The 54750-nt window shown below is 61.8% G+C and carries 64 protein-coding genes and 1 pseudogene (2 of these 65 cut by a window edge); 43 read left to right on the top strand and 22 right to left on the bottom strand.

Annotation, left to right across the window (positions count from 1 at the left end; translation table 11 throughout):
• The 10 genes from PVE73_RS04830 to PVE73_RS04785 form a co-directional block, all read left to right on the top strand.
• On the top strand, nt 1-808 hold the 3' portion of the coding sequence (locus PVE73_RS04830; RefSeq protein WP_277365855.1) for a hypothetical protein. It extends 575 nt beyond the left edge of the window; only the last 808 of its 1383 coding nucleotides appear in the window; its start codon lies beyond the left edge, outside the window; the stop codon is at nt 806-808.
• Between the two features lie 65 nt (nt 809-873).
• On the top strand, nt 874-1227 hold the full coding sequence (locus PVE73_RS04825) for a capsid cement protein (protein ID WP_277365854.1): 354 nt from the start codon (nt 874-876) through the stop codon (nt 1225-1227).
• 106 nt (nt 1228-1333) lie between these two features.
• On the top strand, nt 1334-2353 hold the full coding sequence (locus PVE73_RS04820; RefSeq protein WP_277365853.1) for a major capsid protein: 1020 nt from the start codon (nt 1334-1336) through the stop codon (nt 2351-2353).
• Between the two features lie 94 nt (nt 2354-2447).
• A complete protein-coding gene (locus PVE73_RS04815; RefSeq protein WP_277365852.1) occupies nt 2448-3089 on the top strand; it encodes a hypothetical protein in 642 nt (213 codons plus the stop codon).
• Entirely contained in the window at nt 3086-3469 is a 384-nt protein-coding gene (locus PVE73_RS04810; RefSeq protein ID WP_277365851.1) for a hypothetical protein, read from the top strand. Before PVE73_RS04815 ends, PVE73_RS04810 begins: the two co-directional genes overlap by 4 nt.
• Nucleotides 3466-3870, top strand: a complete 405-nt coding sequence (locus PVE73_RS04805) for an HK97-gp10 family putative phage morphogenesis protein (RefSeq protein ID WP_277365850.1) — start codon at nt 3466-3468, stop codon at nt 3868-3870. Before PVE73_RS04810 ends, PVE73_RS04805 begins: the two co-directional genes overlap by 4 nt.
• The gene (locus PVE73_RS04800) at nt 3867-4307 is read left to right on the top strand and encodes a hypothetical protein (RefSeq protein ID WP_277365849.1); all 441 of its coding nucleotides are present in this window, start codon (nt 3867-3869) and stop codon (nt 4305-4307) included. Before PVE73_RS04805 ends, PVE73_RS04800 begins: the two co-directional genes overlap by 4 nt.
• Nucleotides 4308-4418: 111 nt before the next feature.
• The gene (locus tag PVE73_RS04795; protein WP_277365848.1) at nt 4419-5171 is read left to right on the top strand and encodes a hypothetical protein; all 753 of its coding nucleotides are present in this window, start codon (nt 4419-4421) and stop codon (nt 5169-5171) included.
• Between the two features lie 41 nt (nt 5172-5212).
• Nucleotides 5213-5563 carry a hypothetical protein gene (locus PVE73_RS04790; RefSeq protein WP_277365847.1) on the top strand — a complete coding sequence of 117 codons (351 nt, stop codon included), beginning with the start codon at nt 5213-5215 and terminating at the stop codon, nt 5561-5563.
• A complete protein-coding gene (locus PVE73_RS04785; RefSeq protein ID WP_277365846.1) occupies nt 5560-5832 on the top strand; it encodes a hypothetical protein in 273 nt (90 codons plus the stop codon). The genes PVE73_RS04790 and PVE73_RS04785 overlap by 4 nt, the downstream gene beginning before the upstream one ends.
• Here the strand turns inward: PVE73_RS04785 and PVE73_RS04780 are convergent.
• Nucleotides 5829-6176, bottom strand: coding sequence for a hypothetical protein (locus PVE73_RS04780; RefSeq protein WP_277365845.1), 348 nt, complete (start codon nt 6174-6176; stop codon nt 5829-5831). The two genes, PVE73_RS04785 and PVE73_RS04780, sit on opposite strands and share 4 nt — an antisense overlap.
• Before the next feature lie 1445 nt (nt 6177-7621).
• Between PVE73_RS04780 and PVE73_RS04775 the strand changes: the two are divergent.
• From PVE73_RS04775 to PVE73_RS04695, 17 genes and pseudogenes are all read left to right on the top strand, one after another.
• Nucleotides 7622-7810: pseudogene (locus tag PVE73_RS04775) on the top strand (phage tail tape measure protein); the annotation flags it as partial.
• A 446-nt stretch (nt 7811-8256) separates the two neighbouring features.
• A complete protein-coding gene (locus tag PVE73_RS04770) occupies nt 8257-9993 on the top strand; it encodes a hypothetical protein (RefSeq protein WP_277365844.1) in 1737 nt (578 codons plus the stop codon).
• Nucleotides 9990-10292, top strand: a complete 303-nt coding sequence (locus tag PVE73_RS04765; RefSeq protein ID WP_277365843.1) for a hypothetical protein — start codon at nt 9990-9992, stop codon at nt 10290-10292. Before PVE73_RS04770 ends, PVE73_RS04765 begins: the two co-directional genes overlap by 4 nt.
• A gap of 24 nt (nt 10293-10316) precedes the next feature.
• Nucleotides 10317-10580: a twin-arginine translocation signal domain-containing protein gene (locus PVE73_RS04760; protein ID WP_277365842.1), complete on the top strand. Its 264-nt coding sequence runs from the start codon at nt 10317-10319 to the stop codon at nt 10578-10580.
• Nucleotides 10581-10583: 3 nt separating this feature from the next.
• The gene (locus PVE73_RS04755) at nt 10584-11159 is read left to right on the top strand and encodes a transcriptional regulator (RefSeq protein WP_277365841.1); all 576 of its coding nucleotides are present in this window, start codon (nt 10584-10586) and stop codon (nt 11157-11159) included.
• Nucleotides 11160-11171: 12 nt separating this feature from the next.
• A complete protein-coding gene (locus tag PVE73_RS04750) occupies nt 11172-11576 on the top strand; it encodes a hypothetical protein (protein WP_277365840.1) in 405 nt (134 codons plus the stop codon).
• Nucleotides 11573-13777, top strand: a complete 2205-nt coding sequence (locus PVE73_RS04745; protein ID WP_277365839.1) for a phage tail protein — start codon at nt 11573-11575, stop codon at nt 13775-13777. Before PVE73_RS04750 ends, PVE73_RS04745 begins: the two co-directional genes overlap by 4 nt.
• 36 nt (nt 13778-13813) lie before the next feature.
• Nucleotides 13814-16051, top strand: a complete 2238-nt coding sequence (locus tag PVE73_RS04740; RefSeq protein ID WP_277365838.1) for a hypothetical protein — start codon at nt 13814-13816, stop codon at nt 16049-16051.
• 70 nt (nt 16052-16121) lie between these two features.
• A complete protein-coding gene (locus tag PVE73_RS04735) occupies nt 16122-17360 on the top strand; it encodes a glycosyltransferase (RefSeq protein WP_277365837.1) in 1239 nt (412 codons plus the stop codon).
• Nucleotides 17357-18919 (top strand): glycosyltransferase, encoded by a 1563-nt coding sequence (locus tag PVE73_RS04730; RefSeq protein ID WP_277365836.1) that lies wholly within the window; start codon nt 17357-17359, stop codon nt 18917-18919. Before PVE73_RS04735 ends, PVE73_RS04730 begins: the two co-directional genes overlap by 4 nt.
• A complete protein-coding gene (locus PVE73_RS04725; RefSeq protein ID WP_277365835.1) occupies nt 18912-19184 on the top strand; it encodes a hypothetical protein in 273 nt (90 codons plus the stop codon). The genes PVE73_RS04730 and PVE73_RS04725 overlap by 8 nt, the downstream gene beginning before the upstream one ends.
• A 141-nt stretch (nt 19185-19325) precedes the next feature.
• Nucleotides 19326-20228, top strand: coding sequence for an N-acetylmuramidase family protein (locus PVE73_RS04720; RefSeq protein WP_277365834.1), 903 nt, complete (start codon nt 19326-19328; stop codon nt 20226-20228).
• 94 nt (nt 20229-20322) lie between these two features.
• Nucleotides 20323-20574, top strand: coding sequence for a hypothetical protein (locus PVE73_RS04715; RefSeq protein WP_277365833.1), 252 nt, complete (start codon nt 20323-20325; stop codon nt 20572-20574).
• Nucleotides 20574-20813 carry a hypothetical protein gene (locus PVE73_RS04710; RefSeq protein ID WP_277365832.1) on the top strand — a complete coding sequence of 80 codons (240 nt, stop codon included), beginning with the start codon at nt 20574-20576 and terminating at the stop codon, nt 20811-20813. The genes PVE73_RS04715 and PVE73_RS04710 overlap by 1 nt, the downstream gene beginning before the upstream one ends.
• Nucleotides 20814-20963: 150 nt before the next feature.
• The gene (locus tag PVE73_RS04705) at nt 20964-21251 is read left to right on the top strand and encodes a hypothetical protein (protein WP_277365831.1); all 288 of its coding nucleotides are present in this window, start codon (nt 20964-20966) and stop codon (nt 21249-21251) included.
• The gene (locus PVE73_RS04700; RefSeq protein ID WP_346772396.1) at nt 21248-21607 is read left to right on the top strand and encodes a hypothetical protein; all 360 of its coding nucleotides are present in this window, start codon (nt 21248-21250) and stop codon (nt 21605-21607) included. The genes PVE73_RS04705 and PVE73_RS04700 overlap by 4 nt, the downstream gene beginning before the upstream one ends.
• 166 nt (nt 21608-21773) lie before the next feature.
• A complete protein-coding gene (locus PVE73_RS04695; protein ID WP_277365830.1) occupies nt 21774-22064 on the top strand; it encodes a hypothetical protein in 291 nt (96 codons plus the stop codon).
• On the opposite strand, the gene PVE73_RS04690 is transcribed toward PVE73_RS04695, so the two are convergent.
• The 13 genes from PVE73_RS04690 to PVE73_RS04630 all read right to left on the bottom strand — a co-directional run bounded on the left by PVE73_RS04690 (nt 22061) and on the right by PVE73_RS04630 (nt 31472).
• Nucleotides 22061-22234 carry a hypothetical protein gene (locus PVE73_RS04690; protein WP_277365829.1) on the bottom strand — a complete coding sequence of 58 codons (174 nt, stop codon included), beginning with the start codon at nt 22232-22234 and terminating at the stop codon, nt 22061-22063. The genes PVE73_RS04695 and PVE73_RS04690 overlap by 4 nt on opposite strands.
• Nucleotides 22235-22250: 16 nt before the next feature.
• The gene (locus PVE73_RS04685) at nt 22251-22712 is read right to left on the bottom strand and encodes a hypothetical protein (protein WP_277365828.1); all 462 of its coding nucleotides are present in this window, start codon (nt 22710-22712) and stop codon (nt 22251-22253) included.
• Nucleotides 22713-22747: 35 nt separating this feature from the next.
• Entirely contained in the window at nt 22748-22942 is a 195-nt protein-coding gene (locus PVE73_RS04680; RefSeq protein WP_277365827.1) for a hypothetical protein, read from the bottom strand.
• Nucleotides 22943-22955: 13 nt separating this feature from the next.
• Nucleotides 22956-23744, bottom strand: a complete 789-nt coding sequence (locus tag PVE73_RS04675) for an SOS response-associated peptidase (RefSeq protein WP_277365826.1) — start codon at nt 23742-23744, stop codon at nt 22956-22958.
• Nucleotides 23745-24393: 649 nt separating this feature from the next.
• Nucleotides 24394-25413 (bottom strand): urea transporter, encoded by a 1020-nt coding sequence (gene yut / locus PVE73_RS04670; RefSeq protein ID WP_277365825.1) that lies wholly within the window; start codon nt 25411-25413, stop codon nt 24394-24396.
• A 5-nt stretch (nt 25414-25418) separates the two neighbouring features.
• A complete protein-coding gene (locus PVE73_RS04665; RefSeq protein ID WP_277367348.1) occupies nt 25419-26327 on the bottom strand; it encodes an urease accessory protein UreD in 909 nt (302 codons plus the stop codon).
• A gap of 8 nt (nt 26328-26335) precedes the next feature.
• Nucleotides 26336-26968 (bottom strand): urease accessory protein UreG, encoded by a 633-nt coding sequence (gene ureG / locus PVE73_RS04660; protein WP_277365824.1) that lies wholly within the window; start codon nt 26966-26968, stop codon nt 26336-26338.
• Nucleotides 26969-26979: 11 nt separating this feature from the next.
• Entirely contained in the window at nt 26980-27669 is a 690-nt protein-coding gene (locus PVE73_RS04655) for an urease accessory protein UreF (RefSeq protein WP_277365823.1), read from the bottom strand.
• Between the two features lie 9 nt (nt 27670-27678).
• Entirely contained in the window at nt 27679-28248 is a 570-nt protein-coding gene (ureE, locus tag PVE73_RS04650) for an urease accessory protein UreE (RefSeq protein WP_277365822.1), read from the bottom strand.
• Nucleotides 28249-28259: 11 nt separating this feature from the next.
• Nucleotides 28260-29981: an urease subunit alpha gene (locus PVE73_RS04645; RefSeq protein ID WP_277365821.1), complete on the bottom strand. Its 1722-nt coding sequence runs from the start codon at nt 29979-29981 to the stop codon at nt 28260-28262.
• A gap of 44 nt (nt 29982-30025) precedes the next feature.
• Nucleotides 30026-30484 carry an urease subunit beta gene (locus tag PVE73_RS04640; protein WP_277365820.1) on the bottom strand — a complete coding sequence of 153 codons (459 nt, stop codon included), beginning with the start codon at nt 30482-30484 and terminating at the stop codon, nt 30026-30028.
• Nucleotides 30485-30495: 11 nt separating this feature from the next.
• Nucleotides 30496-30798, bottom strand: a complete 303-nt coding sequence (locus PVE73_RS04635) for an urease subunit gamma (protein ID WP_277365819.1) — start codon at nt 30796-30798, stop codon at nt 30496-30498.
• 68 nt (nt 30799-30866) lie between these two features.
• Nucleotides 30867-31472, bottom strand: a complete 606-nt coding sequence (locus PVE73_RS04630; RefSeq protein ID WP_277365818.1) for a HupE/UreJ family protein — start codon at nt 31470-31472, stop codon at nt 30867-30869.
• 659 nt (nt 31473-32131) lie between these two features.
• Here PVE73_RS04630 and PVE73_RS04625 point away from each other — a divergent pair.
• The 14 genes from PVE73_RS04625 to PVE73_RS04560 all read left to right on the top strand — a co-directional run bounded on the left by PVE73_RS04625 (nt 32132) and on the right by PVE73_RS04560 (nt 47410).
• Nucleotides 32132-33454, top strand: coding sequence for a capsular biosynthesis protein (locus PVE73_RS04625; RefSeq protein WP_277365817.1), 1323 nt, complete (start codon nt 32132-32134; stop codon nt 33452-33454).
• Nucleotides 33451-34626, top strand: a complete 1176-nt coding sequence (locus PVE73_RS04620; protein WP_277365816.1) for a polysaccharide biosynthesis/export family protein — start codon at nt 33451-33453, stop codon at nt 34624-34626. The genes PVE73_RS04625 and PVE73_RS04620 overlap by 4 nt, the downstream gene beginning before the upstream one ends.
• Nucleotides 34627-34709: 83 nt before the next feature.
• Nucleotides 34710-36710 carry a capsular polysaccharide biosynthesis protein gene (locus PVE73_RS04615; protein WP_277365815.1) on the top strand — a complete coding sequence of 667 codons (2001 nt, stop codon included), beginning with the start codon at nt 34710-34712 and terminating at the stop codon, nt 36708-36710.
• The gene (locus PVE73_RS04610; RefSeq protein ID WP_277365814.1) at nt 36697-37896 is read left to right on the top strand and encodes a lipopolysaccharide biosynthesis protein; all 1200 of its coding nucleotides are present in this window, start codon (nt 36697-36699) and stop codon (nt 37894-37896) included. The genes PVE73_RS04615 and PVE73_RS04610 overlap by 14 nt, the downstream gene beginning before the upstream one ends.
• Nucleotides 37897-37903: 7 nt before the next feature.
• Complete coding sequence (locus PVE73_RS04605; RefSeq protein WP_277365813.1) at nt 37904-38671, top strand: ABC transporter permease; 768 nt, start codon at nt 37904-37906, stop codon at nt 38669-38671.
• A gap of 1 nt (nt 38672) precedes the next feature.
• Entirely contained in the window at nt 38673-39362 is a 690-nt protein-coding gene (locus PVE73_RS04600) for an ABC transporter ATP-binding protein (protein ID WP_277365812.1), read from the top strand.
• Nucleotides 39363-39380: 18 nt separating this feature from the next.
• On the top strand, nt 39381-40406 hold the full coding sequence (locus tag PVE73_RS04595) for a hypothetical protein (protein ID WP_277365811.1): 1026 nt from the start codon (nt 39381-39383) through the stop codon (nt 40404-40406).
• Between the two features lie 292 nt (nt 40407-40698).
• Complete coding sequence (rfbA, locus tag PVE73_RS04590) at nt 40699-41580, top strand: glucose-1-phosphate thymidylyltransferase RfbA (RefSeq protein WP_277365810.1); 882 nt, start codon at nt 40699-40701, stop codon at nt 41578-41580.
• Nucleotides 41573-42142: a dTDP-4-dehydrorhamnose 3,5-epimerase gene (rfbC, locus tag PVE73_RS04585; protein WP_277365809.1), complete on the top strand. Its 570-nt coding sequence runs from the start codon at nt 41573-41575 to the stop codon at nt 42140-42142. The genes rfbA and rfbC overlap by 8 nt, the downstream gene beginning before the upstream one ends.
• Nucleotides 42139-43197: a dTDP-glucose 4,6-dehydratase gene (rfbB, locus tag PVE73_RS04580; RefSeq protein WP_277365808.1), complete on the top strand. Its 1059-nt coding sequence runs from the start codon at nt 42139-42141 to the stop codon at nt 43195-43197. The genes rfbC and rfbB overlap by 4 nt, the downstream gene beginning before the upstream one ends.
• Before the next feature lie 7 nt (nt 43198-43204).
• Nucleotides 43205-44092 carry a dTDP-4-dehydrorhamnose reductase gene (rfbD, locus tag PVE73_RS04575; protein WP_277367347.1) on the top strand — a complete coding sequence of 296 codons (888 nt, stop codon included), beginning with the start codon at nt 43205-43207 and terminating at the stop codon, nt 44090-44092.
• Between the two features lie 42 nt (nt 44093-44134).
• Nucleotides 44135-44989, top strand: a complete 855-nt coding sequence (locus PVE73_RS04570; RefSeq protein ID WP_277365807.1) for a sulfotransferase domain-containing protein — start codon at nt 44135-44137, stop codon at nt 44987-44989.
• A 10-nt stretch (nt 44990-44999) separates the two neighbouring features.
• A complete protein-coding gene (locus PVE73_RS04565) occupies nt 45000-46220 on the top strand; it encodes a hypothetical protein (RefSeq protein ID WP_277365806.1) in 1221 nt (406 codons plus the stop codon).
• Entirely contained in the window at nt 46217-47410 is a 1194-nt protein-coding gene (locus PVE73_RS04560; protein ID WP_277365805.1) for a glycosyltransferase, read from the top strand. Before PVE73_RS04565 ends, PVE73_RS04560 begins: the two co-directional genes overlap by 4 nt.
• Before the next feature lie 13 nt (nt 47411-47423).
• Here the strand turns inward: PVE73_RS04560 and PVE73_RS04555 are convergent, their stop codons facing one another.
• The 5 genes from PVE73_RS04555 to PVE73_RS04535 all read right to left on the bottom strand — a co-directional run bounded on the left by PVE73_RS04555 (nt 47424) and on the right by PVE73_RS04535 (nt 52361).
• The gene (locus PVE73_RS04555; RefSeq protein WP_277365804.1) at nt 47424-48791 is read right to left on the bottom strand and encodes a DUF2793 domain-containing protein; all 1368 of its coding nucleotides are present in this window, start codon (nt 48789-48791) and stop codon (nt 47424-47426) included.
• A gap of 254 nt (nt 48792-49045) precedes the next feature.
• Nucleotides 49046-49768 carry a metallophosphoesterase gene (locus PVE73_RS04550; RefSeq protein WP_277365803.1) on the bottom strand — a complete coding sequence of 241 codons (723 nt, stop codon included), beginning with the start codon at nt 49766-49768 and terminating at the stop codon, nt 49046-49048.
• Nucleotides 49765-50565 (bottom strand): hypothetical protein, encoded by an 801-nt coding sequence (locus PVE73_RS04545; protein WP_277365802.1) that lies wholly within the window; start codon nt 50563-50565, stop codon nt 49765-49767. Before PVE73_RS04545 ends, PVE73_RS04550 begins: the two co-directional genes overlap by 4 nt.
• 78 nt (nt 50566-50643) lie before the next feature.
• Complete coding sequence (locus PVE73_RS04540; protein WP_277365801.1) at nt 50644-51699, bottom strand: sodium:calcium antiporter; 1056 nt, start codon at nt 51697-51699, stop codon at nt 50644-50646.
• 77 nt (nt 51700-51776) lie between these two features.
• A complete protein-coding gene (locus tag PVE73_RS04535; RefSeq protein WP_277365800.1) occupies nt 51777-52361 on the bottom strand; it encodes an HPF/RaiA family ribosome-associated protein in 585 nt (194 codons plus the stop codon).
• Nucleotides 52362-52506: 145 nt separating this feature from the next.
• Between PVE73_RS04535 and PVE73_RS04530 the strand changes: the two genes are divergently transcribed.
• Together PVE73_RS04530 and PVE73_RS04525 are read left to right on the top strand one after the other, a co-directional pair.
• Nucleotides 52507-52890 (top strand): DUF427 domain-containing protein, encoded by a 384-nt coding sequence (locus PVE73_RS04530; RefSeq protein WP_277365799.1) that lies wholly within the window; start codon nt 52507-52509, stop codon nt 52888-52890.
• 336 nt (nt 52891-53226) lie between these two features.
• Nucleotides 53227-53460 carry a hypothetical protein gene (locus PVE73_RS04525; protein WP_277365798.1) on the top strand — a complete coding sequence of 78 codons (234 nt, stop codon included), beginning with the start codon at nt 53227-53229 and terminating at the stop codon, nt 53458-53460.
• Nucleotides 53461-53464: 4 nt separating this feature from the next.
• Here PVE73_RS04525 and PVE73_RS04520 read toward each other — a convergent pair whose 3' ends face one another.
• The 3 genes in view from PVE73_RS04520 to PVE73_RS04510 are tightly spaced (at most 12 nt apart) and all read right to left on the bottom strand, a layout consistent with a single transcriptional unit that may run on beyond the window.
• A complete protein-coding gene (locus PVE73_RS04520) occupies nt 53465-53620 on the bottom strand; it encodes a hypothetical protein (protein ID WP_277365797.1) in 156 nt (51 codons plus the stop codon).
• Nucleotides 53621-53848: a hypothetical protein gene (locus PVE73_RS04515; RefSeq protein WP_277365796.1), complete on the bottom strand. Its 228-nt coding sequence runs from the start codon at nt 53846-53848 to the stop codon at nt 53621-53623.
• Nucleotides 53849-53860: 12 nt separating this feature from the next.
• Nucleotides 53861-54750, bottom strand: the 3' portion of a protein-coding gene (locus PVE73_RS04510) for a DNA topoisomerase IB (protein WP_277365795.1). 187 nt of this gene lie beyond the right edge of the window; the window shows 890 of its 1077 coding nt (coding positions 188-1077); the start codon falls outside the window, past its right edge; its stop codon occupies nt 53861-53863.

Here is a 54750-nt window from a genome sequence, read left to right as displayed (position 1 = left end):
CATGACCAAGATCCGCGACACGATGCCCAAGATCGAGGAGGACATCGCGGAAGCCCTCACCGACCTCGGCAAGAGGTCAAATGCCGGCGACCCTGCCGGCGATCACGTCAGCAAAGGAAAGGGTTCCAACATGCCTGACGACGTCAAGAAGGTCGCCGACCTGGAGAAGCAGGTTGCCGATCTCACCGCCACGCTTTCGAACGTCCTGAAGATGTCGAAGGCCGAGCGCGAGCACCTCGATGACATGGACGACGACGAGAAGGAGGAATTCCTCCGCATGTCGCCGGCCGATCGCAAGGCCAAGATGAAGAAGCGCGCCGAGGACGATCCGGTCGTCTACAAGTCGTCCGACGGCATGGAATTCCGCAAGTCGGATGATCCGCGCCTGGTCGAGATGGCCAAGCGTGCAGACGAGTCCGACAAGGTCGCCAAGGCCGAGCGTGAGGCTCGCGAACTGACCGAGCTCAAGAAGCGCGCCTCTGACGACTTCGGCCACCTGCCGGGCACCGTCGAAGCCAAGGCCAATGTGCTGAAGGCGATGGGCACCATGGATGAGGAGGTTCGCAAGAACCTGGAAACCATCCTCTCGACCGCTGAGAAGCTCGCCAAGAACGGCTTCGGCATGATCGGCACGCTGCCGGGCAATGCGGCCGGCGCCGAAACCCCTGAAGGCCAGCTTCAAAAGCGTGCCGAGGAGATCAAGAAGGCGGAGAATATCACCTTCGAGAAGGCCTACACCAAGGCGTGCGAGGAGAATCCTGACCTCTACGCCCAGATCGGCACGCCCTCGGTCTCGGCGCCCCAGTAAGGCGCCGTCACTGCTCGCAACCTTCCGCGCCGTGAGGCGCCACGTCCCTCAGATGGAGATTTTCCATGTCCTACAATGAGAAGAAGCGGACGATCTCGCTGATCGCCGCTGCCGACCTGTCGACCAGCCAGTTCCTGTTCGGCACCATCGATTCCAACGGCCAGCTTGCAGTGTCTGGCGCTGGTGCTGTGGCTGACGGCGTTATCGACGGAAGCGGCACTGCCGGCCAGGCCGTACCGATGGCTGTCGAAGGCGTCGTCGAGATCAGGCTCGGCGCCACGCTCGCCGCTGGCGCGACGGTCGCCTCCGCCGCCGACGGGCGGGCGGTGACCGCCGCTGCCGGCTCCCAGCTCGGCAAACTCATCGCAGGCGGCATCGCCGATGATGTCGTGCCCATGCTCTGGGAGAAGGTCGCCTAAGCGTCTTACCCCTCACTGAGCCTGCCAAGCCGCCTCCGGGCGGCTTTTTTCATGCCCGCAACGCGCCGTCGCGACGACGCCGCAGTCCCACAGATGGAGAGCTTCAATGCCCCAGCCCAACATGAGCAACGTCCACGTAAATGCGCCGCTTACCAATGTGTCGGTGGCTTACGTTCAGGACCAGTCCCATTTCATCGCCGACCGGGTGTTCCCGAACATTCCCGTCACCAAGCAGTCGGACCGCTACTACGTCTACAGCCGCGCCGACTTCAACCGTGACGAGATGCAGGTGCGCGCACCTGGCACGGAATCCGCCGGCGGTGGCTACACCCTCGACAACACGCCGACCTATTACGCGCCGGTGTGGGCCTATCACAAGGACATCGACGACCAGATCCGCGCCAACTCGGATTCGGTGCTCCAGCCGGACCGTGACGCCACGATCTTCGTCACGCAGAAGGGCCTCATCCGCCGCGAGCGCAACTGGGCCCAGAAATACTTCACCACCGGTATCTGGGGCACGGAAGTGACTGGCGTTGCCTCCAACCCGGTTCCGGGCACGTCTTTCCTTCAGTGGAATGACGCGGGCTCCACGCCGATCGAGGACGTTCGCGCCGCCAAGCGCGCCGTACTCGAGGCGACCGGCTTCGAGCCGAACAAGATCACTCTGGGCAAAGGTGTCTACGATGCCCTGGTGGATCACCCGGACATCGTGGACCGCGTGAAGTATGGCCAGACGCCGGGCGCCCCGGCCATGGTCAATGCCAATGCTCTCGCCCAGCTCTTCGAGCTCGATGAGGTGCTGGTTTCCAAGGCGGTCTACAATGCCGGCCCGAAGGGTGCGGATTTCGCCGCCTCGGCAGCGAAGGAAGCGAGCCAGTTCATTTCCGGCCCGCATGCCCTGCTCAGCTACGTCACTCCGACGCCGAGCATCATGCAGCCCACCGCTGGCTACACCTTCTCCTGGTCGGGCTGGTTCGGCGCCACAGGTCTCGGCTTCCGCATCAAGAAGTTCCGCATGGAATGGCTCGAATCCGACCGCGTCGAGATCCAGATGGCCTTCGACCAGAAGGTGGTCGGCGCCGATCTCGGCTACTTCTTCGCGAACGCCGTCGCCACGAGCTGATCCGGCTCGTCAATACTGAGGACGGGGCACCTCCTCAAGCAATAGCAACGCCCCGGCTTTCCCTTCACTTCCACCACATCAAGGATGAACGACGATGGCCCGTGCGACCTGGCGTCATGCCTTTGACCGCGACCGCGATTTCATCGTGCGGCGACAGCTCACGATCGGCGGCAAGACCTTCGCCCCCGGCGAGCCCTTCGACAAGACATTGGTGCCCACGCGGCGCCTGCGTCAGCTCTTCGACAGCCATCGCATCATTTATACGGATGTGCCGAAGCCAGGGAACGCCAAGCGTTCAATGCTTGAACCGCGCCGCGCTCCTGCTCCGAGGCACGATCCGAAGCCGTCCGCGCCGCCTCAAGGCGCTGAACCCGTCGAAATCCCCGAGGATTGGGCTTCCAAGCCTTTCCTCGCCATCAAGGCCATCGCCAAGCAGATCAAGCCTGATCTGGACGCCAAGGCGAAAAAGCCGGAGATCGTCGCCATTATCGAGGCGGAAATCACGCGCCGTGCAGGTGGTGCCCAAACTGGGCCGAAATCGCCGGAAACACCTGAGAATCGGCCGTCCGAGGGCGGTGGCCAACCCGTCGAAATCCCCGAGGATTGGCGCGAGCTGCCCGTCGAGGAGCGCATCGCTCTTGCCATGGCGCTGACCGGCGAAACCATCGGCACCGATGAGGATGCCGCTGCCGCGATCGAGCTTGCCATCGAGAGCCGGGCCGAGATGCAGGAATGAGCGGTCCCCTCCTCACCGGCCAGCTTGCCAAGGCGATCTATGCCGGCTTCAAAGGCAAGCTGCTGGCCGGCCAGCTTCGACAGCAATCTTCCGGTGGCGTGGATGAGTACGGGGACCCGATTCCGGGCCCCGTCACGCTCTACGCCATGCAGGGATTCACCGACGAATATGATGATGCCTATCGGGCAAGAGCGGGAATTCCCGAAACCGATCTCATCGTCAACATCTTCGCCCAGAGCCTTCCAGCGGGAATTCAGCCGGGGAAGGACGACAAGGCCCAATTTCTTGGCCAGTGGTATCAGTTGCGCGGCGTGAAAACTGATCCGGCTACCGCGCTTTGGGTATGCCAGGCATTCCGCATCGAGGCACCCGCACAATGACAGTCGAATGGAACGGCGATGCCATCCTCGCCAAGGTGCGCGCCGCCGCCATGACAGGCGTTGTGCGCGGGACAGAGGCAATCGTCGAGGAAGCCGACAGCCTGATGAACGAGACGCCGCGCACCGGCCGCACCTATAGCCGAAACGGACGGACCCATGTGGCGTCTTCGCCGGGGAATCCTCCCGCTCCGGACACCGGGAACCTGCGGCAGCGGCTCAGGACCGACTACGATACCACCGAGCTTACCGGCACGGCGATCGCCAGCACTGAGTATGCCGAGCACCTTGAGTTCGGGACATCCAAGATGGCTCCCCGTCCATTCATGCGCCCTGCTCTCGTCAATAAGCGCGAGGAGATCGAGAAGGATATTGCCGAGGAAGTTCGGAGCGCCCTGAAATGAACGCCCCTCCCCTTGACGTTCTGCCCGGTCTGCGCGCCGCTATCCTCGCCGTGCCGGAGATTACCTCGCGGCTGGCACCCTACAACGGCTCGTTCTCCGTCCACACGCGCCGGCCCGTGCCGGATAACGCCCCCTTTCCCATGATAGTGATCGGGCCGACCATCGCGCGCACCGATGATGATGGCCTTTCGGACTTCCGCCCGACCGCGGTGATCGACATCAACACCTACGGCCCGCAGCCGGACAGATATCGCGATGTCGAAGCAGTGGCCGAACGGATCTACGGCCTTTTCCACCGACAGGCATCGGCGCTCGAGGTGGACGGCTATGCCGTCACTGACATCCGCTGCACCGGACCTTCGCCGGCTCCGGTCGACGATGAGAGCCGCGTCGGCCGCCGCGTTACGCTGACCATCCGCCTCTACGCCAAACCCTGACAGTTTCGGCCCGGATTTGCCCACCGGACCGCATCCAGAAACGCCGCCCTCGGGCAGGCGGCGCCCGGCCCGTCGTGATGACGCGCCCGTCCCTCAGATGGAGAGCCCATCATGTCCAACCTGTATCCCGTTGCAGGCTGCCGTATCTATATCGGCGGTGTGCTCAACCCTGGCCTCGAAGATTTCGAGCTTGCCGACTTCGACGGCCAGACCTGGACCGAAATAGACGGCTGGTCGACCATGGGGTCGTTCGGCGACACCGCGACCCTGATCACCACGGCCCTCATCAACCGTGGCCGCGACGTGAAGCAGAAGGGCACGACCAATGCCGGCTCGATGCAGAATGTTTTCGCCTCCATCCAGGACGATCCGGGGCAGATCGCCCTCATCGCTGCCGGTGCCGGCGCCGTGAAGGACAATTATGCATTCCGCCTCGACTTCAATGACGCGGTACAGCCCGTTTCCAGCACGGTCACCATCACCATTGCGTCTCCCGGCGTCGTAACCTGGACCGCTCACGGCCTCGTCGCCGGAACGCCCGTCAGCTTCTCGACCACTGGCGCACTCCCGACCGGGATCACGGCCGGCACGACCTATTATGTGATGGAGACGGGCCTGACGGCTAACAGCTTCCAGATCTCCGCCACTCCGGGCGGCGCTGCCATCGACACGACCGGCACCCAGAGCGGCACGCATACCGCAACCACGGTTCCCGCTCCCAGCTCGGCCTACTTCTCCGCGCTGGTCATGACCACGGCGCAGGCCGGCGGCGAAGCAAACACGATCCGCAACATCAACGCCACGCTCGAAATCAACTCCAACATCGTGTTCGTCGAGCCCATTCCCGCGCCTCCTGCGCCCTGAGGCACACGCGTCCAGTTCTCCGTTATCGAAGAGGAAATCCCATGTCCGCAAGCAAGGCACGGCTCGGCGCCGGCAATGTCGAAATCGAGCTCGACGGCGAGACCGTCGTGCTCAAGCCAACCCTCCTCGCCTGCCAGACGCTTTCCCGGCAGGCCGGCGGCCTTTCCGCCGCAGTCGAGGCCGTCGGGAGAATGGATTTCGACATGCTGGTGTCGGTGATCGCGCTCGGGCTCAACAAGAAGCCGAATGACGTGGCGGATGCGGTATGGCGTACCGGCATGACGAACCTCATCGCGCCGGCCATCCGCTTCCTCACCATCGTCTCCAATGGCGGCCGCCCACTTGAAGGCACGGGAGGCAGTGAAGACGAGGAAAACCCTCAGGACGCGTGAGCCTGGTCGACTATTTCGACCAGCTCGCGGAAATCGCTCTCGGGTGGCTCGGCTGGACCGAGGAACAGGCCCTCGCCTCGGATGTGAACGCCATCGTGGTCGCCTATGGCGGCAGGACAGACATGCTGCGCTGGATCTTCGGAACGTCCGAAGAGGAAGACGATCCGGCGCCTGCACCTCAGAAGGCGGCAGAGAAGAAGCAGCCCCAAACCGTGACGCCGATGCTGTTCAAGGCGCTCTTCGGGCACAAAATCTCGGAAGGAGCTTAGCGGTCGAGGGGCTCGAATGGATCGATCGTGGCACCTTCGAACAAGGAAGCCGATTCCATTCTGAACCGCACGACGCTTGGCTCTTCCACGTCATAGGGTGCGCAGAGCTCGATGGCGTGAGAAGCTGAAAGTATCGCTTTCTTGAATTCCTCGCCTGAAGGCGAGAAGGATATGACGGCGATATCCTGAACAATTCCGCTTCCATCCAGAGCGACATCGAACTCCGCCACGAAAGCCACTTCGGCCAGTGTCGAAGGGAGGTTCCAGCATCGGGCGGCTTGTTCGCTGAAATCGGATTGCGCAGCGCTCGCGTATTGGGCGCAGATCAGGGCGCCCGCAAACATCAACCCTCGCACTGAAGTCTCTCCCGCTCTGCACCGCGCGGGGACGATAGCGCGCTTCCTACTCAGGGGTAAAGGCCATGGATATTGCTGGCTCGGTAGCGGTCCAGGTCAAGGCCGATCTCACTCTTTTCGAACAGGGGCTTTCAGAGGCAAAGCAGGAGGCGACCCGTTTCGACCAGCAGGCCTCGCGCAGCCTGCAGTCCACAGATCGTGCCACGCGCCAGCTTGGCAATGCAGCCGACCAGGCCACCACCGCCATCAAGCGCATGACTGGCGCCGGGCAGCAGAATGCCATTGCCCTGCAAGGGATGGAACGCGGTGCCCGGGCCGCGAGCTTCCAGATGCGGAACATCCAGTTCCAGCTCATCGACATCGCGCAAGGTATTCCTCTGGCGTTCCAGTCGCCGATGTTCGCTATGTTGAACTTCGCCAACCAGGGCGCGCAGATCGCGCAGATCTACGGCCCTGAGGAGGGCGGCGCGGCCCGCGCCTTCCGTGAGGCCGCTTCGATGGCCGGCCGCTTCGCACTGCGCCTCGCGCCGATTGCCGCTGTGGCAGGCGCCGCAGCGCTCGCCATCGGCGGCATGACCTCGGCCATCAATGAAAACTCCTCCGTCACAGTGACGTGGGGCGATACGGCGCTTGCCGTGGTGCAGGTCGTGCGGGACGCGTTCTACAACATGCTGAAGCCGGCGATCGACGCCATTGCCCCTTGGTTCGCATCGGCATGGGACATTGTTGTGTCGACCACCAAGGAGACGGCCAACAATCTCGTGCGCCTGGTGCTCGGCTCGTTCGAGCTCATCAAGGCAGGCGTGATGAACCTGCCGGATGTGTTCGTCGTCGCCGGCGAGGCTGCGGCCAACGGTTTTCTGAGCGCAATTGAGCAGATGGTGCGAGAAGCGCTCGTCGCCATCAACGGCCTACTCACCGACATAAATGGCATGCTGCCCGAGGGCTTCAAGGTTCCCCTCGCTCCCGCTCCGATGTCGTTCAAGGTGGGCCGCGTGGATATCGGTGGCGAGGCCGCCCAGGCCCGCATCGATGACCGCATAGCTTCTCGCAACGGCGCTGTCTCCGACATCATGAGCACCGATTATTTGGGCCGGTTCTTCGATGCGGTCGAGCAAAAGGCAATCGCCAATGCCTTGAAGGATACGGAGGAAGCGGCCAAAGGTGCCGGTAAGGCGATGAAGGACGCGGCCAACGACAACAAGAAGCCGTGGGAGGAAATCGCCAAGCAGATCGAGAGCGCCAAGGAAGCACTCGGCAAGGACTTCGGCGGCATCCTGCGCGGACTGGTCGACGGCACCATGGAATGGAAGGACGCGTTGACGCAGGCGTTCCAGTCCATCCTCAAATATTTCAATCAGTTGAACATCGCGCAAGGCGGCAAAGGGCTGTTCGGGGGCGGCTTTCTGCAGGGCTTGCTCGGGGCCTTCTTCGGCTTCCGCGATGGTGGCGCCTTCATCGGCGGAAACGTCGTTCCCTTCGCGCGCGGCGGTGTGGTTTCGCGCCCGACGCTCTTTCCCATGGCCAACGGTGCCGGGCTGATGGGCGAGGCTGGGCCGGAGGCAATCATGCCGCTTCGTCGGGGCTCCGATGGGAAGCTCGGCGTCGTCGCCGCCGGTGGAAGCGGCCCGACCAGCATCGTGATCGGGGGTTCCCAGATCATCATCCAGGGCGATGCGAACGATCAGCAGCGCGACGATCTCAAGCGCATTCTCGACGAGCGCGACCGCGAATTGATGAAGCAGCTTCCGAAGATGATCGACAAGCGCACCAATGACCGCAACACTCGCAAGGTGAGGGCCTGATGGCACGGCGACTGGTTTCGTGGCCGCTGGGAATCGGCGTCACGAACATGGAGTTCCTGTCAGGGCCGAGGGCGGTCGGCTCCGGCTCGACCGAATCCATCGGGAACTTCACGCAGACCTTCGGTTCGCCTTTCGGCGCGCTGCGTGTCCGGTTTTCCTTCGGCGAGATTCGTGGCCAAGCGGCGCGCCGCTTCCGGGGCTGGCTCACGTCGCTTCATGGCGGGGCAAACGCCACGCGCGTCCCATGGCTCGACGGCGACGTGATGAGCCTGCAGCAAGCCGGCGTCATCTCGCCGATCCGTAACCAGTATTGGTCCAACGGCATGCCGTGGGCCAACGGCAAACGGTGGAAGCCGTCCTACCCACTTGTGAAAGTCGCCGCTCCTGCCGATCTCGGCGCAACCGTGGTCGAGCTCTCCGACGCGTTCTGGGGCCACGCGCTCGGCATCGGCGATCAGTTCGGGTTCATGCCGTTCCATTTCGGCGTGTACGAAGTGACGCAGGTCTTCGGCAACGGCATGTATCGCATCTGGCCCTCTCTGCGGAAGGCCATCACGCCCAACGACTTCGCAACGCTTCAACCGACGATCGCCATGCGCCTTGAGAGCGAGGATGGGTTGACGAAGAACCGCGATCCCGACTTCATCCGGGGGGGCTCCGCCACCCTGGTCGAGGTCTTCGACTATGACGTGAGGGACTATTTCAACGACGAGTCCGTCCCAACGTCGTCGGTGCTCTCGCCGCAGCCCGAGCCGTTCGGCCTGATGGTCCTGAACTTCGTGGACGACTGGGCGCAGGTCGAAGATGACGCCAATCCGGAGAACGATTACGAGGGGCCGGTGACGGGGGCAGTCACCACGGCCCGCAACTCGACGGCGACCTATTTCGACGCAAACGGCGTGATGCAGATCGCGGCACCCAATGTGCTGCGGCTGGACCATGATCCGGCGACGGGTGGGCCTTTGGGGGCACTGATCGAGAGGCAGGAAACAAACTTAGCGCTTCGGTCAGGTGATCTCTCCGTCGCACCATGGACATGGGGAGAAGGAGGCGCTTCCACTATTGAGCCAGGCGACCCGGCTCCTCTCGCCGGTCAGACATTCTGGCGAATAACGAAGGATTCAAACGCGTCTGATCGAAGGCAGGGCGTCACGCTGCCGACAGGCACGAGCCGTTTTACGGCCTCCGTGTTCGCAAAGCGTGGCAATGTCGATATTACGCGATGGTGGGTTACACTTGGCGGCACTCTGACGGGTAACGCCGAGTTTTCCTTTGATTTCTCCACTGGGCAAATCGTCGGTGCGCCCGGCACCAACGGCAATATCACGCTCAACGACTATGGCGCTATCCCGATCGGGAACGGCATATATCGTTTCTGGATGGACATCACGCCGATAGACTCCACATTGGCGATTGTCCTGCTCGCCAACAATGTCGGTGGTGCGGGGGATCAGCACCAGTATTGGGGGTATCATATTGCGATCGGAGGGGGTTGGCCATCCTCTTACATCGTCACCACTGCGTCTCAGGTCACCCGCGCCCCGGATCTTATTACCAAACAGCTCAGCGATATTCTCTTTTCGGACAGCGCCGGCACGCTCTTGATCGAGGCCGAAGATCATCAGGCCTTCCCGACCTCTGGATTCCGCTATTACGGCGGAGTTACACCCGGTTCGGCAACGAGCAGCTATTTCGGCGTGGGCCTCTACTCAGTTGGCCAGGTTGGCGGCCGTGCAGCCGGCGCTTTTACGCCAACGCTGCCTTATGCATCCGGCCAGAAAAGGATGGCGATCGGGTGGGGCGATGACCAACTTGCCTTTGCGATGAACGGTTCCCCTGTGCAGTCCACCGCGCTCTCACAAGCACAGTCCGGTCTTTCCCTCCTCTCGATCGGCTCCCTTGCGCAGGGCGCATCCTTCATCGCGGGGTGCTACATCAAGCGCGTCGTGCACCGTCCCGTGCGTCTCTCGGATGCCGAACTTCAGGAGATGACAGCGTGATCGACCTTCATCTCCGCGCCGGCAATGCGGGCGCACTCGCTTCGGCTTGCCCATTCCTGCGCGGCGAGGACGAAAACGGCGAACGCATATGGCTCACCTCCGGCGAGGGTTTCTCGCTCGACATCATCGGCCCGGTTGTGATCACGCCCGGTGAATATGACGAGGATGGCACGGAGATCACGCCTCCGGTGCTCGACGAGCGCTTCCACGTCAACCTGCGCTGCACGGACGAGATCGCGGCGCAGGTGCCCGATTCATTCAAGGTTTCGCCCTCGACGCCGATCCGCGTCTGGGCCTGAACTCACCCAAGATAGGATACAAAGATGAACCGCAGAGGCTTTCTCGCGGCGCTTGGCCTTGCGCCGGTTGCTGCCGTTGCTGCTCCTAAGCCTTCCTTGGCCCGGGCATCCAGTGAGATGCGCCCTTTCTGGGTCGAAATCGGCTTCGATGAACGCGGCAGCCTTGAGGTGCGCGCTCATTTTTCCTGTTCGGAGGCGGATGTTGTGAGATGGAAGGGCGAGATCGGCTCTGATCCAGCCGCATTTGCGCGCAAGTTGAACCTAAAGTGCACGCGTCCCTTCGCTTAACCAATGTCCATCTTCACCGAAGACGATTTCGACCGGCTCTCCGGTCCCCACGTCGCACGTTTGTGGTTTGCCGAGATCGACCTTCCCTCCGGCTTGAAGCGCGCTCACAACGGAGTGGGCCGGATCACCGTGGGGGAGCGCGAATGGCTCGGCGTCACCGATCCGCTCGGCGGTCAGCTCGTGAGCGTCACGGCCGTCGAGGACCCGCGCTTCGGCCAAGCCCCGTCCGTCGTGATCACGCTCGGCGGCGTCAGCGCTCAGTCGTGGAAGGAGATCAAGCAGACGGCGCGCGAGATCGAAGGGCGCCGCTGCGATCTCTATTGGGCCGCATTCGATCCGGAGACGGGCGAGATCGACGTGAACCTGAAGAAGCTTTTTCCAGGCAAGGTCTCCGCGCCCGAACTCACCCGCGCCGGCATAGGCCTCCGCAACGCGTCCTTCACGATCGAGAGCATCTGGCAGAGCCAGAACTATCCTTTCGGGGGACGATGGAACGCCTCTGACCAGGAGCGACGCTATCCCGGCGACAAGGGCGGCCAGTTCATCGGCGTGGAAGTGACCGAGATCTTCAACACCTGAGGGCTGCTGACCATGGACGAAATGGGCGCGAAGCTCCTCGCCTTCCTCCAGCGCTTCGAGGGCAAGCCCATCGCCTGGGGCGTTGACGACTGCACCTCATCGGCCGGCCTCTGGCTCGCCGAGAACGGGATCAAGGTTCGCACCGAGCCGTATGCCACACGCGAGGAGGGGCACGCCATCATCAAGAGGCATGGCAGCCTCGTCGATCTCTGGGACTGGGCGCTTGCCGATACCCCGGTCCGCGAGCGTTTCGGCGGCACGCCGGAGCTCGGCGACATCGCGGTCATTGATACGCGCCTCATGGGCCAGGTCGGAGTGATCTGCGCTGCCGGCGGCATCTGCGCATGGCGCAAGGCACATGGCGGGTTCTTCTGGATCGCGCCGCGCTCTTTCGTGAAGGTCTGGGCCATAGCATGACCAAATTGCTGAAGGCGATCCTCGCCGGCTGCGTGTCGTGGCTGGCATTGACGGCGCACGCCCATGCCGACCCGATTTTCACGCCACTGACCTATCTGTTGTTCGCCGGCCCTTTGGGTGCCGTCCTTGGCCCAGCCGCGATCTATGCCGGATTGCAGGTCGCGGCCTATTCCGCGGTCTTGGGTGCGCAGCTCGCGCTCTCTCAGCAGCAGACGCCGAAGATCGACCCGGGCGAGTTGAAGAACACGTTCCAGGAATCGGAGACTTCCGAATATCAGGGCGTCGGCCGCGTCCGTGTGGGTGGCCTCAAGGCCTTCGGCAATACCAAGGGCTCCTTCATCTCCCGGCTCATGTGGCATCTCAAGGGGCCTATCGACGCCGTGGAGGAGTATTTCGTCGGGGGAAGGTCCGTCACCGTCGATCCCGATGGAAGCGTCTCATCGCCGCCGTGGGCGCGGGCGAGCGGCACCTATCTGACGATCAAGTCGAAGTTCGGTGATGGCTCGGAGACGGCATGGCCGGAACTGATATCGGACTTCCCGGACCTATGGACGCCAGCCCATCGCTGCCGGGGCATCTTCCAGTCCCTGATGCGCTTTCGTGTTCCATCCCTCAACAACGAAAGCAGCCAGAAGCTTTTCCAAAAGCTCTATCAGGGCGGCGCGCCGGACGGGATGGCGACGGCCCGCGTCGGCCCGCTCTACGACCCTCGCGACCCGAGCCAGGACCCGGACGACTGGACGACGTGGAAATGGAAGGACAACGGCATCCTTGGTGCCGCCCACATCATGCGCAGCTACCCGGACCTGCACTCGAGCGATTTCGATTGGGATTTCATCGCCGCGGAAGCCGACCGGGCGGACCAACTCATCGCTACGCTGAACGGCTCTGAGCCCCGCTCGCGCTGCTGGGGCATATGGCCTTCGGAATCCAAGCGCGGCGAAGTCATGCAGCAGGTGCTCGACAGCACGGGCACTGAAGTGGTGATGAGCGATGAAGGCCTCATCCGAATTCGCCTGATCGACGATGTGCCCCTCTCCGAAATCACGTTCCGTTCGAAGCACATCACCGAGCTGAACTGGAAATCGGGACCGGAGGCCGTCGAGCGCCCCAATCTCTGCCGCATCAAGTACTATTCGCCCGAGCGCGGCTACGACATGGGCGAGATCAACCTTGCCACGGCGCCATGGGCACGGGTGCAGGAAGAGATCAACCGCTACGGCGAAAAGGTGTTCGATATCGAACTGCCTTTCTGTCCCTCGTCCAGCCAGGCGCAGCGCATCGGGCGAAGGCTCTTCCTCCAGGCCCGGGCCGATGCCGGCTCGATCCGCACCAACATGGCCGGCCTCGCGGCATGGGGCCGCGTCTACGGCACCATCGAGGACGAGGACGCCGAGGAAATGATGCTCTCGCGCCTTGCCTCTCCCCGCGTGGACGATGCGGCGGGACAGGTCGATATCCCCTATGTCGTCTGGCCGCAGGCGTTGATCGACCAACCCTGGGACCCGCCGACGATGGAGGCTCCTCCGCCTGAGCCTGCTCCCGACCTGCAATACGAGACGGATATTCCGACACCTGCCGTGCCGGATGGTTGGGCTCAGGTACAATATCCCAACGGCACATGGGAGGCCCGCATCCGCTTTCCCGATGCGCCCGGCGCGGATGAGGCCGAAGCGAACTATCGCTACTATCCCGGCCCCAACCCCACCCAATGGGCGGCGATGGAGGAATATCAGGGTGGCCCGAATTTTTACGCCTGGGTCACGGCGAACCTGAACGGCATCAAGGCTGAATTCCGGGCGCGATACGCCGACGGCGACGAGGTGGGGTATTTCTCCGATCCTCTCGTGGTCGATCCGATGGGCGTGGACAACACGCCAACGGGAGCGCCGTCGACAAATGTGGATGTGCAGATCGGCGATCCGACTGCCGTGGCGACGTGGAGCATCACGGTGCCAGAACTGCGCGCCGTGAAGCTGACGGTGGAGTACAACTCAGGCGGCTTGGGTGGCGGAAGCTGGCAAACGCTCGCGACTCTCAACGATGTTCGGCCCGCTGTGACACGGCAGGTTCAAGGAAACTTTCAGCGCCCTAGCGGATCGGGCAGCACCACGGTCGATTGGCGCGTGGCCTCCTACACCAGCAACGGCACGATCGGCACTTACGCCACGGGCAGCTTCCAGCTTCCCGGCACGGGCTGATCCCGACCTTAATCATCTGAAAATCTGGAGACGTTGATGACTGGCTTCACAATGCCGGCAGAGGAAGTCTTTGCGCCTCAGGACGCCGGGGGCGTCGAGCGCTCCGTCGTCAATCGCGATGCGCAGGTCTGGGGCACCGAAGTCGAGCGCGCCATCTTCGCCTTCAAGGCGAGTGGCGGCCTGATCTTCAAGACCAAGGCCGAGGCGGACGCCAATCTGGATTATGACTTCCCGACCGAAGCATGGGTCATTGCCGACCCCGTTGGCCCCAACAACGGCATCTATCAGAAGCAGGGCGCGTCTGGTGGAGGATCGTGGCTCCGCGTCGGCGATCTGCCCTACAGTTTCATCCGCGCAGCCAATGCCGGCGCAGGCACCGCGAATGCGATCATTGCAACGACGTCGATGCCCATACCGGCCGCGGATGGCGGGGCGCTGATCACCGTGCCGATCTTGCTGGACAACACGGCAGACGCGCCGACCATCCAGTTCAATGGCGATGCGCCGCTGATCGTCACGGATGCGCTGGGCAATTCTGTCGGGATCGGCGCGCTGATGGCCGGGATGCTAATGGCCGGCTATAAGGTCGGCAGCACGTTCCGCATGATCACCGGCCCGCGCGGGTGGTCGCCTTTGGTGCGCAGCGCGAGCGACGGCGACAGGCGTGTCGTGGAGGTTTATGACTGGGTCGGAGGTCAAGGGGCAAAGCCAACGGCCACTGGATATATCAGCCCGACCGGACTCACCTCGAACATCGCCAGCGCCACGGATTTCCGCGGCCCTCCTGGTCCGAGCGGGCCCGGCACAGGCGACATGCTCAAGAGCGTGTATGATCCGACCGGCGTGGAAGCAGATGCTTTCGACCGCGCCAATCATCACGGCCCGATTGTCTGGCCTGTGGCGGATCGGACGGAGCTGAAGGCGCTCAACACTGCGATTTTCTCGACAGCCTTCCTCAAGGAGGACGGCCGCGAGGGCACGTTCATCCTCAAATCCGGCTCGCCGCCTGTTACCGATACGCAGGAGGGCGTCTACGTCGTCAGCGACACGGCTGGATTTTATTGGGAGCGTCTTTGGGCGCTGCCAAGTGTTCGCTTCTTTGGGGCTACGCTTGACGGCTCAACCGAGGACAGCGCAGCCGTTCAAGGTGCGCTCAATGTGCTTGGAACTGCTTATATACCCTATACCTCGACGGGTTTTGTTGCCGGCGACATAACGCTTGATCGAAACCAGAAGATCATGGCGGAACGGAAGACTACCTGGAAGACGCCAGCCGCAGCGAATTACGCCGTGCGCGTTCTGCCTTACGCGGGTGATATCCCGGACGTGCAGGGTTTTTATGCGGTCATCGCGAACTTTCGCTTCGACCTCGAGGCGTCACCGACCTCCACAACCGCGATCCGCTTTGGCACATCGACCGGGGTGGTGTTTGGGTTTCGTGGCACCAATCTGGATTTCGCAAGCTGCGGCGAGGCGATCGGAGACGAGGCGCACGCTTCCTTCTATATCGTGGACGTCGAATTCCATGACTGCCAGTTCTTGCTCACCCGTGGACGGCAAATTTATTCCCGGCGTTCACGCGGCTTCATCACGTTCAGGGGATGTCATATTGACCACACGCAGAACACGCCGCCCGTTACGTGGGAGGGTGCTCGCTTCGAAGATTCTTTGGGGCTGGAGATCGAAAAATTCACCGTCACCGGCCCGGTGACGACGACACACCAGGCGTCGGCCACGGGCCTCGTCATCAATGGAGGCACGTCGGTATGGCTCAACCGGGTGTTGGTGGACAGCACGAGCGGCCCCGGTGTCCTGATCAACAATGTGGCCGACATCCAGTCCGTGATGCTCGATGTGTATGGAAACCTCGGGACGCCCGTCTATCTCAACAATGTCAGCAAGGGCAGCTTTTCCGTCGTGCGCGTGCGCGGCGGCATTGATCTCACTGGAGCAGCCGCCGGAGCAAACGGCATCACGCTTGAGGGATGTACGGATGTGGTGATGACCGGGGCGGAAATCGATGCGTGCACTGGTAATGGGCATGTGATGATAAGTTGCACCGACTGCAAGGTCATAGGCGGTCACGCCAAGGGCAATGGCGGCTACGGTTATGTCGAAGCTACGGCCGCGACCCGCAATCTGCGATCCGGAGTTGCCTCGATCGGCAACACCACAGGATCACTGGTTCAGATCGGCGCGCAGTCCGCAACAGTGAATTGGTGGGCGGCGGCAGGAGTATTCACCGATGCGACAGCAGGCGCAGCCACAATTTAGCTATCCTTGACGGTCATCGGCACTGTCGGTAATAACCTGCGCTCCCTCCTCCTATCAGATGAGTGCCCTTTTGCTCAAGCACGTCACTGTCATTCTGCCTATCGACTATCGCGGCGGATCGCTGCGCGTGGCGAAAACAATCGCCAGAATGATCAAGAGAGGCAGCATGGAAGCCGGCAATCCGTGTAGTGTTAGAATTGCGGCGCTGGAGGATAGATACGACCTGCACGCCGACTTTGGAGATGTCCGCGAAGAAGGGATTGAGGTTCGAGAGTTCGCGTGGGCGCACATCAGCAATCGTGAAGCCGAAACCATAGCCTTGGTGCAGCATAAATCGGTCGATCTCATGTCCCCTGATTTTCAGGTGCCAGTCGACGGTATCAATGACCTGATGGATTCTGACATCTGGTTGTTCGTCTCTGATCGGTTTAATCGCCCCCTTGCGCCTGTAAAGCCTTTCGTCGTTTTCGCCACTGACTATATCCAAAGATACGTTCCGGAGATATTTTCCAAGAAAGGAGGACGCACCGACGATCTACCGCTGTATCAGAGCGCCCGCATGGCGGATGCGGTCTTCACGACTACGCCTCACACGAGGTTGGACGCGATCTCGTTCGCAGGCATTCCCGCCGAAAGGGTCCATCTCGCACCGATGGATTTCGATCCGACATGGATCGCAGATGCCGAGCCACCAATCGACTTTTCTCGCTCAGCCTGCATTATCTGGCCAACCAACGCCAATGCTCACAAGAATCATGTCCGGGCTTTCGAAGCACTGATCCAGTATTACGAAAGGCTTGGCGGTCAACTTGATGTCAAGCTTGTCGGTCCAAACACGAAATGGATTGATCCGTCCTCCGGATTGCCTGACGCGATCAAGGATAACGATTATATTCGGGGTCTCAGGAAACAAGTCTCATCTTCCACAACGCTACACAGGCACGTCAACTTCGCCGGCGAACTGAGCGATGCTGCATATGCCAAAGCCCTCACTGAGGCACGGTTCCTTTGGAACCCCACCTTGTTCGACAACGGTACGTTCGCCGTAGCTGAGGCCGCTTGGTGCGGATGCCCGTCCCTCTCAAGCAATTATCCTCAAATGCGCTACATCGGCGAGCGATTTTCGATTCCGCTTGAGCTTTTCAACGCGCGGTCTGTCGATGAGATGGCGCAGGCACTCAAGTCGATGGAAACCAAGGCCCCTCAAGTGCGGAAAAATCTTCCCAGCCGAGATGCCCTGTCGCAGCATTCGTGGGAGCGCTACGCATCGCAGTACTGGGCTATCCTAAACGGGGCCTTGGCGCGATGAAGATCGGAATCTTCCTCGGCTATGGCCCGCGTCAGCTTGATCCTCATCAGGGGATATCGAGACTGATCACATTTATCATCAAGGGAGCAATCCAATCTCCCGATACCAAGGTGCTCATCGCGGGGTCTGGCTGGATCCGGGAGGGCATATACGAGATCCTGGATGACGCGGGGATACCTCGGTCGGCTGTCCAGATCGTTACGACAAGGGGAGAGCCGCCTGCGTTGCGGATCTTCGAGGCGATCAAGGGTATCCGCAACCGGCCGCGCAGGCCAAGGGACAAACTGCGCCTCGCGGAGCGCTTTATCATTCGCACGACCGAGATCGTCGCCGATTGGCTGGCAACGACGAACATCATCGTGTTTGCTGCCGGGGTTGCAGTGCTGTTCTTCATCGCATTGGCTCTAGCGGTGCCAGTTCTGGTCGCCATGGTATTCGTCCTGCTAGCACTGCTGGGTAGACGTGCAGTTCGTCGCGCTCTGAGTATGGGCACTCGTGGCATTTTCCGTAGAGCTGGACGTCTTTTGAGAAACAGCATCCGTGACGCCGGCCCGACCGAGCGCATCCGCGCCCGCGAGCTTTACCGCGTTGTCAAGATGGCAAACAGGCAAAAGGACATCAGCGTTTGGTATGTGCCGTCGATGTTCTGGCCCGAAGTATCCAGGCTTCGCGGGAAAGTCGTGATGGGTGCGCCCGACATCGTTTTCTATGAATTCCCCTTGCAGTTCAGGGACGAGAGCGCAAGAAGGGCGTTAAAGAGAATATCCGGTAGCGTGGCGGCTGCGGACCGCCTCATCTGCTATAGCGAACACGTGAAGCAGAAGCATCTAGTCGAGATGAACGATGTGCCTCCGGGGCGCGTTTCCGTCATCAGGCACGGCATCGTGGACATGAGGGGTACTGAAGATTTTGGCCGGGATGATGCGCTGAGTGTTCTCCATTCCTATATCGAGAAAAAGCACTATCAGCTTTTGCCTTACCTGCGCGGCTTCAGATTCGATGATGTCGAGTTCCTGTTCTATTCTTCGCAGCCGCGTCCGTATAAAAACATCGAGGGACTGACGAGGGTATTCGAGAGGATTCTTCGCGAGCACTACCGCCCCATCAAGCTTATTCTTACTGGCAATATTTTGGCTAACCAAAGAGTGAGTCGACTTGTCGAGAGTCGTGGGCTCGAAAAAGACGTGATAAGTCTGCCGAACGTTCCGAACAACGTGCTGGGGGCACTTTATAAGCTATCAGCCCTTTCGGTAACCCCGACGCAGTTCGAAGGCGGATTCCCCTTCACGTTTTCGGAGGCGTACTCAGTCGGAACACCATCTGTGATGAGCAGGATTCCGGTCGTGACCGAAATCGTCAAGGACGAGCGCTTGTTGGAGGCCATGACTTTTTTGCCTGAAGACCGCGAAGATATGGTGCGGAAGATCCTTTGGGGACTGGACAACCGTGATGAACTCCTGCGCTTACAGGCTCCTCTTTATGAGGAGTTGTCGAAGCGCACGTGGCGTTCCGTCGCCGGAGAGTATCTTGATGTCATGCGGGAGGTGGCAAGTGGCTGACAAACCCAGTATCGAAGAGACGTTACGTGCCCATCACGAACAGATCGTTCGCGTTCAGGCGGAATGCATGGCAACCCAAATCCTGCTGACAGGGCTGCTGATGCAAGTTCAGCAACTCGAAGTGGGGCCGTCCGTCCTGAAAAGCGCATTTGACTATGCATCGGATGTGGCTGTTGCCCAAGCTTCCCAGGGCGACAAAGCAACCAACTGTGAAGCACTCGTGGTCGGAATGCTCGATCACTGGCGCAATCTTTTCAAGGCGTAACCAGCATCACACCTCTGGCATGCACAGCCCCGCCATCGAGCGGGGTTTTTCTTTATCCGGAGCTTCCCATGATCAGATTGGGCCACCTCTCACGCGTCTGCGTTCGGCGTATCTGACCTATGCCCCATCATGGATTGTACTGTGCCCACCGGCGCGGCGATTCTGCGTGAACTGATCCAAACCATTGAAGAGGAAAGACCGATGACCCTTGGAAAAGGGCGTGCGGAAGCCATTGGCGACCGCGACATAGCGCTATTGGCCGATACGATCGGTTGCCACCCAGCGGACCTCGAAGCCATCGCGATCGTCGAAAGCAACGGCTTCGGATGGTTCAAGGACGGCAGGATGAAGATCCTGTTCGAAAAGCACTGGTTCTACCGGAACCTTGATGATGGGGCGAAGCGCAACACGGCCGTCAAGGCAGGCCTGGCGCGTAAGGCATGGATCGCGCCGAAGGACGGCGGATATAAGGACCAGTCCAATGCGGACGCGCGGTATCGGTTGCTGGCGCGCGCCATCGAGATCGATGAGGAGGCCGCGCTGCGCTCTATCAGCATGGGGAAGTTCCAGATCATGGGCTTCAACTATGCGCTGTGCGGGTTCGTCTCGGCAAAGCACATGTGGGCGCAGTTTCTGGACAGCGAAGCGAACCAGCTCCGCGCCCTCGCCCGGTTCCTCGACGGGAAGGACCTTTGGCCCGCGCTGCGCAGCCGCGACTTCGCCACCATCGAGAAAATCTACAACGGTGGCGGCTTGAATGGCCGCTACGCCGCCAGAATGGCCGAAGAGGCTGACAGGCTCCGCGCAGGGAAGTGGGCCGGCTACGAAACGGGTCAATTCGCCCCACAGAACGGCCGTGACGCGCCTCGGCCTTCACCTGCACCGCAACCGCCCAAAACGCCGGAACCCGAGCCCACGAGTCCCGCTGGCGGAAACACGGGCATCTTGGCGCTGCTATTCGCCGGCATCATAACCGGTGCCGTCGCGTTCTGGGAGTGGCTCTCCTCTCTGCCCTGCGACTGGCTCGGCATCTTCTGCCAATGACCCTGCAGCACGCCCTCCTGCTGATCGCCGCGGCGATTTTCAGTGCCGGGATGGCGTGCGGCTTCTCACTTGCACTTCTTAAAGGAGGCTGACCATGTGGCAGCGCATCAAGAACTTCTTTCTCGACAGCGAAACAATCTTCTGGGCTCGCCTGCAGAGCTTCATCGGCGTGCTCGCCACTGTCCTGGTCGCGATCGAGCCGACCATGATCGCACCTTATCTGCCGCCGGCATGGGTGCCGGCATGGTTCATCTTCAACGGGTTCGCCACGGAATACCTGCGCAAGAGGCGCGCGGCCGACCTTAGGCCGCAAGATCGGGACCCCGATTATAGCGGAGCGTCCTGATGCTCGGCCTGGGCACCTGGATCAAGCTCGGCGCCGCACTGGCGGTTCTGGCGGCGCTCGCCGTCTCCCACGGCGCGGCCTACCGCGCTGGGAAGTCCGCAGTCCTCGGCAAGCTCGCATCTGACCGCATCACCATCATGAAGGACGGGAGAAGGATCGATGAGGAAGTGCTTGGCGCTGACGATGGCGCTCTGTGCGCCCTTCTTGGCGGCTGCCTGCCAGACGAAGGCGGTCACTGAGCCGTGCGACGTGCTGGTGCCGATCAACCCGGCACCGGCCACCAACTCGTTCCTGATCGCGAATGACAGAGCGACGGCGATTGCCATCGCCCAGCACCGCGGTCGGTTCCAACTCTACCACTGTGGCGATTCATAACGGGAGCGGGGGAATTGAACTGGACAGACGTGAAGCTCATTGCGGCGATCGCGGGCGGCCTGCTGATCGCATTCCTTCTCTCTACGGCGAACACCGTCAAGGCGCGGGTAGCGAGCGTGGCATCGGGCCTCTTCTTCGCCATCTTCCTCACGGAGCCGCTCATCAACTGGGCCGGGCTCGAGTTCTCCGTCTGGCAATATGCCGTGGCCGGGCTCCTCGCCATGTCGGGTGACCGGCTCGCGCGCCGCATCATGCAACTCATCGACACGAGCAAGATCCAGATCACTGGAGGTCGGTCATGAGGCAGATGAAGACACCGAAGGCGCAAACGCGGCTGGACGTGGCGCTCCTGATCGCATGGGGCGTCTTCTTCCTCGCCGTCCTCGCCTCGAAAAGCCTATCGCATGAAGCGCCCACGGGCTGGACCTATCCATATGCGTGCTGCTCGAGCAACGATTGCCGCCAAGTGACCAGCGGGCCGACCGGACTCGTCCGCGAGGATGGGGCGGGATACCGCATCGCATCTACTGGCGAGCTCATCGCCCAATCCGACCCGCGTGTACGCCACTCCCCTGATGGGCTCTATCACTGGTGCTCCGTGGCCGGCGCAGACGACACACGCACGATTTGCCTGTTCGTTCCTCCCCCAAGTTTCTGAGATCACGCCGAGAGGCATGATCCGTGCCGGGCGGTTCCCGGTGACCGGTCAATCCCCGCCTGACTGGTCCGCATGACGCCTCCAGACTTGCCCCTCCTTGGCCTTCGGGCCGGGAGGGGTCCTTTTTGCGTTTGGAACCTACGGCGTTGGCCCGGGTTGAAGCGGCATGTCGCGTTATGACGAGAATTTCCAGGCTGCGTTGCCGCGCTCCGAGAGCATGGAGGGCGACGACCTGATGATTGCGGCCGTGACGCCAGAAGGCGCCGTCGTCATCACGGACGGAGAGCGCTCCGCGCATTATGTGCCGCACCAGGCGGAAGCGCTGAAAGGCACGAAGCTCCGGATCGTGCCCAAATATGTCGAAGCCGGATGGTTCTCGGAGGCGAACGTGGTCACCCTGACCGATGGAGCGCGGGAAGCCCTCTACGTGCCGGCTCGGCAGACGCCAACAGCCTAGTGCTGCGTTTTGGCTGCCGGATGTGTCGGCCAGAGCGCTTCGTTGATGCGTTCCATGTCGCGCGCGATGCTGCGGCAGTGCTCGCGCTCTTCTTCGGTCGCCATGTCCCAGGTCTTTTGATGTACGCCCATGCAGAGGAGGCGCAACTGGCGGTCATCTTTCTCTGGCATCCTTCTTCCTCCGGTTTCAGGTGCGCATCTCGCCGGCGTAGAACGATTCCGGGCTGTTCAGGATCTCCGCAAGCTCAAGAGCATCGTGCCGATCGAGGGCGCCCTGTGGCTCTTCTTCATTGGCATAGGTCTTGCCGGTGGCGCGGTCGACCACCCGCCACATGCCTGGGTGATCATCGTCCGGCATCGCGACATACCTGTCTCGCATTCCCAGCTCCATATCCTTCTTTGCCGCGGCCCCCGATGTATAGGCCGCTGACAAGCGGATCTCCCCTCCCTTGTGTCCGCAGCGCTGGCAGACCAGAGCGCGCGTGAAAGGGCTGTCGGCCGCAAGAACATAGCTCGGCCCGAGCCTCTTTCTCAAGGCTTTGAGGTCGAGCGCGTTGGAACGGCTGCAGTGTGGCCAGCGCCCGCAGTAGGCCGTGACGTGATACTCGAAGTCGATGAGATCCTGGATGGTGCTGATGAAGTGCGGCATCGGCTCAGCCTCCTATGCAAGGCCATTTGCCACCTTCAACTGCTCTTGCCGAGCACGTGCTGCAACCGGCCGACCGCCTTCTCCAAAACATCGGCTGCCTGCTTGTTGATATAGACGCTGATTTCACCGTCGTCCGTCTCGAAGGTGAGCACTCCGAGCGTTGCGCCGGCATCGTCCTCCACCTGGCCGATTTGTATTCCAGTGGGCACGTAGGGTTCGTTCTTCAGCATGACGCCTCCTTGCTCATAGCAGCCCCGGCTGGTTTTCATTCGACGCGACCTGGTCGAGCTTCTTCTCGAGGCCGTCATCCGGCACGGCCGGCGCGTCGACGATCTTCAGCATGTGATCGGGCAAGGGGCGTTGCAGGGCCCGAGCCTCCTCCCAGGGCGCTGTCATCCACGTCTCGATCTCCTCCCTCGAGGTGAGGATCGCGGGCATGGCCTTCGGGTGGATCGGACCGACGATGCCGTTCGCGTCCGTCGTCAGGAAGCCGAAAAGATCGATGCAGATCCGGCCTTCCTTCACCTTTCGGACCGACTCCCAGTCCGGAACCCATATGCCGGCGAAGAAGGCGAGCGGACGTTCATCGCTCAAGGCGAACCATGCGTTCGGGATCGGCCCTCCGTTGGCCCTGGCAGGATCCGGCTCGGCAAAGCTGGTGAAGGGAACGACGCAGCGGTTCGGCACGCCGAGCCATCGCGCCCAATGCTTGCTGTCGACGCGGCGCACATTGGTCGTGCCGCGATCGGGCTCCATCTTCAGCAGGTCGTCGAAATCGAAGTCCTTGCCCTTGGCGCGAAGCTTGTCGGCGCGCTTCTTCGCTGCCTGAAACAGCGCCTGGCTGGAGGAGGGCAAGCCCCACCGCACGCGCACCAGTTCGCGTTCGCCATCCCTGCCGTTCCTGACGATCGGCGCCGGCGTATCGGGATAGACCTGAATGGATGGTTCCAGATTGCCGGCCAAGTCCCTGATGAACAGCGAGAATTGCCGGATCGCTTCATGATTGGTGGTGGCGTTGTAGAGATTGCACACGGGCTTGCTCCTCGCGTATTCGGCCGACAGTGAACGAAAACGGAACAAAAGAGTCAAGGGGCTCTTGACGCGCGAGGAATTTGTTCCTCTTTCATAGGGCATGCAGATAGAGACGCTGTGGGATGCATGGGTCTATAGCGTGCGCATCGAGATGCGATGCGCCGGCGGGAAAGGTGATGGCCTGAAGAAGCATCGGGAATGCGCCTATTCGGCCACGTTGGACCTATCGACCCTCCTCTGCACGCGCGGCCCCAACTTCCCCGTCGCACGCCTGGGCGAGCGGCTCATGTGCCCGATGTGCTATTCGCGGAGGGTGCGCGTGCTGATCTCGCTGCCATCGAACGCCTCGGCGCAAAGGGCGCGAGCGGCGCGATAAGGGAGCACGGGACACATAGTTCCCTCTAGGTCCAGGGAACCTGAAAACCGGAACGCAGAGGGAACCCCATGCCGGAAATGCCCTTGCGCGTAGTGCCCTTTTCTCGGCATTCTGCGTGGTTCAGGCACGGGAACAATGTTGACATCGTAGGGGTCACAGGTTCAATCCCTGTCACGCCCACCATCCGGTCCCTGACCCAAGATCTTGAACGAGCCTGGTTCTGCGTCGTGCGCCTCGCTGGCGGGCAGGACGTCGTCTTGGGCGGCGGATCGGCTATTTGTCCGTCATGATCCCGTTGCTGACGGGCTCATGACGGTGCGGCTCGAGGTCCACCTTCGGCAGCAGGAAGAGCCAGGTCACGAACACGAAGGCAGCAGTGAAGGTCGGTATGCCGACCGGGGCGACCGCCGCGTTCAGGGCACCCTGTACGATTATGGAAAAGACCGTTCCGAGCAGTGCGAACAGCGCCACACGCCAGGACGGCCGAAAGAACACGCATCCCAGGGCGATCGCGGTGAGAACCGGGCTGAAGCCATAGAGACCGCTGCCTATCTCGGCGGCGCTCGCCCCCAGAGCTGAAGCCCCGAGCACACTCACCGTCGAGCCGATGATCGCAAGCCCGGCCGCCCAGGGCGAGCTGACGAGGAGTGCTGCGACAAAGATCACGCCGGTGATGCCGTTGTCGATCAGGAACACCTGCGAAATGCCTCGGAAGCAGGCGCTGAAGAGAAGGCCGGCCGACAGGTCGGCGCCCGCTGCGGAAGAGCCGGGTGCGACCGGCAACTGAGGCGGCCCCATAATGCCGATCGGCAAATGTCCGAACGAATAGGCTGCAAGGACCAGAAACCACGTCGTCAGCACGAAGGGGAAGGTCAGGGCGGGAATGCCCCATGGTTTCGTCACGTGGCTGACCGCAAGCATTGCGATGGTCGAGACCGCAGCACCGATGACAAGGAGAAACCAGGCCGCCGGCCCCATCACAAGGAAGGTCGGGACCGCAGCACCGACCAGGATGCCGTTGAAGCCGAACAGGCCATGCTCGAGAGAGGTCTTGTCGGAGCGAAGAAGCATGGCCGTCAGCGTTGCCGCCACCAGCCCGACGACGGCGCCGATGGCGGGTTCCGGATCGCCGGCAGCGATCGCTCCCCAGACTATGCCGATGATGAAGAGCAAGCCGGTCAATGGATTATTCTGCAGCATCACCTGACCGGCGCCGCGCAGATGGATGTCGACGAGCCTGAGAGCATAGCTGCGTCCGATGATCTTCTCCCACCAGGCCGCCATCCGGTTCATGTCCTCTACTCCCACAGGAATTCTTCGGGAACGGGAATGCCCTTCACTTCGAGGCGGACGCACGACCAGAACGCCCGAACCCTTGCACGGACAATCTGCGTTTCCGTGCCGAGCACCTTGAAGATCAGTCCGGCGTTGTTGGGCAGACGGCTCACCCCCGCGGCCCACCCCTCCCTTTCGCTGAATACGGGTTCGACCTGCTCGAAGAGGCGATCGGCTTGCTCCTTCGGGGTCAGGAGGAGCACATTGGCGAACACGTCGAACCTGTCCATGACGGCGAGGTTGCGGATGTCCATCCGGCACGGCTCGATGACGAACTTCTCCGAGAACAGGGCCTCGCCGTCGAGCCTTTCGGCCTGGACGGCCGCTGAAAAGAGCTCATAGGCGAAGATCTCGCCGCCGCCGTAGTACTTTCTCCCCGGCATGAGGATTTCGGAATAAAGCAGCGTCGCGGTGGGATCGAGCCGGATGCGCGTATGGCTGACAAAGCGCGAATTTTTGTGCGGGATAACGGGCAGCGGCAGATATTCGAGATAGGCGTTGGCGGCCAACGTAATGTCCTGGGTCTGCGAGGCGAAATTCGCATCCATTTCATGGATCTTTGTTGCCGCCTGCGTGGTGATATGCGCCTCGGCGCCCTCTGCCAGATCGATGTCGATCGCGTAACGGTCACCCTGGAGAATGCCGCCGGCATTGGAGATGATGGAAACGCAGGGCAGTCTCGGCATCTCGTCGTCCCAGTAGAGCGCCTGCTGCACCAGGAGCGGCGCCCGGCGGCCGAGCTCGACGAGCGCGGTCCGTTCCCCCCGGCGCGCAAAGCCGAGCTGCAAGGAAGCATTCTTGCCAAGTCCGCCACTCGGCAGCTGTCTCGGCTCGTCGCAGTAACGCGACAGCTCCGGTGCGCGGATCTGCAACACGCGCCTTATTCCGCAGGCACGGCGAGATCGAAGAGCACGTTCTCACGGATCAGGCGAACCAGTTCCGGGATGCCCTCCCCCGTCTTGCAGTTGGTGAAGATGAACGGCCTGTCTCCGCGCATCAGCCGCGAGTCGCGGTCCATCACGTCTAGGCTGGCATCCACATGGGGCGCCAGATCGGTCTTGTTGATCACCAGGATATCGGACTGCGAGATCCCCGGCCCGTTCTTGCGGGGGATCTTGTCCCCCGCCGCCACATCGATGACATAGATGAAGAAATCGATGAGCGCCGGGCTGAATGTCAGGGTCAGGTTGTCTCCGCCACTCTCGATCAGGACGAGATCGGTGTCGGGGAAACGGGCCTCCATTTCCTCGACGGCAGCCAGGTTCATGCTCGGATCCTCCCGCACCGCGGTGTGTGGGCATCCGCCGGTCTCCACACCGATGATGCGGTCCTCGATCAATGTGCCTTTCAGCGTGCGCTGCACATGCTTGGCATCCTCCGTCGTCACGATGTCGTTCGTGACGATGAGGATCTTCAGGCCCATTTTGATGAGCAGCGGGGTGACCGCCTCGACGATGGCTGTTTTCCCGGAGCCGACCGGCCCCCCGACCCCGATTCGGGCTATCTTCTTCATCACCTCTCCCCTCAGTTCATGAACATGCGGATGTGGGCCTTCAGGTGCACGGCGGCCAGAATATCGGCGGCCGGCGCAAAGCCTTTCATGTCGTCGAGCGTGTCGGTGCGGATGTGCTCATACGCCTCCTCGACCGTCGCATTCACTTCGAACAGGATCGCCTGGGTCTCGAGGAACGTGATGCGCATCAGGCGAAGGGCCGCACCGAGGATCATGGAAGCCACGCCGTACTGGTGCGCCGCAAAGGCATGCCGTGCGTCGATATCGAATCCGCTCGTCACCAGCGCGAGGCCAATGGGAAAGGTGCCGGGTGCCTGGCGCCCCCGGACCATTTCCATCCAGTCGGCCAGCGGCCGCGTCCGGACGATATGCTCGCCCAATTCGCCCAGTTTCCGGCCCATGCGCACGGCCATCGTCCGCGTCTCTTCATTGAGCTTGCGCTGGTGGGCGGCATGGTCGGCTGCCACGATCAGGCCCATGTCTTCTGCCTGGGCAGCGCGGTGCGCCACGAGAAGGGCCACACCGTCGAGGGTGGCTGCCTGACGTGTCGCAGCCAGGACGAATGCCTTGAGGGAACCGGCGTCGTGGACGACCCCCTCCTGGATTGCCGACTCGAGCCCGTTCGAAAAGGTGAAGGCACCGACCGGCAAGGCCGAGTCGGAGAACTGGACGAGTTGCAGCAGTCTTACCAGGTCGCCCATGGCAGAAGCCTAAGGGTGAGGATGGTGATCGGCGTGGGAATGGGAGACACCTTCAGCGCCCCCGAACAGCCGGCGCGCCTCATGCGGCGCTAGATAAGGGATGGCCTCGGCCCCCGGCACGAATTCGAACGTGACACCGGCGAAGGCGTGGGTCCGCATGACCGAGCTCATGACCTTCTGGTCGATCGTCAGGGGAACGAACACCTTCTCGCCTTTGACCACCGCCGGCCAGTGCTGGTTTCCAAGCGCATGGCCGAGTTCCAGGCAGGTGCCGAGGATGTTTTGCGGTGACTGCGCCGCGACCCCGCCGAGATCGATCACCATGACCGATTTCAGATTGGTCTTGACGACGACGGCATAAGCATCCGCCTCGTTCCACACCAGGACGTCCCCATCATGGAGATGCGTGTTGCGGTCGAGGGCGATCGCGATCTCCGCGTCCCGGGCAATGCGCTTGCGAAGACGATTCTTCTGCGCCTCCCACTGGTCGAGCACGAGCCAGTCGATATGGGCCGCCTCCAGCCGCTGCTTCCAAAGAGATTCCTGCGCGTTGCCGAGAACGGATTCTATCAGGATCATTCCTCGCCCCCTTAGCTGAAGAAGTAAAGTTGGTTGAGCGCGATGCTCTTTGGCGGCTCGACCGTCGCATGCACGCCATCCACCTTGACCGCGAAGGTCTCCGGGTTGACGTCGATTTTCGGCAGATAGGCGTTACGCACCATGTGCTCCTTGCCGAGTACACGCGTGTTCTCGACCGGCATCACCATGCGTTGCAGTTCATACGTCTCTTTCACGCCGGCGTCGTAGGCAGCCTGCGAAACGAAGCTGATGCAGGTCTTGGGCAGGGCCGTGCCGTGCGCGCCGAACATCGCACGGTAATACATAGGCTGCGGGGTGGGCAGCGAAGCGTTGGGATCGCCCATATTGGCCCAGGCGATCATGCCGCCCTTGATCACCATTTTCGGCTTGGCGCCGAAGAAGGCCGGCGACCACAGAACGAGATCGGCGATCTTGCCGGGTTCGACGGAGCCGATCACATGCGAGAGGCCCGCGGCGATCGTCGGATTGATCGTCACCTTCGCCAGATAGCGTAGCACGCGGAAATTGTCGTTGCCGGGTGCATCCTCCGGAAGCTTGCCGCGCGCCCGCTTCATGGCGTCGGCCGTCTGGAAGGCGCGCAGGAAGTTCTCGCCGATACGGCCCATCGCCTGCGAGTCGCTGCCGATGATGGAGATCGCGCCCATGTCGTGGAGCACGCTTTCGGCGACGATCGTCTCGCCGCGAACGCGGCTTTCGGCAAAGGCCACATCCGAGGGGATGTTCGGATTGAGGTTGTGGCAGACCATGATCATGTCGAACAGTTCCGCCACCGAGTTCACGCCGGCCGGCAGGGTCGGGTTGGTCGAGCTCGGCAGCACGTTTCGCTGGCCCACGACCTTCAGAAGGTCGGGCGCATGGCCGCCGCCGGCACCCTCGCTGTGGAACGTATGGATCGTCCGGCCATCGAAAGCGGCGATCGTATCCTCGACGTAACCGGCTTCGTTCAAGGTGTCCGTGTGGATGGCGACGGAGACGTCGTATTCGTCCGCGATGGTCAGGCAGGAGCGGATGGTCGCCGGCGTCGTGCCGTAATCCTCGTGGATCTTGAAGCCTGCGGCACCCGCCTTCAGCTGCTCGACGAGAGGTGCGACCCCCGTTGAATTTCCCTTGCCGCAAAAGCCGACATTGATCGGGATGTTCTCGATCGCCCGCAGCATCATTTCCATGTTCCACGGGCCGTTGACGGAAGTCACCCCGTTCGATCCGTCGGCCGGGCCGACGCCCCCGCCCCAAAGCGTCGTGATTCCGTTGCTGAGCGCAGCGTAGGTCTGTTGCGGGGCGATGAAGTGAACATGGGTATCCATACCGCCGGCGGTCAGGATCAGATGCTCGCCCGATATCGCGTCGGTCGAGCCGCCGGTCGTAAGACCCGGTGTCACGCCGTCCATGGTGCTGGGGTTGCCGGCCTTCCCGATGCCGACGATCCTGCCGTTCCGGATGCCCACATCGGCCTTCACGATACCCAGCATGGGCTCGAGGATCGTCACATTGGTGATGACCAGGTCCAGGCAGCCCGCCTCCTGGGTCAAGAGGCTGTCGGATCCCATGCCGTCGCGCAGCGTCTTGCCGCCACCATATTGGAGCTCGTCTCCATAGACGGCGCGCAGGTCCTTTTCGATTTCCACGTAAAGGTCGGTATCGCCCAGGCGAATCTTGTCGCCGACCGTCGGGCCGTAGAGATCGGCGTATTGGCGGCGCGATATCTGTGTCATTCCCTCTCTTCCTCGATTCGTGGGGCTCAAGCGCTCCAGAACACTCACGAAGTGGTCTTGAAGCCCCGTTCGCGCGCACGCCGCACGGCGGTCTCATGGTTCGGCCGGTAGTTCGGCGCCGGCCCCTCCCCGGTCCAGCCGTCAACCAGGTTGTTGAAGCCATAGGCGAACCGCTTGCCGCCGAACGGCACGACGGTGACGTCCTTTTCGTCGCCCGGCTCGAAACGGATGGCGGTGTTGGCGGGGATATCCAGCCGCATTCCGAAAGCCGCGGCCCGGTCGAAGGCGAGATACCTATTGACCTCGAAGAAATGGAAATGGGAACCGACCTGGATCGGCCGGTCGCCCGTGTTGCGCACCTTCAGCTTCACGCGCGGGCGCCCCGCATTGAGCTCGATCGGCGTTTCGGCGAGCGCGTAGCCGCCGACCGGCGTGGCGGCGCCGGGCTTCTGCGGGCCGGCCTTGGCTGCTGCCGGGCGCTTCGCGGGTCCTGATCCGGGCATTGGCTTTGCTCCTACTGGATTGGCTTGTGGAGCGTCACAAGCCGGCTGCCGTCCGTGAAGACGGCTTCGATCTGGATCATCGGTATGAGATCGGCGACGCCGGGCATCACGTCTTCAATGCTCAGCACCTTGCGGGCGCCCTTCATGACGTCCTCGAGTTGCCGTCCCTCCCGGGCACCATCGAGAACATAGGCCGACAGCACGGCGACGGATTCGGGGTGATTGAGCTTGATTCCCTTGGCTTTCCGCTTCAGCGCGATTTCGGCCAGCGAGTAGGTCAGAAGCTTGTCGAGTTCTCTCGGCGTGAGATGCATGGTGAAACTCTCGAAGGGTTGCGATCGACCGGCGGTCAGGCGCTCGCGCACCTGGCGTCGATTCGAGTTCAGAGCATGCCGGTGAGGACACCCAGACCGGCGACCGTCATCAGGCCGCCGGCAACACGGATCAGGGCAGGCTTGCGCCGCTCCCCCGCCCGGCCGATCAGCATTCCCGCGGCGATGCCGCCGAGGTGCAGGAGCGCCGTCGAAGACACGAAGCCGAGCGCATACCCAAGAGCATTCGTGCTCACCGGCATTTCGGCGCCATGCGCATGGCCATGAAAGATCGCGAAGACACCGACGACGGCCATGGCGATCACGAGCGGTGCGGCTATGCCAAGCGCAATCGCTCCTCCAAGCAACACGACCGAGAGCGCTATGCCCAACTCGACATAGGGCACGTTGATTCCGGCAACGCCCAAAGCGCCGCCTGCCACCATGAACAGGACGAAGGTAAGGGGAACGAGCCAGAGCGCACGGCCGCCGATCTGGTAGGCAAGGATACCGACCGCGACCATCGCCAGCATATGATCGATGCCAGTGAGAGGATGGATGAAGCCGTGAGAAAAGCCCGTTGCCGCTCCGGCTCCGGAGTGAGCCAATGCGATCGATGGATCAGATGCCGCAGCGGCTGCTACAATCAACCAGACTGCCATTGATTTCAGCTTCATCGAAATCTCCATCGGCCAGGAATCATGAATCCAAATATATGGAAGGTAATGATCTATTTTCACATTCGCTTCACAGCAGTATCGGAAATGCGTATTCTGACATAGAAATGAATTGGTTTTAGTTTATTATTATTTCTTACGTCTGACGGTTTATTATTACATCTCCGATTCGCCGTTTGAGGCAGAGCTGGTCTCGTCTTCTGCTTCACCGCACCCGGTGATCTGCGAGCTGGTGAGGAGGACATGCAGCCTGACTGCGGCCTTCCACTGGCGAGTCACCGCAGCGCTCCGGAAGGGATTTCGGGGCGAGGGAGGCGCGGCGCTTCCGGACCAGGATTCGGCCGGCATTTCTTGTCCTCAAAGCGGACCAACTCCGTCGACGAGCCTGCCCGTCGGACCCCGCGCACTTGTTAACCGTTTTTCAGATCAACTTGAAGCTGCACCGCAAGCAACAGATTGACTCAATGTTGTCGGCACCGTAACAACTTCTGCGGGGTTACTTGGGGCGGTTGCGGACGCTCGGGGGATTGATGAGTCATGTCACACCGTCTCTGACGAAGGACGGGCACCACGGGGGGTGGCGGACATTTACGCGATTTCCGGGTCGCCGAGCTTGTCTCGGCAATCCGGGCTCGCCGCCGTTGTCCGAAGAACATGGAGTGGACGAGGCGGGCTCCCGCTTGTCCGTAAAGCCGTCATCGCGGCGGCTCCGGAACGGCGAAGGCCAGGTGGTCCTCCTGCAGGGGCCCGTGGGGCCGTTCTTCCGCCACCTTCAGCATGCTCTCGAAGCGGCCGGCCTATCCTGCTGGCGCATATCGTTCAATGCAGGCGACCGCGTGTTCGCGCCGCGACGGAAACGCATCGACTTTCGCGGCGGAGTTCTCCTCTGGGAGTTGTGGTTCAGGCGTTTCCTCGTTGATCACGATATAGACTGCATCATCCTTTTCGGCTGCGGACGCCCGTTCCACGCGATCGCCCGGCGGCTGGCCCGAGAGGCAGGCATCAGGGTCGTCTCCCTGGAGGAAGGCTATATCCGGCCCGGCTTCGTGACGATCGAAAGCGACGGCAACAATGCGGAATCGCCGATCGCGGGCCTGTTGCCGCCCGAGGGCTTCTTGCCCGCGGCGGAATCGCCTCGCAAGGACTTCCACGGCTTCCGCGCGATGTGCCTTTACGGCGCGATATACTATATCGCACGGACGGTCTTCAGCCTGCCGTCGGAGCGGCATCAGTTCCACCGTCGGTTCTCGGCGATCCCCGAAGCGTTCTCCTGGATCCGCAACGCCTGGCGCAGGTCCGTGAACCGGAATTCGGATTTCCTCACGATCGAAAGCCTGCTGGAGCATTACGAGCGCAACTACTTCCTGGTCGCCCTGCAGGTAGCCTCCGACGCGCAGATGAGGGCGGCCGCGCGCGGCTGGTCGACGCCGCGCCTCATCCGGGAGGTGCTGGCGTCCTTCGCCCGCTCGGCGCCGAAGAATCTCCGCCTCGCCTTCAAGATCCATCCTTTGCAGCGCGGCCACGGCAACGAGCGCGAATTCATTCTCAGAGAAGCCGAGGCCCTGGGCGTGGCCGATCGGGTCGACGTCTTCTGCACCGGCTCCATCGGCCTCATGACCCGCCACGCGGCGGGCGTGATCACGATCAATTCGAGCTCCGGCCTTTCAGCGATCCATCACGGCGTGCCCCTGCTGGTGGTCGGCGACGCTCTTTATGCCAATGAAGCGCTGGCGACCTGCGCGCGGGGCCGGCCGGATTTCGACGCCTTCTGGACATCGGGAAAGGTTGCGAGCGGCGAATTGCGCCGCCGCTATCTTGCCTGGATCCGCCAGACATGCCTGAAGCCGGGCGATTTCTACGCCAGAGGTGGAATGCCCGCCGCATGCGCGGGAGTGCTGGAGACGATCCCGGTCACAACCGGCGAACCGGTTGCTGATGTCGACCTGGTCGAGGCCGGAACCCTGTCCGGGAGCACGGCATGACCGTACGTATTGCCCCCTTTCAAGCCCTTCGGCGATCGTTCTCCGGGCTGGTCCTCCTCCTCCTGCTTTCGGCCTGCTCGACGCTGCCGGGCCAGGGCCCCACGGCGATGGACATCGCCCTCGGCGAATCGAGCAATTCGCTGCCGATGGACAACTATATCCTGGTGCGGCTGGATTCGGCCGAGATCAGCAAGATCAACAGCTTCGTCCCGCCCGCCCAGGAGGGGAAACTCGTCGCCACCCTCGGCGGAGCCCGTCCCATAACGGTCGGCGTGGGCGACACGCTTGCGGTGAACATATGGGAGGCGTCTCCGGACGGCCTCTTTTCCACGGCCGAAAACAAGCAGGTTTCGCTGCAGGTGGTCGTCGACGGCACGGGCGAGATCTTCGTGCCCTATGCCGGCAATATCCGCGCCGCAGGCCGCAGCGTGGAGGCGCTGCGCCGCGCGATCCAGCAGAGCCTCGAGGGGCAGGCGGCCGAGCCCCAGGTCCAGGTGCTCGTCGCCGAAAACAAGAGCAACAATGTCGTGGTCGTGGGCGATGTCGCAAAAGCCGGCCATTTTCCGCTGCCGGCGCAGGGCCTGCGGCTGATCGAGGTGATCGCCCAGGCCGGCGGCACGCGGGCGCCGGCCTACGAGACTGTGGCGAGCGTCACACGCGGGGCGGGCAGGGTGACCCTTCGGCTCCACGACGTCGTCAGTTCGCCCGAGAACAACATCTGGCTGGCGCCCGGCGACACCGTTCTGGTCAAGCACGAGCCGAGAACCTATTCGGCCTTCGGCGCGGTGGCGTCGAGCGGTCTCGTTTCCCTGAAGACGGAAACCGTGACCCTGGCCGAAGCGCTCGCCCAGGTGGGTGGCCTGCGCGACAACACGGCCGACATGGGCGGCGTCTATCTCTTCCGCTTCGAGGATGCCGAGCTCATGCGCTGGCTCACCAACTCGGACCAAAAGAGCAGGGTCCCGCTCGCCCATGGCGGCACGGTGCCGGTCGTCTATGCCTTGGACTTCAAGCGGCCCTACGCGTTCTTCGTCGCCCAGGAATTCCGGATCCGCGACAAGGACATCCTTTACGTCGCCAACCATCCGACGGCCGAATTCGGGAAGTTCCTGGCAACCATCGTCCAGCCGCTGCTCGGGACGGCCCGCAGCGCAACCACATTGACGCAGTGACCGATGAGAGCCAGGCATCAAGGAAGCGACGGGACCTCCAGCCGATGACGGCGGCCATGGGTCCATACGGAAGCTCTGCCGGTATGATCCCGGCCTCACGCGGCATTGCGCGCATTCCCCACCTCCATGCGTTCCTGGAGGAGGATGAACGGGCCGTCCTCGGCTGGGGCATGAAACGCTCGGGAAGGCGCGCGCGCGAAATCGCCGCGCGGAAGCGCCTGCCGTTCCTGCTGCTGGAGGACGGTTTCCTGCGATCGGTAGAGCGCTTCGATCCTCCGCTTTCCATTCTCATGGACGATCTGGGCATCCACTACGACGCATCGTCCCCGTCCCGGCTTGAGAAACTCGTGACCGAGCCGCTCGGCGCGAGCGAGGAGCGCCGCACCACCCGGCTCGTCCAGAGCTGGAGAGAGGGCCGGGTCTCCAAATACAACCATGCGCGCGAATACGAGGGCGCGTTGCCGCGCCCCTTCGTGCTCGTTGTCGACCAGGCATTCGACGATGCCTCGGTCAGGCACGGGCGGGCCGACGCATCCTCCTTCGCCAGGATGCTGCAGGCCGCGATCCGTGAAAATCCGGGATGCACCGTCCTCGTCAAAACCCATCCCGACGTCGTGGCGCGCGGAAAACGCGGCTATTTCGACCCGCGCATGCCATCGGCCGATCCGCGCGTCGGGATCGTCGCCGCGGATTGCCATCCGGTGCGGCTTATCGAGGAGGCGGAGGCGGTCTATACCGTCACCTCGCAATTGGGCTTCGAGGCGCTCATCTGGGGAAAGCCGGTCCGCTGCTTCGGGCTTCCATTCTACGCCGGCTGGGGCCTTACGGAGGATGACCTGCCTCCTCCCGGCCGGCGGTCCCCCGTTTCTCTTGCACAGCTCGTGCACGCGGCGCTAGTCCGCTATCCCCGCTACCGGGACCCCCACGGGGCGAAACCGGCCGAGGTGGAGACGGTGCTTGCGCACATCGCCCTGCAAAGGCGGATGCGCGCCCGGTTCGCTCCGTCCGTTCACGCTCTCGGTTTCTCCTGGTGGAAACAGCCGATCCTCAAGCGCTTCCTGGCCGGATCGGAGCTGAAATTCGTTCGCAGGCCGTCATCCGTTCCCTCCGGGGCGACGGTCGCCGTGTGGGGCCGCCACGCGCCCGCGAAGCTGCCCGCCGATGCGCGCATCATCCGGGTGGAGGACGGCTTCCTGCGCTCCGTTGGCCTCGGGGCCGACCTGACGCAGCCCCTTTCCTGGATCTGCGACGACGAGGGCATCTATTACGATGCGTCCAGCCCATCGAGACTCGAACGGCTCCTATCGGAGGCCGATTTCGACGACGCTCTTCTGGAGCGCGCGCGCAAGCTCCGCCGCGCCATCGTCGAAGCGGGACTGACGAAGTACAATCTCGAGGCGCCGGGCTGGACGCGTCCCCGCGATGCTTCCCGCGTCATTCTGGTGCCCGGACAGGTGGAGAGCGACGATTCGATACGCTTCGGCGCGCCGCTGATCAAGACCAACCACGAACTCCTCTGCGCCGTGCGCAGCGTCAATCCGGAAGCCTATATCGTCTACAAGCCGCACCCGGACGTGGCGGCCGGCCTGCGCCGAGGGAAGCACCGTCAGGACCGCTGGCGAGCCCTTTGCGATGAGGTGCTGGCCTCCGCCGACATGGCGCAACTGCTCGGGCAGGTGGACGAGGTTCACACGCTCACCTCGCTGGCGGGCTTCGAAGCCCTGCTGCGGGACCGCACCGTGACCTGTTACGGCCAGCCCTTCTATGCCGGCTGGGGCCTGACTGCCGACATCGCGCCGATCGAGCGCCGCAAGCGGCGCCTGAGTCCGGATGAACTCGTCGCCGGCTGCCTCATTCTCTATCCCGCTTACCTGAGCCGCTTCTCGGGCCGTTTCGTCACGCCTGAGGAAGCGGTCGGCGAACTGGGCGCATGGCGGGCAGCAAGCCGCGGGGAGCCTTCTCTTCCCCGCAAATTGCTGCGGCCGTTGCTCGCGGCGCGAAGATTGATTGCAGAAGAGTTCGGCAAAGCCGCTCCCCACACCTCCCAGGCAGAAGACATGGAGGCGAGCCGTGGCGGAGGATAATACGGTGCGGCTCGTGCCGAGGCCCGGCTTCGAAAAGGGCGAAGCGCTCTCCCTTTCCGAAGGTGAGCGCTCCCGGCGGAAGCCGCGCCGCCGGCTGCTCGCCGCCTCATTCCTCCTGTGCGTGCTCCTTCCCGCGCTGCTTGCGGCCGCGTATTACGCCTTCATAGCGTCCGACCGTTACGTGGCCGGCGCAGGCTTTGCCGTGCGCGGCATGGATTCCAGCATGGGAACCGACTTCCTGGGCGCCTTTACGGGCCTTGCCAATGTCGGCTCCACCGCATCCGATTCCTATATCCTGCTCGAATTCCTGGAGAGCCGCGATCTCGTGGAAAAGCTGGAACGGGCTTTCCCGCTGCAGGCGGCCTATAGCGGGCCTGTCGCCGACTTCCTCTACCGGCTCGATCCCGAGCTCGACATAGAGCATAGGGTAGAATACTGGGCGGATCGCATCCACACCACGTTCGACAACAATTCCGGCATCGTCACCTTCCGGGTGGAGGCCTTCCGGCCCGAGGATGCGGCGCGCATCGCGGAATTGGTGCTGTCCTATTGCAAGACGCTCGTCAACGAACTGTCCGCCAGCGCCCGCGCGGACGCCGTCGCCTATGCCGAGGGGGAGGTGGAACGCGCCGAAGCCCGGCTGCGCGCCGCGCTGGAGGAGCTGCGCCGGTTCCGCGTCGAGGAGAACGCGCTCGATCCCGGCCGCATCGCGCAGCTTCAGATCGAGATCGTCGGCGGCCTCGAGAAAGAGCTGGCCGAGACCCGCGCACGCATCTCCGCCCTCCAGGGTGCAGTCGACAGCAACTCGCCGGCTATGCGCACCCTGCGCCGTCACGCCGAAGCGCTCGAGAAGGAAATCGCGGACATGAATGTGCAGGCAAGTCAGGGCGGGAGCGCGGAAGACCCTTCTGCCCTCTCGGGCCTGCTCGCCGCTTACGAAACCCTGGAGGTTGAACGCAATTTCGCCCAGCAGGCCTATACATCCGCGCTCTCCTCCCTCGAAAGAGCGCGCGTGGAGGCCGACCGGCAGCAGCGCTATCTTGCCGTCTATTCCCAGCCGCTCGTGCCGGAATACCCGCTTTATCCCCGGCGGCTTCTGAACAGCTTGCTGATCCTCGCCGCGCTGGCCCTCGTCTGGGGGATAGGCGCGCTGGTTGCATATTCCGTGCGCGACCATGTTTCGTGAGGGCATCATGCAGGCAGCGATTGCAACCCAGCTTCGCGTGATCGGCGCTTTGGTGCTGCGCGAAACGCGCGCGACGTTCGGCACCTCCCAGATCGGCTATCTCTGGGCCATTATCGTACCGGCAGCGGGCACGATGATCCTCGTCCTCCTGTTCTCGGCGATCGGCCGCCATCCCCCCTTCGGAGCAAGCCTTGCGCTGTTTTTCGCCACGGGCCTCCTGACACTCGAATTCTTCAACAAGTTGGGCGATTCCCTGATGACGGTGTTCGAGGCCAACAGGGCCTTGACTGCATACCCTCTCATCAAGGGAGCTGACTTTCTCTTTGCGCGAGCCATCCTGATCGCGGCGACCTATGCCCTGATCATGAGCCTCTTCTTCTCGGCGCTGATTGCCCTCGATCTCGCCGATGTCCCGGCTCACCCGATGGACCTGATGGAGGCCTTCTCGGTCACCCTCCTGCTTGGTTTCGGCTTCGGCGCGACAAATGCCGTGCTCGTTTCGCTGTGGGACAGCTGGCGGCATGTGGAGAAGATCCTCACCCGTCCCCTCATCTTCGTATCAGGTGTGTTCTATGTGCCGAGCGCCCTGCCCACGCGTGTCATCGACTGGATTTCATGGAATCCCGTCTTGCACGCGGTGGAGTGGCTAAGGAGCGGCTATTACGTCAATTATGACACCCGCGTGCTCGACAAGACCTATATCCTCGCCGTGGCGCTCTGCCTCACCTTCGCCGGCCTTGCCGGCGAGCGCCTCACCCGCAGCCGGAGGAACTGAGATGATCGACCTTCTCGGCGTCTCGAAATCCTATGCGGTCAAGGGCGTGAGGAAACGCGTCATCGAGCGTCTGACATACCGGTTTCCGCGCGACAGGAATGTCGCGATTCTCGGTCCCAACGGGGCCGGAAAATCGACGCTCATGCGACTTATCGCCGGAACAGAACTGCCCGACGAAGGGAAAGTGGTCCGCCATGGCCGGGTCTCCTGGCCGCTCGGTTTCGCCGGCGGCTTCAACGGATCGATGACCGGCATCGAGAACATCCGTTTCGTGGCGCGGATCTACGGTCAGCAGACCGAAGCGGTCATAGACTATGTGCGCGGCTTTTCCGAACTCGGAAGGTCCCTTGGCCTGCCCGTGAGGACCTATTCCAACGGGATGAAGGCGAGGCTCGCCTTCGGGCTCAGCATGGCCATCGATTTCGATTGCTACCTTATCGACGAGATCACGGCGGTGGGCGATGAGAACTTCAGGCGGAAATCGAAGAAGGTCTTCGCGGAAAAGCTGCCGCATGCCCGGATATTCATGGTCTCCCATGCCATGAACCAGATCCGCGAATACTGCGATTGCGGTCTTCTGCTTTCCCCGGAGGGCGTCTGGTACTTTGACGACGTGAACGATGCCATCGGCGCATATGCCGCTTCCAACAAAGCGCGTGAGACAGCCGGCGCGGCACCCTCCCCGAACTAGCCTTCTCAGGAGGAGGACGTGCTTTCAAGCTGGTTGAAGCCGCGCCGAAGCACCGAGCGCCCGACGACGTCCATCTACTTCTCGGAATGCATGCGCGACGAGATCGGGAAGGTGGGCAGCCGCGAGCATCGCGTGTGGGCGCTGTCGCCGAATATCTTCTATGTGCCGGATGCCTCGGAGCCGCGTCTCCTGGTCATCCGTGATTGGGACCCCGGCGCACGCATCCGGCTGGCGGAGCTCCCTCCGGCGCAAATCCATTATCTGCTGGACGACGATATCTGGGCAGGGAGCGAGGACGTGAACCTGCCGCGCGCCTATCGCGCCCGCCTGCGGCGCTTGCGCGACGGCAATGCGCGCTGGCTGATCCGCAACGCCGCCAGGATCTATGTCTGCTCCGAGCGGCTGGCGGAGCGGCTGGGGCGGGACACGGCCACCCTCCTTCACCCCGCCCTGGCCCTGCCTCCGGCCGATCTCACGCATCACCAGGAGGAACAGTTGCGGCTCGTCTTCGTCGGGACACGATCGCATCTCGGGGACCTGGAAAGCATCGAACCGCCTCTGGTGCGTTTCCTGGCCGATCATCCCGACTGTGTTCTCGAGACCTATCTCGGTCGCTTCGCGCCGGCATCGCTCCGCCTGTCCAATGCCGTTCACCATTCTCCGCAGAGTTGGCCCGCCTATCGCACCAGCCTTGCGCAGAAACGCTACCACATTGCACTCGCGCCGGCGCTGCCGACGCCCTTCAACGCCGCCCGGTCGCGGAGCAAGATCCTGGAGATCTCCTGCTTCGGCGCAGCGCCGGTCTACGGTTCCGCCGTATCCTTCGCCGGGAGCGCCCGGAAGGCCCGGGCCGGCTTCTTCTGCAGTGAAGCCGGTGATTGGTATGAAGTGCTGTCGCGCCTTGCAGGAAACAGGCATCTCGTCCGGGATGCCGCCGCCGCCAATCGCCAGCTGGCGCTCGACATCGGCGACCCCGCAAGATTGCGCAACTTCTGGTACTATGAACTCGGGTTGACTTCCCGTCATGAGGGAGTATTCTCATGAAATTGGAAGCCTTCCCTGAGCAGTCCCAACCGCTTCGGAGAGCTTGCTTGCGCCTGCCCGCCTGGGCCCCGTCACCGTCTCTCCCGAGGTTGAACATTATGGGTGATTCCCGCCACTTCGGTTCTTTACATCGGGGCCCTCCCCCGGTACAAAAAAATTGCGGGGGCGACAATATCGCCGAAATACAATGAAACTGGCTTGTGCGGTCATGAACTGCAAAAGTGCTGTTTCATTGGAGATTTGAAGAATTCATTCACGAACTGCCGTGGATGAACAAGATCGGGCGTGGGGGATGAAGGGCATTATACTGGCAGGCGGAAGCGGAACGCGGCTGCACCCCATGACGACGGCCGTCTCCAAGCAGATGCTGCCGCTCTACGACAAACCGATGATATACTACCCGCTGAGCGTCCTGATGCTGGCGGGCATAAGAGAAATCCTGATCATCTCCACGCCGCGCGATCTGCCCGCCTTTCGCATGCTCCTCGGAGACGGCAGCGCTTTCGGCCTCGATTTCAGCTACGCCGAGCAGGCCCGGCCGAATGGGCTTGCGGAAGCTTTCGTCATCGGCAGGTCCTTCCTGCGTTCGGGCCCCTCCGCCCTCATCCTGGGCGACAACATCTTCTACGGCAGCGGGCTTGCCGCCAAGTGCCAGGCGGCTGCGGCCAGGACCCGCGGCGCCAGCATTTTCGCCTATCGGGTGGCGGACCCGCAGCGCTATGGCGTCGTCAGTTTCGATCCCGAGACGATGCTCGCCTTCGACATCGAGGAGAAGCCCCGCGAACCGAAATCGGACTGGGCGGTCACCGGCCTCTATTTTTATGACGAGGACGTCGCGGACATCGCTGCCGAGGTGAAGCCTTCGGCGCGCGGCGAGTTGGAAATCACCGACGTGAACAGGGCCTATCTCCGGCGCGGCGATCTCGTCGTGGAGCGTCTCGGACGCGGCTATGCGTGGCTCGACACGGGCACGCCCGACAGCCTGCACGAGGCCGCATCCTTCGTGAGGACCATGGAGCACCGGCAAGGCATCAAGATCGCCTGCCCCGAGGAGATCGCGCTGCATATGGGCTGGCTCGCGCCCCAGGCTGCAGTCGACAGGGCGCGGGCGATGAAAAACGAAGCCTATGCCGCCTATGTGATCCGCTGCGCAGAGGAGCTCGAACATGCCTGAGATCCGCGCGCTCGGCCTGGAAGGCGTTCTGGAGATCGTGCCGAGAAGGTTTGCCGACGAGCGCGGATTCTTCTCCGAGACCTACAATGCGGGCGATCTTGCGGCGGCGGGGATCCGGCTGGATTTCGTGCAGGACAACCATTCGCTCTCCATCTCGCCCGGCACCGTTCGCGGCCTGCATTTTCAGAAGCCGCCCTTCGCGCAGGACAAGCTGGTGCGCGTGGTGCGCGGCGCCGTCTTCGACGTGGCGGTCGATATCCGCGCCGGCTCGCCCACCTTCGGGCAATGGGTCGGCGTGGAATTGTCGGCGGCCAGATGGAACCAGCTCCTGGTGCCCAGGGGTTTCGCCCATGGCTTCATGACCATCGAGCCGGAGACGGAGGTGACCTACAAGGTCACCGCGCCCTATTCGCGCGATCATGATTGCGCCATCCGCTTCGACGATCCGGCGATCGGCATCGATTGGCCGGCAGGGTTCACACCGCTGCTCTCGCCAAAGGACCGGGCGGCGCCGCTCCTGGCCGGGCTGGACACGGGCTTTCGTTATGGAGCGGCCGCATGAGGATCCTCGTCACCGGAGGTGCCGGTTTTATCGGATCGGCGGTTTGCCGCCGTCTGGCTGCGGACCCGAACAACACCGTCGTCAATGTCGACAAGCTCACCTATGCCGGCAATCCGGGTTCGCTCAGGGCCATTCAGGGCCGGCCGAACTATCACTTTGTGCGCGCCGATATCTGCGACGGGCGCGCCATGGGCGAGATCCTTGCCCGCTTCGCCGTCGACGGCATCATGCATCTCGCCGCCGAAAGCCATGTGGACCGCTCGATCGACGGCCCTTCCGCCTTTATCGAGACCAATATCGTCGGCACGTTCCAGCTCCTCAACGCCGCGCTCGAATACTGGCGCACGCTCGAAGGGGAGCGCAAGGCGCGCTTCCGCTTCCACCATGTCTCCACCGACGAGGTGTTCGGCGATCTGCCTTTCGATCCCGCCAGGAAGTTCGACGAGACGACGCCTTATGCGCCGTCCTCCCCCTATTCCGCGTCGAAGGCGGCGTCCGACCATCTGGTGCGCGCCTGGCACGCCACTTACGGGCTGCCGGTGGTGCTCTCCAACTGCTCGAACAATTACGGCCCCTTCCACTTCCCCGAAAAGCTCATCCCGCTCGCCATCCTCAACGGGCTGGAAGAGAAGCAGCTTCCCGTCTATGGCAGCGGCGCGAATGTGCGCGACTGGCTTTTCGTCGAGGATCATGCCCGCGCGCTGGAGCTCGTCTTCCGGCATGGGAGTGTCGGCGAGAGCTATGCGATCGGCGGCAATGCAGAGCGCACGAATCTTGCCGTGGTGGAGGCCATTTGCGACGTGCTCGATGCGCGCCGTCCCCGCCGCGCGGGCAAATCGCACCGCGACCTCATCGCCTTCGTGCGGGATCGGCCCGGCCACGACCGGCGCTATGCCATCGATGCGGGCAAGATTGGCCGCGAGCTCGGCTGGAAGCCGTCGGTGAGCTTCGAGGCGGGGCTGGAAAGGACCGTCGACTGGTATCTTTCCAATCCCTGGTGGTGGCGGCCCATTCGCGAGGGCGCCTATGCCGGCGAAAGATTGGGCGCGGCATGAGGCGGTGATGAAGGTTCTGGTGACGGGAAAACACGGCCAGCTCGTGCAAAGTTTGCTCGACCGTGCGGCGGCGCATCCGGGCCTGACCCTCCTCGCCGTCGGCCGGCCCGAGCTGGACCTGGCCGACCCGCGCACGATCGAGCCGGCGCTTGCTCGCCATGCGCCCGACCTCGTGGTGAACGCCGCCGCCTATACCGCTGTCGACCAGGCCGAGGACGAGCCCGCGGTCGCCCATGCCGTCAATGCCGAGGCGCCCGGCCTCCTGGCGCGGGCGGCGGTGGCGCGCGGCCTCCCCTTGGTGCAGATCTCCACCGACTATGTGTTCGACGGTGCGCTCGGCCGGCCCTACCGGGAGGATGATGCCGTCAATCCGCTTTCGGTCTATGGCGCAAGCAAGCTTGCCGGCGAAGAGGCGGTGCGCCGGGAAAACCCGGATCATCTGATCCTGCGCACCGCCTGGGTCTACAGCCCCTATGGGCGGAATTTCCTGAAGACCATGCTGAAGCTCGCCGAAACGCGAAGCGAGGTGCACGTCGTGTCGGACCAGACGGGCAATCCCACCTCCGCGCTCGACATCGCCGACGGCCTGCTCGCCGCCATCGAGGCGCGCCGCGGCGGAACGGCGGCCGGATGGGGCACGACCTATCACCTTGCCGGCACCGGCGCGGCCGGCTGGCACGACTTCGCCGCCCACATCTTCGAGGAAAGCCGCCGCCGCGGCGGCCCTCACGCCCGCGTGGTTCCGATCGCCACCGCGGACTTTCCCACCAAAGCCGCCCGCCCACCCAACTCCCGCCTCGCCTGCGACCGTTTTGCCGAGGCCTTTGGCTTTGCGATGCCTGATTGGCGGGAGGCGATTGCGGCTGTGGTAGGCGCCTTTACGGACGCAAGCTAACGTCCAATCAACAGCGAACTTTAGTTTCATAAGGGGCAACCAATGAGGCCGCGACTTTATATCAATGCTGGAGCAATGAAAGCCGGAACAACCTGGCTGCTGCACCTTTTAAAGAGCAACAAGAGAATCATGACCACTCCCGTAAAGGAAGTCGATTACTTTAGCTATGTTCACACAGAATATAAGCTGATAGGCTACGATGCGCGAAAAGGAAGGGTAAGCAGAATAATTTCATCAATGTCCGAGAATGTAAGCAATAAAGAATTGTCTGATTTATTTTCATGGTTATCTTATTATCTAAGGAAAGATATAGATGACTATTGGTACTACAGTCTTTTTCAAAACTACGAGGACGCGAAATATATAGCAGATCTATCAAACACCTATTGTCATTTGCCGGTCTCAGGCTGGGAGCATGTCAAAAAATTCGATCCAGATACAAGAATAACTTTTATAATGCGCGACCCCGTTCAAAGAACATTGTCGCACCTGAAATTTGAGATGATGTTTTCGGGACAAAATAAGCGCATCGACCGTATATCGAATAAAGAAATATTAGATTTCGCAAAAAAGACGGACGTGTATAAGAGATCGAGCTACTCAGAGACAATAAATAACATTTTGTCTGTCTTCCCCAGGGAGCAATTCAGATATTACATATTCGAAGAAATAATGTCTGATAAAGACGCTTTCGCAAAGGACCTATCTGAATTCTTGGGAGTAAAGATAGCCTATTCAGAGTCCTTATCAAAATCAATTAATGAAGGGCCACAAAAGAAGTTCTCTCGTGAGCTTCTCGGAAAATTAACGGAAGCATATGAACCCATTTATGCCGAGCTACAGGATCTTCTGGGGACCCTGCCCCCAGCTTGGGCTGTGAACCGCTCAAAGCACTAGGATTGAAGCTGTGTACCGGCGCGTCAAAAATGCAATTGCGATCGCTAACTTCCTAAAGCGGGAGAGTAATCGAAAGGCCATTTTACGCGCATCGCGTGCGGGAGCCCTGGTCAGCGCAAAATTCAACGCAAGTGCCCTCAACCGCCTACCACTTCCCAATTTGAAAAGTAGGCCGTCCGTCTTGATCATATATAACCCTTATTTGCGTCAGTGCGTTCGCTATAGGGTTCAGCAGAAGATAGAGGCGCTCCGAAGAAGGGATATACAATACGAAGTGATCCCAGAAAATGAATTGACATCTACTTCGGAGCTAAACGGATACACCCACTTTCTCTTCCAGCGGCCTGAACCCAACGAAAATTCTATCCAGAGGATGAGGTATGCGGGCCAATGCGGGAAAGTTATTCTTGACGTCGATGATGCAATTTTTTCGAAAGAAGCCTTAGACCTGAATCAAGGACTAGCAGGATTACCAACTCAATTGGTAAAAAGCTTCTATACTGCGATTCCATTCTATCAAGAGATGCTTCGGCAATCCCACGTATATTGTGCCTCCACCCACCCAATAGCGAATCTCGCATCAAAATATGCGAAGGAAATTGTTCTCTGGAGAAATTTGATTGATGACCAGCATATATCTGTTGCAAAATATTATGCAGAACAGACGTGGAACGTAAAACTTACTGAAAATGTTATAATGACGTCTCTTTCATCCGGCATTGAAAAGGATTTGGACGAATCTCGAACGTTAATAGAAAGTGTGATGGAGTGTAATAAGGATTTAATTTTATCTTTAGCCGGACCGCCACCAAATGTTGAATGGCTCAAAGATCGAAAGGATCGAGTAAGAAATCTACCCCCGCTTAATTACCTTCCTCATCTTTTTCGAATGGCTCGCTTTCCGGCAACAGTAATCCCGCTAGCTGATCATCCGTTTAACCGGTGCAAGAGCGCAATACGGGTGCAGGAAGGCTTTCTTCTCGCAATGGATGTATTCTGCTCGAAGCATCCCGAATTTATACATGTGAAAGATGAGCTACAGGCCTACGAATCTGTTCATTTTATCGATGAGAAAGGTGATGCCGTAGAACTTTTCCTTGATGTTGTCAGAAAGAAGAAAGAATATAACGACGTTCGCGCTACACTAAAGGACAGAATACAAAGGATTGTCAGTTCTGACCTTTATCTTCCGAATGTGTCCGAAGGGTATGTTAAAGGCGTTCTACGATGAAAACGATACTGTTTGTTAACGTGCATTTTTCTCCATATTTAACTGGAGGCGGAAGCATTGTTGCGGAGCATATCGCTAAAGGAATAGAAAAGAGTGCCCAGGTAATTCTCTTCTCCGTCAGATACGGAGATGCCATATCTCTGGAAGAACACACAATTTCCGATAATATCGTATCGATAGTTATGACAATTTCAAAGCCTAGCAGCTACGTATCATATCATAGAAATTCTATTGTTGCCGAATGTGTAGTCAGAGTTTGTCAAAAATACAGTCCGGACTTTGTACATTTCCATTCCATACAAACTATGGGAATAGAGATGGTCCAATCCGTCAAGAACCTCGGCATACAGTGTATAGTTACCGTTCACGATAACTGGTGGCTTTGCGAGAGGCAGTTTCTGTGGCATGAGGACCAAGTATTCTGTGGACAATTAAAGAGAATTGACCAAGCCACGTGCCTTTACTGCACGGCGAATGCTTTTGATATGACGGCGCGATCAGAGATTCTGAAAGGGGTATATACCAGCTTCGACGCCGTCGTACACGTCTCCAATTACATGCGGGACCTGTACGAGAACAGTGGGATGATTGGTAATAACGTCCATGTCATCGAGAATGGAGTGGATGTTCCGCGCCCAGTGAAGCCCGCGCCCTGGAAGCAAACGGGGATCGTATATCTCGGCTATCTTGGCGGAGATGCCGCTCACAAGGGGATTGATATAGTGATCGATATCGCAGTTCGAGCACCGGCGAATTGCCGGTTCCTGGTTGTATCGAACATGAATGGAAAGTACCAATTAGACAGCATTCTAGATAACGGGTTCGGAGATAACAGAATCGAATTCATAAAGTCTATGGAACACTCTCGCATAGAAGAATTCTACGATATTGTTGATGTGATCATTGCTCCATCTAGGGTACCTGAGTCGTACGGTCTTGTAGTCAGAGAGGCCCTAATCCGAGACAAGTGGGTACTTACATCAAGTGGTGGAGCGCAAGCTGATGCCGTTATAGACGGTGTGAACGGAAATAAGTTCGACACGTTTGCTGTTGATATGGAGACTGCACATTCGCACGTGAGTACAATATCAACGGTGGATTGGAGTGCCTACTCCAATCCCCATAAGGATAGTATCCCCACTTGGGAAACGCAGGTTGGCAAGTACATCGATCTCTATGCCTCGATTTGAGTTAGTGAACAGCCTACGTTGGGCTGATTAAAGTGTTGTCAGCCATCCGTCGCCAACCAACACCATCGGAGAACGCCGGCGCTGCACTACCTGCATCATCTGACACGAAGACCATTGCGCCTGCCCCAACACTGGCCGCGTTGGGCAGCTCTGCAACGGTATAGCCGCGCAGGTTAATAGGTGCGCCCGAATGATGGATATTCCTGAACGTGCCATCATAGCGCACCTGAAGCGCGCCGATATCCGTGCTGGCCCAGCCGGAAAAGCGGATCATGCCTGCATTGCCGGAGGGTGCGGCCGCCTGGATGTAGAGTGCCCCGACGTCGCCGATCAGCCGATACGAAATGTTCGTGTCCGTCTCCGTCAACTGCAATGTCGGCGCCTCTCCTGAAAGGCGCACCTGATTGCCGAACTGCGGCGAGGAGCCGTCGCGCGCGATGGCGTAGGTGTTCCAGACCGGGCCGGAAGGCGTCAGCGAAAGCGTGCCGGAACCGGAATTGGCGATCTCGAACCAGCCGGGCTTGGTCGCATTGCTGTTGTTCCAGCGCACGATCCGCGTTTCGTAATCCGTGCCGGCTTCCGTATGAAGATCGATATAGGTGGGCAGGGTGCCGTTGGCCTTGGCCTGGAACATCTCCACCGCGCGCACGCCGTCGAGCGCGTCCTGCTTCGCTCCCGGGGCGAAATTGCCGGCGTGCCAGACGGCGTTTCCGCCGGCCGACAGCCCCGCGGGCGCATCCACCGCCCCATCGGCGCCGCGCACGGTCAGGCCCGTGAACCATGCCGCGCCGTCCGCGCTCACCTTGACGGAGAAATCGTCGTTCCCCGCAAGGCCCATCTCCGCCCGGCCGGACCAGCCGGTCTGGAACAGGAGGCTCGCCGTGTCCGCCGCGGCGTTCTTGTTCACCTTCACCTGGTGCCCCGCGCCCTCGTGGCTGAACAGCGTCGCGGGGGCGGAAACCGCCAGCCGGTTCACCGCGTCCGGCGCGGCATTGACGCCCACGCCCTCGAGGTTCCGCAGGTCCTCCGTCGAAAGCCCGCTGCGCACCGCCTGCCATTCCGCGCCGTCATGCACCACGAGCAGGCTCTCCGACGCGACATAGGCGAGCCAGCCGGCGCGCGGCGCATAAAAGGCCCAGGCCCCGTCCTGGAAGGCCGCGATCCGCCCCGCCTGGCCCTCCCAGCCCTCCGCGGGCGCGTCCCCCACGATATAGCGCGCGCCCTCCGCCGGCGCGTCCGGCGGGCTCTGCACCCCGCGCCCGAGCACGCCGATCTGCACCAGCGCGTCGAGCGCCCGGATGGCCTCGTTGTGCGTCACGTGCTTCTGCGCCTGGGACGGCATGATGTAGGGGAGGTTCAGGTTCGGGGTCTCTTCGCTCATTTGCACGCCTCTCCATCCGGCTTCATCGGCACGCATTCTGCAACGGCTGCGGCGGGTGGGGAGAAGATTCACGCCCCGGCGCAGGCTCGCGGGCAGGCGAAGGCGGACGGCCGTCCTGAAAAGGTCCGGGCCAACATATTGACTCTTCTACGCATTTCGGCCCGCACCATGTGCCGGGACCGGCGTCGATTTTTCTCCCGGCCGAAGAAATGGCCGGTTATCTATCCCCGCCGGAGCGGCCGGCGGCGGCACCTTCAAAGCTCGATCACCGCATAGGGCTGGCCGCCCGGCTTCTCGATATGGCGCGCCACGTTGTAGACCGGCACGCCGGTCCCTGTCCGGCCCTGATAGGTGCCTTGATGGGCGTGCCCGTGCACCACCGCCCCCACCTGGAAGCGGTCGATCGTCTCCCCGAGCCTGGCGGAGCCGAGGAAGGGGAAGATTTCGGCCGGCTCCCCGGCCACCGTCTCGGCGATCGGCGCGTAGTGCAGCACGGCGAGCGACTTGTCCGCCTTCACCTGCCGCAGGGCGTTCTCGAGCTTCATCGCCTCCTTGATGGATTCCCCCACCATCGCCTTGATGGCGGGTTCCCCGAACGACGCGAGCATGCGCTTGCCGAAACCGCCGGCAAACCCCTTCACCCCCGCAAAGCCGACGCCCTTCAGCTCCACGGTCTGTCCGTCGAGCAGGTGGACCCCCGCGTCGCGCAGGATGTGCGAGACCTCCTCCACCGCCTCGCATTCATAATCATGGTTGCCGAGCACGGCGACGATGGGCACGCCGCATCCGCGCAGGTCTTCCGCCAGAAGCTCGGCCTCCCGCGGCTTGCCGAGATCGGTGAGATCGCCGGCAAGCACCAGGATATCGGCACTGCGCGCGATCTCGTTGAACATCTGGCGGTAGGAGATCGTCGCGTCTTCTTTCACGTGAAGATCGCCGATGGCGGCGATCCGCACCACGGAGGTCGTCTCGTTCATCGGCTGCTCACCACTTCTCCGTCATTGTCGGCAAAGCCCCATTCGCGCACGTCGATCTCGTAGTCCGCGCTGGAAAGCATACGCCCGCGGCAGATTCGCGCCTGCGGCGGCGGAAGCTGGCGCTGGTGCGCCAGCCGGTCCAGCAGCTCTTCGAGAAGCCAGCGCGGCACGCGATCGCGCTCGCTCGGATAGACGAAGCGGAAGTTGAGGAGGTGAATGAGCAGCACCTCCCAATGCACTTCCATGTGCTGGAGGAGCCGTTTCCAGTCGATCCGGTCATGCGCCCGCAGGATGAGATGCACGACATCCGCCCCGTCATAGCGGTCACGGTTCTGGATGAAGAGCTTCGACCAGACGAGCTCCGTCGGGCCCACCAGCCGCACGGGATGCCCAAGCAGGCTGGTTTCGCAGGAATGTTCGAACCACAGGTCCGAGACGGGCGTGGTGCCGTTCGAGGATGCGAAGATCACGTCGAAGAAGATCGGCCCGCGGCCAACCTTGCCGATCCATCGTTCGTCCTCGACGGACACGTCGTAGCCGCGACCCTTGAAATGCGAAAGCAGGCGCGGCCAGTCGCCCGCTTTGCAGAAGACGTCGAAGTCCTTGGTCACGCGCGAAATGCCCGTATAGGCGGAGACCGCGAAAGTGCCTGCTACGAGAATGGGTATGCCCGTCTCCTGCAGTTCGTCGAGAACTTCGGAATAGAAGGGCTCCGCCTCGGCGCTGTCCAGGATGGGTTCGGCCCTGGCCTCGAGCGGCGCCGTGGAGAGAATGGAGCTTTCCGGATCGGTGACCATTGCGGTTTTCCTATGGGTCGTCCCCCAACAATTCCTCGCACGGCCAGGAGTTCCGGGGCCGCGCGTCGCGTGACCTGGCTAGCGGAGCGTGAAGAGGATCACGAGACCCACCGCATAGACGAGGATGACGGAGATGGAATCGTAGCCCATCCGTAAAACGGATTTGTCGCGTCGTTCGGCGAGTCCGGCCAGGAACAGCGCCGTGAGCACGATCGCGAGAAGCGTTCCGAAGGTGGCGAAAGTATCCGCCTCGCCAAGCACGGGCCCCGCGGAACTGAGAATATCGACGAGGAAGACCAGCCCCACATTGATGAGGTTCGTGCCGAGGATATCGGAGATCGCCATGGTGAAATAGCCATGGCGGGCGGCCGAAAGCGCGGTGCTCGCCTCTGGCAGGGAGGTCGATATGGCGACGAGGACGAAACCGACGAAACTCGTGCCCAGACCGGACTGTTCAGCGATCGCCTCGCCCGTGCGGGCGACGACGAAGCCCGCGACGAGGATGGCCGCTGCGGCGGACGCTGTCTTGAGAAGCAGCGACCGGAAATTGCGTTTGCCGTCCCCGCCGGCCTCGGTCCGCTCCGTCTCCTCCATGAGCTCGCGGTCCGGCTTGCCGCGGCTCGCGGCAAGCCACGGCTTCCGCCCCTTTTCCCGCGAGAGGATGTAAACGCATGCGACATATCCGAAGAGGCAGCTCCAGGACCAGAGCCCCGCCCCGAGAAACAGGATGTCGCCAACGACCATGCCGCTGGCCACGATCGCAAGCAGGAGCACGTTGAGGCTGCCCTCCAGCATCACCGTCGGATCCGGCACGATAGCCGTGAGCGCCCGCCGTCCGAGGGCGAAATCGACCACCGCGAGGAGCGCCACCTGCATCGCGATGCTGCCGAAGAGATTGTTGAGCGCAAGCCCGGCATTCCCGCCCAGCGTAGCGGTGACCGTGACGCCGATTTCCGGCAGCGAGGTCACGCCTGCAAGCAGGAGGAGGCCGACGGCGGCGTGGCCCAGGCCTGTCGCGCTGCTGATCGCATCCGCGTAACCCGACAGACGCGCGCCGGCGAACATCACGACCAGCGCGGCGACTGCGAACAGAAGCAGATTGATCGTCAGGGGCAAATCGGTGAACGCCGGCATCGTCCCGCAAATGGTTTTCCGGGGCTAAGTCCCGGATCATGGAGGTTCGGGCGCCGCACCGGCCCCGCGGCTCGGCGTCAGGTCTGGTCCGCCGAAACGACCCTGACCTTGGTGGCCAAGGGCCCGGTGTCTCCCACCTCTTCGACGTAATGAACCTCGTCGCCCACGCGCAGCTTGTCGAAATCGCCCTGCAGCATGGCGTTGCGGTGGAAATAGAGGCTGCCTCCCTCCTTCGTCAGCAGGAAGCCATGATCATCCTGCGGATAGATCTGCGCCACCTGGCCGAGGAACTGGTTCTGGGAATCGTGCTGCCCGTCCTTGTTGCGGCCCGCACGCGCTCTTTTGAGTTGGGACAGCCGGCGCTCCGCAATGGCGAACGCGTCGTTGATGGCGTTGCCGAGGTCCGGCGTCTGATATTTGTGCTGCAGCCGGTCGGGCTCGTAGGCGACGATGATGGGCGCCGTTCCCGGGACGCTGATCTCGATGCGCACCACCGGCGGCAATGTGCCTTCCACGTTCCGCGCCCGCTGGTCCACCGTCACCCGGCACCCGGTGATCCTGTCATGATAGTTCTGCAGCTTTTCGACCCGGGCCCGGATTTCATCCTCCGCCCATTCCGACTTTTCAGCGCGGTGGAACGCGATCTGTAGCGGGATTTGCATGGATACCTCTTGTCTGCGGCCCCGGCGTTGCGGAGCGGACTCGGCCATACAAACGGCCGATATCCCCCAGTTGTTCCCCATCCCGACTGCCGGAACCTGCAAGAGTGGCGAGCGTTAGGGTGATGAAAGGCAAGGAGGCTATCCTGTGGACGAGAAGCCCAAAGTGACGGTCGAGCCATTTCGCGGAACCGTGAACGTCATGTTTTCCGATGCGATCATCGCGTCGACCAGGGAGGCGCTCGTGGTTCGGGAAGAAGACCGCGAGCCGGTCTTCTACATCCCTTTCCGCGACGTCTATTTCGACTTTCTCCGCGAGTCCGCGACCGAGAGGCACGCCCCGCTGAAAGGCAGCGCGAGATACTGGAACGCCTGGGCCGTGGGTGAATCGGCCGATGATGTGATGTGGGCCTACGACCAGCCCTCGCCGGAGTTGCGCGCCATCCGTCAGCATGCCGCGTTCGATCCGGGAAAGGTGAGAATCGAGGCCGTCCCGCAGCAGGATATCATCCACGAACCGCATGTTCCCTGAGCCACGGAACCAGCCATAATGAATGCTTCGAAGCCGAAGCCCCGTAAAGACCCTCCCACGGTGGACCGTCTGCGCGCGGATATAGACGAAGGGCGAACGGGCGAGAAGGTCCCTTACCCGGATCCCGCGGCAGCCCCGCTCGGCTCCGATGATGAAGCCGGCGGCAATCCCCCGACACCCGGGCAGCGGCAGCGGGAACACGAAAACCGCAGGCGGGGCGAGGCCCCGATGCGGAGGGGACCTGGGTCGTTGCTGTTGTATGGACTTCTCATTGTCGGGATAGCCCTCGTGGTGATCGGGGCGCTCGCGCTTCTGTACTTCTGAGAGGAGATTGCGATGAGCACGCCACGCCCCATTCCCGACCCTTCGCCACCTCCACCGCCGCCTCCGGAGCCGTTTCCGGATCCCGAACCTGTGCGCGAACCCGACCCGGAGCGCCTTCCGGATGAAGAGCCGTGGCCGAACCCCGATGAAAACGAAAATCCGACACGGCGCGCCGCGATGCGCAACGATGCCGATATCTTGAGTGTGGGTTTGAGGCCCTCGAGCGAGGGAACCCCGCAGGTGTGAACGGCTACCGGCGATCCTCGTAGAGTTCTTTCGTCTTTTCGTCCCGCGCGACCCTTTCGTCCGGCCTCAGCCGCCTGCGGCGCACCAGCACGTAGATCACCAGTGCAGCCACCAGGAACGGCGCGACACCCACCGCAAAGAACCAAAGATATTCAGCCATTTAAGGCCCTCCGGCTTTTTTCTGAGGTTTGTCCGCCTGGACAACCTCCTCACCGGTGGAACGTGTCTTTCCAGCGATGGTTCCGCGATGCCGCGTCGCCGCCGCCTCCGGCCCGAAACGCGCACGTTTCCTTTTTTGCTTGATCCAGCCGGGCAGGAGTTCCGCCAGCAGGCTGCGCAGGAAATTATGGGGCCTGGTTGCCATATCCATGCAACCGGGCGGCGGCATGCTTTGTTCCGATCAGTGCCCGTTGTTCTGGCGAAGCCACCGTAAAACCAGCGATTCCTCCTCGCTCAACCCCTTGAAGGGCCGTCTGTGGCCGCGGCGAATCTCCAGCATTTCGCCGGCGAGCCGCCCGTCTTCCCAGGCGTTCAGGACGGCGGGATGGATGTAGCAGCGTCGGCAGACCGCGCGCGTGTTGTTGAGCCGGCGGGCAACCAGGTCGATGATCGCGTTGAGTTGCCGGTTTCTGGCGCGCTTGCTCGGCTCCGGCGGCTCCACGGCAAGCTGGATCGCCGCCGCGCGCGTTGCCCCCCAGGTGCGGAAATGCTTGGAAGTGAAGGCTTCGCCGGCATAGGCGTGGATGTAGGCGTTGACGTCGTTGGAATCGACCGGACGGCGGTTTCCCTCCTCGTCGATATATTGAAAAAGGTGCTGGCCAGGGAGCTCCTGGATCGCGCGGACGATCCGTGCGATGCGCCGGTCCGCGAGCTTCAGCTTCCATTCCTGCCCCGATTTCCCGACGAAGGAGAAGCGCAGGCGCGCTCCTTCGACCTCCAGGTGACGGGTGCGAAGCGTGGTCAGGCCGAAGCTCTTGTTCTCCCGCGTGTAGCTCTCGTTGCCGATACGGATCATCGTGTTGTCGAGCAGCCAGACGATCGAGGCAATGGCGCGTTCCATGGGGATGCCGCGCAGCCTCAGGTCGTGATCGACCCGTGCCCGCAGTTTGGGCAGCGCTTCGGCAAAGGTCGCGAGGGTGGAGAACTTCACCTCGTCCCGGCATGCGAACCAGTCCGGATGATAACGATACTGCTTGCGGCCGCGCTGGTCGCGGCCCGTGGCCTGGATGTGGCCGTCGGCGCGCGTGCAGATCCACACATCCGTCCAGGCCGGCGGAATGGCGAGCTTGC

Source organism: Chelativorans sp. AA-79 (genome assembly GCF_029457495.1).
Taxonomy (GTDB): Bacteria; Pseudomonadota; Alphaproteobacteria; order Rhizobiales; family Rhizobiaceae; genus Chelativorans.
Note: the sequence above shows the minus strand (reverse complement) of the source record. Positions and strands in the feature narration are given on the sequence as shown.

What these genes read in the sequence shown, in the direction of transcription:
- PVE73_RS04740 (WP_277365838.1), top strand. Translation starts at nt 13,814, where the DNA reads ATGACTGGCTTCACAATGCCGGCAGAGGAAGTCTTTGCGCCTCAGGAC.
- PVE73_RS04710 (WP_277365832.1), top strand. Translation starts at nt 20,574, where the DNA reads ATGCTCGGCCTGGGCACCTGGATCAAGCTCGGCGCCGCACTGGCGGTT.
- yut (WP_277365825.1), bottom strand. Translation starts at nt 25,413, where the DNA reads ATGAACCGGATGGCGGCCTGGTGGGAGAAGATCATCGGACGCAGCTAT.
- PVE73_RS04760 (WP_277365842.1), top strand. Translation starts at nt 10,317, where the DNA reads ATGAACCGCAGAGGCTTTCTCGCGGCGCTTGGCCTTGCGCCGGTTGCT.
- PVE73_RS04715 (WP_277365833.1), top strand. Translation starts at nt 20,323, where the DNA reads ATGTGGCAGCGCATCAAGAACTTCTTTCTCGACAGCGAAACAATCTTC.
- PVE73_RS04645 (WP_277365821.1), bottom strand. Translation starts at nt 29,981, where the DNA reads ATGACACAGATATCGCGCCGCCAATACGCCGATCTCTACGGCCCGACG.
- rfbB (WP_277365808.1), top strand. Translation starts at nt 42,139, where the DNA reads ATGAGGATCCTCGTCACCGGAGGTGCCGGTTTTATCGGATCGGCGGTT.
- PVE73_RS04800 (WP_277365849.1), top strand. Translation starts at nt 3,867, where the DNA reads ATGAACGCCCCTCCCCTTGACGTTCTGCCCGGTCTGCGCGCCGCTATC.
- PVE73_RS04700 (WP_346772396.1), top strand. Translation starts at nt 21,248, where the DNA reads ATGAGGCAGATGAAGACACCGAAGGCGCAAACGCGGCTGGACGTGGCG.
- PVE73_RS04655 (WP_277365823.1), bottom strand. Translation starts at nt 27,669, where the DNA reads ATGGGCGACCTGGTAAGACTGCTGCAACTCGTCCAGTTCTCCGACTCG.
- PVE73_RS04540 (WP_277365801.1), bottom strand. Translation starts at nt 51,699, where the DNA reads ATGCCGGCGTTCACCGATTTGCCCCTGACGATCAATCTGCTTCTGTTC.
- PVE73_RS04770 (WP_277365844.1), top strand. Translation starts at nt 8,257, where the DNA reads ATGAGCCTGCAGCAAGCCGGCGTCATCTCGCCGATCCGTAACCAGTAT.
- ureG (WP_277365824.1), bottom strand. Translation starts at nt 26,968, where the DNA reads ATGAAGAAGATAGCCCGAATCGGGGTCGGGGGGCCGGTCGGCTCCGGG.
- PVE73_RS04570 (WP_277365807.1), top strand. Translation starts at nt 44,135, where the DNA reads ATGAGGCCGCGACTTTATATCAATGCTGGAGCAATGAAAGCCGGAACA.
- PVE73_RS04640 (WP_277365820.1), bottom strand. Translation starts at nt 30,484, where the DNA reads ATGCCCGGATCAGGACCCGCGAAGCGCCCGGCAGCAGCCAAGGCCGGC.
- PVE73_RS04615 (WP_277365815.1), top strand. Translation starts at nt 34,710, where the DNA reads ATGATCCCGGCCTCACGCGGCATTGCGCGCATTCCCCACCTCCATGCG.
- PVE73_RS04620 (WP_277365816.1), top strand. Translation starts at nt 33,451, where the DNA reads ATGACCGTACGTATTGCCCCCTTTCAAGCCCTTCGGCGATCGTTCTCC.
- PVE73_RS04755 (WP_277365841.1), top strand. Translation starts at nt 10,584, where the DNA reads ATGTCCATCTTCACCGAAGACGATTTCGACCGGCTCTCCGGTCCCCAC.
- PVE73_RS04515 (WP_277365796.1), bottom strand. Translation starts at nt 53,848, where the DNA reads ATGCCGCCGCCCGGTTGCATGGATATGGCAACCAGGCCCCATAATTTC.
- PVE73_RS04600 (WP_277365812.1), top strand. Translation starts at nt 38,673, where the DNA reads ATGATCGACCTTCTCGGCGTCTCGAAATCCTATGCGGTCAAGGGCGTG.
- PVE73_RS04680 (WP_277365827.1), bottom strand. Translation starts at nt 22,942, where the DNA reads ATGCTGAAGAACGAACCCTACGTGCCCACTGGAATACAAATCGGCCAG.
- PVE73_RS04635 (WP_277365819.1), bottom strand. Translation starts at nt 30,798, where the DNA reads ATGCATCTCACGCCGAGAGAACTCGACAAGCTTCTGACCTACTCGCTG.
- PVE73_RS04810 (WP_277365851.1), top strand. Translation starts at nt 3,086, where the DNA reads ATGAGCGGTCCCCTCCTCACCGGCCAGCTTGCCAAGGCGATCTATGCC.
- PVE73_RS04745 (WP_277365839.1), top strand. Translation starts at nt 11,573, where the DNA reads ATGACCAAATTGCTGAAGGCGATCCTCGCCGGCTGCGTGTCGTGGCTG.
- PVE73_RS04630 (WP_277365818.1), bottom strand. Translation starts at nt 31,472, where the DNA reads ATGAAGCTGAAATCAATGGCAGTCTGGTTGATTGTAGCAGCCGCTGCG.
- rfbA (WP_277365810.1), top strand. Translation starts at nt 40,699, where the DNA reads ATGAAGGGCATTATACTGGCAGGCGGAAGCGGAACGCGGCTGCACCCC.
- PVE73_RS04560 (WP_277365805.1), top strand. Translation starts at nt 46,217, where the DNA reads ATGAAAACGATACTGTTTGTTAACGTGCATTTTTCTCCATATTTAACT.
- rfbC (WP_277365809.1), top strand. Translation starts at nt 41,573, where the DNA reads ATGCCTGAGATCCGCGCGCTCGGCCTGGAAGGCGTTCTGGAGATCGTG.
- PVE73_RS04550 (WP_277365803.1), bottom strand. Translation starts at nt 49,768, where the DNA reads ATGAACGAGACGACCTCCGTGGTGCGGATCGCCGCCATCGGCGATCTT.
- PVE73_RS04805 (WP_277365850.1), top strand. Translation starts at nt 3,466, where the DNA reads ATGACAGTCGAATGGAACGGCGATGCCATCCTCGCCAAGGTGCGCGCC.
- PVE73_RS04525 (WP_277365798.1), top strand. Translation starts at nt 53,227, where the DNA reads ATGAGCACGCCACGCCCCATTCCCGACCCTTCGCCACCTCCACCGCCG.
- PVE73_RS04780 (WP_277365845.1), bottom strand. Translation starts at nt 6,176, where the DNA reads ATGTTTGCGGGCGCCCTGATCTGCGCCCAATACGCGAGCGCTGCGCAA.
- PVE73_RS04695 (WP_277365830.1), top strand. Translation starts at nt 21,774, where the DNA reads ATGTCGCGTTATGACGAGAATTTCCAGGCTGCGTTGCCGCGCTCCGAG.
- PVE73_RS04815 (WP_277365852.1), top strand. Translation starts at nt 2,448, where the DNA reads ATGGCCCGTGCGACCTGGCGTCATGCCTTTGACCGCGACCGCGATTTC.
- PVE73_RS04795 (WP_277365848.1), top strand. Translation starts at nt 4,419, where the DNA reads ATGTCCAACCTGTATCCCGTTGCAGGCTGCCGTATCTATATCGGCGGT.
- PVE73_RS04685 (WP_277365828.1), bottom strand. Translation starts at nt 22,712, where the DNA reads ATGCCGCACTTCATCAGCACCATCCAGGATCTCATCGACTTCGAGTAT.
- PVE73_RS04520 (WP_277365797.1), bottom strand. Translation starts at nt 53,620, where the DNA reads ATGGCTGAATATCTTTGGTTCTTTGCGGTGGGTGTCGCGCCGTTCCTG.
- PVE73_RS04605 (WP_277365813.1), top strand. Translation starts at nt 37,904, where the DNA reads ATGCAGGCAGCGATTGCAACCCAGCTTCGCGTGATCGGCGCTTTGGTG.
- PVE73_RS04545 (WP_277365802.1), bottom strand. Translation starts at nt 50,565, where the DNA reads ATGGTCACCGATCCGGAAAGCTCCATTCTCTCCACGGCGCCGCTCGAG.
- PVE73_RS04820 (WP_277365853.1), top strand. Translation starts at nt 1,334, where the DNA reads ATGCCCCAGCCCAACATGAGCAACGTCCACGTAAATGCGCCGCTTACC.
- PVE73_RS04555 (WP_277365804.1), bottom strand. Translation starts at nt 48,791, where the DNA reads ATGAGCGAAGAGACCCCGAACCTGAACCTCCCCTACATCATGCCGTCC.
- PVE73_RS04690 (WP_277365829.1), bottom strand. Translation starts at nt 22,234, where the DNA reads ATGCCAGAGAAAGATGACCGCCAGTTGCGCCTCCTCTGCATGGGCGTA.
- PVE73_RS04730 (WP_277365836.1), top strand. Translation starts at nt 17,357, where the DNA reads ATGAAGATCGGAATCTTCCTCGGCTATGGCCCGCGTCAGCTTGATCCT.
- PVE73_RS04750 (WP_277365840.1), top strand. Translation starts at nt 11,172, where the DNA reads ATGGACGAAATGGGCGCGAAGCTCCTCGCCTTCCTCCAGCGCTTCGAG.
- PVE73_RS04825 (WP_277365854.1), top strand. Translation starts at nt 874, where the DNA reads ATGTCCTACAATGAGAAGAAGCGGACGATCTCGCTGATCGCCGCTGCC.
- PVE73_RS04535 (WP_277365800.1), bottom strand. Translation starts at nt 52,361, where the DNA reads ATGCAAATCCCGCTACAGATCGCGTTCCACCGCGCTGAAAAGTCGGAA.
- ureE (WP_277365822.1), bottom strand. Translation starts at nt 28,248, where the DNA reads ATGATCCTGATAGAATCCGTTCTCGGCAACGCGCAGGAATCTCTTTGG.
- rfbD (WP_277367347.1), top strand. Translation starts at nt 43,205, where the DNA reads ATGAAGGTTCTGGTGACGGGAAAACACGGCCAGCTCGTGCAAAGTTTG.
- PVE73_RS04790 (WP_277365847.1), top strand. Translation starts at nt 5,213, where the DNA reads ATGTCCGCAAGCAAGGCACGGCTCGGCGCCGGCAATGTCGAAATCGAG.